A 56,414-nucleotide genomic window follows, 5' to 3' on the forward strand; every position below is an offset into this window, starting at 1 on the left:
AGCCGGAGATGCTGCCGGTGAACAGCGGCTGCGCCGACGACCACCCGTTCGGGTTCGTCGGGTCGTTCGACGTGCGATAGGAGAAGGCGGTCGGTCCCCACTGGTAGGCCAGGACCCAGATGTTGCGGGGCGCGAAGTAGAACAGGGTGGGCGCGACGGTGCCGGAGGACATCGCGTTCTGGCTGGCGGAGGCCATCTGCGACCAGTTCGAGAACAGGCCGAAGTTCATCGACCCCCACCTCGTGCCGGTGTCGTGCGTGGTGGCGTAGACCAGGTGTTGCCCGTTGTAGGGCACCACTGTGAAGTCCTTGAGCGACACCCAGCCCGAGCGCGGCTGCGCCAACGCGCCGGTCGACGACCACCGGTACGACGACGGCAGGCTGCACGTGTTGCCCGGCGGCGGCGTCGTGGGCGGTGCGGTGGTCGGCGGCGCCGTGGTGGGTGGCGCGGTGGTGGGTGCGCCGGTCGGGCCGCTGGTCGGCGTGGTGGTGCCGCCGGTGCAGGTCACCCCGTTGAGCGCGAAGCTGGTCGGCACCGGGTTGCTGCCGGTCCAGGAGCCGTTGAAGCCGAACGACGTGGTGCCGTTCGTCGGGATCGACCCGTTGTAGTCGACGTTGCGCGCGGTGACCGCAGCTCCGCTCTGGGTCAGGCTGGTGTTCCACGACTGGGTCACCGTCTGCCCGGCGCCGAACGACCACGTCAGCGTCCAGCTCGACACCGGGTCGCCGAGGTTCGTGACGGTGACGTTGGCGCCGAAGCCGCCCTGCCACTGCGACGAGATCGCGTAGTTGACCGAGCAGCCCGCGGCGGCGGCCCCGGCGGGCAGCGCCACGGCGACCGACGCCGACGCGAGCAGCGCGGCACCGGCCGACGCCAATATGGCATTGACTGGCCTGGATCTGGACATGGATTGACCTCCTGCGGGGGCGGCGGCTCTGGCATTGGCGGTGGCGATTGTGTTGTGAGCGTTAACAGCCGCGTCAGGGATGTTACGGGAGCGCTCCCACGCACTCAACAACCCATTTCCGCACCCACCGCACCATCCCCCTCACCCCGCCCGCCCGCATGCGCCGATCATGAAGTTGGCCGTACTCAATGCGGACAAATCCGCGGTCCAACTTCATGATCGGCGGGGCGGGGCGGGGCGGGGTGGGGTGGGGTGGGGCGGGCGGGTGGGAGGGAGGGCGGGGGGTCAGGCGGGGGTGCAGGGAGTGTTCTCGGTGGTGCAGGCCGCGGGGGCGTTGTGCGAGGGGTCGGGGTCGCGGACGTCGAAGCGGATGGTGGCGGACTCGCCGCCCGGCAACACGCTCCCGGTGAACGTGACCACTGCGCCGTCCTGTGTGGCCTCGGCTCCACTCACACTGCCCACTGTGGCGCCGTCATGCAGCGTCACGGTGACCGTCCAGGTCGGACGGGGTGCCGGGCCGGGGTTGCGCAGCACCACCTCGCCCCGGTAGCCGAAGACCCGGTCGGTGACCGTCTCGTAGGTGGCGGTCAGCGGCGCGGCCACCACCGTCGAGGGCGACGGGCTCGGCGTACGGCTGGGAGTGGGTGACGGCGTCGGCGAGGGCGACGCGCTGCGGCGGCTGGCACTGGGTGTCGGCCGCGCGGTCGTGGGCCGGGCCGACGGCGTGGCGCTGGACGGCATGACCAGCGACGTCGTGGGCGTCGGCGCGGCCGGCGCGGGCGGCTCGCCGGCGGTGGCCCACACCGTCGCCCCGGCGGCGGCGGCGATCAGCGTCACCGCGCCGGCCGCCAGCAGCACCCGGCGCCGCCCGGGCCGGCGCTGGTCGTCGCCGAGCAGCCGGACCACAGGCAGCTCGGCGGTCAGTCCGCCCTCGGCGCGGCGCAGGTCGACGTTCTGGAACGCCAGCCAGTCGAGGATCGCCGGCAGCCGTCCGGTCACGGCCTGCTCGTGCTGCTCGGCGCGGGCGTCGGCGTCCCAGTCGCCCTCTTCGAGGACCTCGCGGACGGACAGCCGGGTGCCGTGCGCGGTGGTGGTCAGGTCGCAGGCGAGCCGGGTGGCCCGGCCGGCCTCCCGGCACCGGACCACCAGCCGGTCCGGCGCGCGCAGCTCGACGGTCTCCACCTCCGTGTCGCCGTCGTAGCCGGGCAGCGCGGCGGTGGCCAGGATCCACCGGTCGGACCCGGGCGCGCTGTCGGCGAACCACTTGGCCAGCAGCGCGCGTTCCGTGAGCGCCCGCCAGATCCGGGCGGGCGGGTGGAACAGGTCGACCTCGGTGACGATCTCGATCACGCGGAGACTCTAGGGCCTGTGTCAAGGTCGGTGCGGGGCACTGTCGCCGCCGTCGCGCCAGCGGGCCCGCCAGGCGGCCTCGTTCTCCTCGGCGCTGGCCTTCTCCTCGTGCATCAGCCGGCGCAACGCGACCCGGGAGTCCGCGAAGATCACCAGCTCGGCCGCCACCAGGGCCACGCAGATAGCGGTGAGCAGGCCCAGCGCGCCGAGTGCCGGCAGGTGCCGGCCGACCGGCAGCGCCGCCGCGAGCAGGACCAGGGCGCCGACCCGGGTCCAGGACAGCGTCCGCAGCGCGCGCCACTGGAACGCCATGTTGGCGGCGAGGTAGACGAGCACGCCGCCGAAGAGCAGCGGCACCGCAGGCCCATGGCCGCGTTCCATCGTGCCGCCGACCGGGTCGGTGACGATGCGGACCAGTTCCTCGGCGCCGATCGCGAACAGGATCACCCCGGCGATCATCGGCAGGTAGAGGTAGGCGTACGCGTCGCGGGCCAGCGTCACCCGCGCGTGGCCCCGGGCGGCGTGCAGCGCGATCCGGGCGGCCGGGCCGATCATGTCGAAGTGCGCCCACCAGAGCGCCGCGGTGAACAGGATGCCGAAGATCGCCGCCGGGATCGCCGGCCAGGTCACGGCCTGGCCGAGCAGGTTGCCGCCGACGCCGACCGAGATGACCGACTCGCCGAGCGCGATGATGAGGATCAGGTCGTACCGTTCGGTCCAGTGCTCCGCCGAGGTGATCTTCCAGCCGTCGGTGCCGGCCAGCAGGCCGCTGCTGTACTGGATGGCCACCACCGCGATCCACAGCCCGTCGCGCAGCCACGGGCCGACCTCCGGGGGTACGCGCGGCGGCAGCAGCGCCGCCACCAGCAGCAGGGAAGCGGTGACCATCGCCTCGGGCAGGAACAGCCGCAGCTTGCGCCGGGCCGGTGGATCGTCGCTCGTGGCGTACCAGTACAGGGCGGTGTGCACGAGCCGGATCACCACGTAGCTGATCGTGACCAGGATCGGCCCGGCGCTGCCCTTGTCCAGGTCGCCGAACGTCTGCGGCAGCGCGAGCGCGAACGTGAACAGCGCGACCATGCCGACCACCATGAGGATCGGCACGAAGCCCTCGCCGAGGCGCAGCCGGGCGGCGACCGCGCTGTGCACCACCCAGCACCACCAGAGCACGGCGAGCACCAGCAGCGCGTGCAGCAGTTCCCCGGGGGTCACGTTCGCGGCGGTGGCGCGGGTGATGATGAAGAAGGACACCACGAAGACGAGGTCGAAGAAGATCTCGAACCGGTCGACCCGGGTGGCGGGAGCGACGCCGGTCGCCGGCCCGAGTCCCTTGCGCCACCGGTCGCCACCCACCGGGTGAGTGTGTCAGCCCAGTTCGGGCCGGGTGTCGCTTTCGCCGGCCATTCCACCGGTCCGACGCGGGGGCGGCCGGGAAGCGCTCAGCCGGCCGCCGGGGCGGCGTGGGCGAGCACGTCGCTCAGCACGTCGCGCAGCGACCGCCCGGGGTGCTCCAGCCACTCGTGCGCGGCGATCCGCAGGGACGCGAGGAACGTCGCGGCGACGATCCGGGCCCGCAGCGCCGCGCCGGGTCCGGTCAGCCGGCGGGCCAGCTCCGCGGCCATCTCCCGCTCCAGGGCCGCGTACGCGCCGACCTGGTGCGCGGCCAGGCTCGGGTGGCCGTGCAGCCGGCGGCGCCGGTTGAGCCAGGGCTCGGCCGGGTCGTCGTAGCCGTCCTCGGCCTGGGCCAGGGCGGCCCGGGTCAGCGCCGCCCACGGCGACAGCTCGGCCGGCTGTGCCGCCACCAGCGTGAGGAGCCGGCGCAGCCGTACCGTGTCGCCGTGGAAGAGGGCCTCCTCCTTGCCGCCGAAGTAGTTGGAGAACGTCCGCCGGGAGACGTTCGCGGCGTCGGCGATCGCCTCGACGGTGATCCGGTCGGGGCCGTGCTCGACGGCGAGGGACAGCGCCGCCTCGTGCAGGGCCAGGCGGGTGGCCGCCTTCTTCCGCTCCCGCAGCCCGGTGCACTCCTCCATGGGCCAAGCGTAGGTGACCCATTTCTCAATGGGCAAACTTGCCTGCCGGGCAAGGTTTAGTGTTGATTGCTTGAGGCAACGAAGCGGCCACCCCGTATCGACACACCTGGAGGACGCGCGCATGAGCGCACCCACCGCGACGGCTGAGGCCGCCCCCATGAGCAAGCGGAAGACGCTGGAGGCGCTCAGCGGTCTGCTGCTGGTGCTCTTCGTGGCCATGCTGAGCAGCACCGTGGTCTCGACGGCCCTGCCGAAGATCATCGGAGCGCTCAACGGCTCGCAGACGCAGTACACCTGGGTGGTCACCGCCACCCTGCTCACCGCCACCGCGACCACGCCGATCTGGGGCAAGCTGGCCGACCTGTTCAACAAGAAGCTGCTGATCCAGGTCGCCATCGTGGTGTTCCTGGTCGGGTCGGTCGCGGCCGGCTTCGCGCAGAGCGCCGGGCAGCTCATCGCCGCGCGCGCGTTCCAGGGCATCGGCGTCGGCGGTCTCCAGGCGCTGGTCCAGGTCGCCATCGCGGCCATGATCCCGCCGCGTGAGCGGGGCCGCTACAACGGCTACCTGGGCGGCGTGATGGCGCTGGCGACCGTCGGCGGCCCGCTGCTGGGCGGCCTCATCGTGGACACGTCCTGGCTCGGCTGGCGCTGGTGCTTCTTCGTCGGCGTGCCGGTCGCGGCCGTCGCGCTGTTCCTGCTGCAGATCACCCTGAACCTGCCCACCGTGCGCCGGGAGAACGTCAAGATCGACTACCTGGGCGCCACGCTCATCGCCGCCGGCGTCAGCGTGCTGCTGATCTGGATCTCGTTCGTCGACGACTCGTTCGCCTGGGTCTCCTGGCAGACCGGCGCCATGGTCGGCGGCTCGGTGCTGCTGCTCGCGCTCGCCGTCTGGGTGGAGGCACGGGCCGCCGAGCCGGTGGTGCCGCTGCACATCGTCCGCGAGCGCACCACCGCGCTGGCGATCCTGGGCAGCCTCGCGGTCGGCATGGCCATGTTCGGCGGCGCGGTCTTCCTCGGCCAGTACTTCCAGATCGGCCGCGGCTACAGCCCGACCGAGGCCGGCCTGCTCACCATCCCGATGATGGCCGGTGTGCTGATCTCCTCGATCGTGGCCGGCCGGATGATCACCGCCACCGGGAAGATCAAGCCCTACATCGTGTTCGGCTCCGTCGTGCTGGTCATCGGGTTCGCCATGCTCGGCACCATCGACCACGAGACGTCGCTGGTCTTCGTCGGCCTCGCCATGTTCATCGTCGGCGTCGGCGTCGGCATGACCATGCAGAACCTGGTGCTCGCCGTGCAGAACAGCGTCGCGCTCAAGGACATCGGCGCGGCCAGTGCCAGCGTCGCGTTCTTCCGCTCGCTCGGCGGCACCATCGGCGTGTCCGTGCTCGGCGCGGTGCTGGCCCGGCGGGTCACCGACCGGATCACAGGCGACCTCGCCGCGGCCGGCATCCCCACCTCCGGCGGAGGCGGCAGCACGCTCAACCTCGACGCGCTGCCCGAGCCGGTCCGGCAGATCGTGCGGGCCGCGTACGGGGACGCAACGGGGCACATCTTCCTGATCTCGGCCGCCATCGCGGTGGTGGGTATCGTTGCGGCGCTGCTGCTGCGCCCGGTCACCCTGCGTTCCAGCCTCGACCTGCCGGACACCGGCCGTTCGGTGGCGGTGGGGGCGGACGCCGTCGACGGCGCGCCCGCCTTCGACGAGGTGAGCGTGGACTCGGCCGGCCGGGAGGAACGCGCCCGCCGCTGAGCCCGTACCCCCAGGGCCGTCGCCGACCCCGGCGGCGGCCCTGATCCGTGCGGGACGAAACCGAAGGAGGAGCCGTGGACGTCACGCGGACCGCGCCCGCCCACCTCGCCGCATGGCAGCGGGCCGCGCGCGAGCTGGCGCTCGTCGCCGTGCTCTTCCTGGCCTACAAGGCGGGCCGGCAGGTGGTCGCCGGGCACGCCGACGTGGCCCTGGCCAACGGCGAGTGGGTCTGGCGGCTGGAGCGGCTGCTGCGCCTGCCCGACGAGACGGTCGTGCAGGGGCCGCTGCTGTCGCACGAGCTGCTGGTGCGGCTGGCCAACTCCTACTACGCCTACTGCACTTCCCGGCCACCGTGCTCTGCCTGGTCTGGCTCTGGCTGCGCCGCCCGGCCCACTACGTGCGGCTGCGGCGGGCCCTGGCGGCGCTGACCGCGGTGGCGCTGGTGCTGCACGTGTGCGTCCCGCTCGCGCCGCCGCGGCTGACCGCGCTCACCGGGCTGGTCGACACCGGCACCCGGTTCGGCCCGAGCGTCTACGGGCCGCCCGGCACCGACCAGCTCAGCAACCAGTACGCGGCCATGCCGTCGCTGCACGTGGGCTGGGCGCTGGCGATCGCGCTGGCGCTGACGGCGGTCACACCCGGGCGGCTGCGCCGGCTCTGGCTGCTCCATCCACTGGTGACCGCGCTCGTGGTGGTGGTCACCGGAAACCACTACTGGCTCGACGGCGTCGTCGCGGTGGCGCTTCTCGTGGCGATCCTGGCCGTGCTGCCGCGGCCCGCGCCGGAGCTGCCCGTGCCGGTGTCGCCGGCCGGACCGGTGCGCCCGCACGTGGTGCCGGCGCCGCGCCGGGCCGGCCGACGCCGGAACCCGAAGGTCCCGGCGGCGGCCGACGTGCGACTGCGGCCACCCGGCCGGGGCTGACCGCCGCTCAGCGCAGCGTGCAGACCGTGCCGTTGAGGCGGAACGCCCCCGGCGGCACGTTCGGCCCGCTGTACGCGCCGACGAAGCCCACTGTCGTGCTCCCGCCGTCGGCAGCGAGCCGCCGGTTGTCGGCGGTGGGCGTCACCCGGACGTCGCGGCCCTGCTGGTCCCAGGTGGCGCTCCACCCGCTGCTCACCTGCTGCCAGGCGGTCGGCCAGGTCCAGGTGAGCGTCCAGCCGTCGACGGCCTTCGCGCCCGTGTTGACCACCTCGACGTTCGCAACGTACCCGTTGCCCCAGTCGTTGTCGGCGTCGAACCGCACCGCGCAGGAGCTCTCGGCCGGACTGCCGGTGGCGAACGTCAGCGGCAGGGACGACCACGAGACCCGCCCGGCGGTGTCCCGCGCCAGCACGTTGACCGTGTAGCGGGCGCCCGGTTCGAGGTTGCCCACTGTCAGCGACGTGCCGGCGGTCTCGCCGAGCTGCTCGCTCACCGCGCCGTACTGGCGGTGCACCTCGTACTTGGCGATCGGGGCCGCGCCCGGCGTGGCCGCCGGCCAGGAGATGGTCGCCGCGCGGTCGGTCACCGCGCTCGCCGCCGGCCGGCCGGGGGCGCCGGGCCGCCCGGCGGAGCTGCCGGCCGGTCGCAGCACGAGCGTGGTGAGCGAGTACGGCGGCAGCGTCCGCGCGGTCGCGTCGCCCGAGCGGGCGGTGCTGATCCCGGTCGCGCCGTTGGCGAACGTGTGCACGGTCGGCGCCTCGTCGGCCGGGGTGAACCCGGCGTAGTCGAGCGCCACCGGGTAGGCGGTGTCCGGGTCCTTGTTGAGCAGCAGGACCGCGACGCTGCCGTCCGGCCGGCGGACCGCGTGCGCGGCGACCAGCGGCTGGTCGGTACCGGCGCGGACGAGCTGGTCACCGGGCCGGGCGAACAGGCTCATCATGGACAGCGCGTGGTACGGCGCGAACGGGGTGTTGAACGCCGGCTGGCACACCTCGCCGTCACTCGTGCAGTTGCCGCTGGACAGCAGCCCGAAGTCGCCGTAGTCGGTCTGCCCGGCCACCTCGGAGACGGTGCCGATGCCGTTGTGCACGTTCCACCACTGCACCGTGAACACGCCCTGCTCCAGCAGGCCGCTGTAGGCGTCGGCGAGGAACAGCGCGCCGGGCGCGGTGGTGCGGCCGGCGTCCACGTTCAGCTCGGTGAAGCTGATCCCGATCCGGTCCGCGCCGGGACCGGCGTACCGGGCGATCTGCTGGCGCAGCAGCCAGGCCGCGTCCGGCAGGTGGCTGGTGCGGGCCAGCGAGTCGGCGGCGCCGCCGCCCGGGTACCAGTGCACGTCCACGAAGTCGATCTTCGGGCCGGCGAGGGAGAGCACGGTCTGGTTCCACGGCCCCGGGTCGGACCCGGCGGTGATGCCGTCCGGCCAGTTGCCGGGCATGGTGAGCACGGCGCCGACCTTGATGCTCGGGTCGACCGCCTTCATCGCGTCGGCGTACTCGATCACCAGCCGCGCGTACTGGCTCGCGCTCTTGTCCGGGTGGTCGTCGGCCTCCCAGGCGGAGCCGTAGTGGCCGTTGCCGTAGTTCTCGTTGCCGACGGTCCACCACTTCGCGCCGTAGCCCTTGGTGACGTTGGCGTAGCGGACCCAGGCCGCCGCCTCGGCGGGCGTGCCGGTGCCGTAGTTCGCGATGATCATCGGCTCGGCTCCGACGCGGCGGGCGCCGGCCATGAAGGTGTCGAAGTCGGTGTTCGGCGCGACGTAGCCGCCGGGCGCGGTGTGCGTCTCCCAGTGGTAGATGTCGGCGTACGAGCCTCCGGGGTAGCGCAGCATCTTCACGCCCGCGGCCTTGAGCAGGTCGGACGTCTCGGCGCTGCCGAGTTGCGCGTCCCAGATGGCGTGGTTGACGCCCAGCGCGGTGGCCGGGACGGTGGCCAGCCCGGCTCTGGTGTTCACGGTGACGGTGACCGGGTCGGTGGGGTCGGCGGCGGCGACCGGCCCGCCGGCGGTGCCGAGCGCGGTGGCGAGCAGCAGCAGGCCGGCCGCGAACGCGGTGGTTCTTCTCATCCGGGGATGTCCTTCGGGGGAGTGGGACGACGGGGGCGATGCCCGGGTCTGCGTCGTCCTCCCGGCGCCGGGCGGCGGCGGGATGCCCACGAACGACGATCGGCTCCGCGCGGTGAGCCATCGATCAGGATCATACGCCCGGCGGTGGGCGTGCAGGGCTTAATTTATAGACAGGAGTCTTTACTGTTAAGAATGTTTAATTTATGTTCGTGGCACCTTCCGTTTCCCCCGAAGGAGTTGCCCCCATGCGCCGAAGAATCACCCTCCCGCTGCTCACCGCCGGTGCCGTCACCGGCACGCTGGCGCTCGCCGCGCCCGCGCAGGCCCACGGCTACGTCTCCTCGCCGCCCAGCCGCCAGGCGCTCTGCGCGCAGAACCGGGTGCCCGACTGCGGCCAGATCAAGTACGAGCCGCAGAGCGTCGAGGGCCCCAAGGGCCTGCGGAGCTGCCACGCCGGCATCGCCCAGTTCGCGGTCCTCAACGACGACAGCCGCAACTGGCCCGCCACCTCGGTCGGCAGCAGCGCCACGTTCACCTGGGTCAACACCGCCCGGCACGCCACCGCAAACTGGGAGTACTGGATCGGCGGCACCCGGGTCGCCGTGGTCGACGGCGGCGGCCGCCAGCCCGGCGCGACCGTGTCGCACACCGTCAACCTCGGCGGCTTCTCCGGCCGGCAGAAGCTGCTCGCCATCTGGAACATCTCCGACACCGCCAACGCGTTCTACTCCTGCGTCGACCTCCAGATCGGCGGCGGAGGCGGCAACCCGACCCCGTCACCCACGCCGACGGCGGCCCCCACCACCCCCGCGCCCTCGCCCACGCCCACCCGGACCAGCACCCCGGCGCCGGGCGGCACCTGGACCGCCGGGCGGGCGTACCAGGTCGGTGACACGGTCACCTACGACGGCCGCAGCTACCGCTGCCGCCAGGCGCACACCGCGATCGCCGGCTGGGAGCCGCCGAACGTACCGGCGCTGTGGCAGCAGATCTGAGCCGGCGTACCCGCGCGGCGGAGCCGGCCGGTCCCCGGCTCCGCCGCGCGTCCGCCGCCGCCCGGCCGGTCGCGGCGCTGCTCGGGGTGGTGCTGACCCTGACCGGGTGCGGCGGGCCGCCCGCCGCCGACCCGTCCCGGCCGGTCCCGTCCGCCACGGCCTCGGTCCCCGCCGGGGCGGACGCCACGACCAGCGGGATCGACGCGCTGTTCCTGGCCATGATGGTGGCGCACACCGAGCAGACGCTGCAGATCGTCGCGCTCGGCCTCGACCGCGCCACCGACCCGCGGATCCGCACACTGATCGCCGCCGTCCGCGCCACCGAGACCGACGAACTGGCCACCATGCGGCGATGGCTGGGCGAGGCCGGCCCGTCAGCCGCCGCCGCGGCCGCCCGGCACGACCACTCCGGCCACAGCGACGCCGCCGCCGGACTGGCGCGGCTGCGCGCCGCCGCGCCCGCCGACGCCGACCGGGTGCTGCTCGACGTGCTCAGCCGGCACCAGCGCACCGCCGCCGACCTGGCCCGCGCCCAGGTCGCCGCCGGGACGAGCGAGCGGGTACGCGACCTCGCCCGCCGCATCGACCGCTCGCGTACGGCCGAGATCGACCTGATGGCCGGGCTCGGCTGAGCGGCGGGCTCGCGAGGTGGCGGTGTGGGGCATGACCTTCGTCACGGTCACGCCCGCCGGCCACGCCCCGACAAGGCCGGCGAATCGGCGCGCACCAGCCCTTTCCGTGAGCCGCCGGACCGCTCCCGAGCCGGTGGCGGGGCTCTCTGCCGCGCCGGTGCGGTTCGCCCGTCGGCAAAACCGGCCGCGTCTCGTCCCAGGTCATGGCTACGCTGTCGCCCGGACGCCGCCCCGCCGCGCGTTCCGCCCGCGCTCCGCAGACGGCGCGCGGCGCCGCCACCGCCTCCCAGTGCCGGACCGGATCCAGGAGACCGTCAGTGACCCAGCAACCCGTAGCGACGTCGACGAAACTCGACGCCGCCGTACTCAAGGTGGCCGGCGTCGTCGTGCTCGGTGCGATCATGTCGATCCTCGACGTGACAGTCGTCAGCGTGGCGCTGCCGACGTTCCAGAGCGAGTTCGACGCCACGTACGCCCGCGTCGCGTGGACCATGACCGGCTACACGCTCGCGCTCGCCACGGTGATCCCGCTCAGCGGCTGGGCCGCCGACCGGTTCGGCACGAAACGCCTCTACATGGTGGCGCTGGCGCTGTTCACCATCGGCTCCGGGCTGTGCGCCACGGCCGACTCGATCGGCGAGCTGATCGCCTGGCGGGTGATCCAGGGCCTCGGCGGCGGCATGCTCATGCCGCTCGGCATGACGATCATGACGCGGGCCGCCGGCCCGCACCGCATCGGCCGCCTGATGGCCGTGCTCGGCATCCCGATGCTGCTCGGCCCGATCACCGGCCCGATCCTCGGCGGCTGGCTGATCGACGTCGCGAGCTGGCACTGGATCTTCCTGATCAACCTGCCGATCGGGCTGGTCGCCCTGATCTACGCCCAGCTCGCACTGCCCAAGGACAACGCCGAGCCGTCCGAGTCGTTCGACTTCCTCGGCATGCTCATGCTGTCGCCGGGTCTCGCGCTGTTCCTCTACGGCATCTCCACGCTGCCCGAGACCGGCACCGTCGCCGACACCAAGGTCTGGCTGCCGATGCTCGTCGGCGGCGCGCTCGTGATCGCCTTCGTGCTCTACTCGTTCCGGCCCCGGCACCCGCTGCTCGACCTGCGGCTGCTCCGCAACCGCAACCTGACCATCGCCACTGTCACCATGTTCGTGTTCATCATCGCGTTCATGGGCGCGGGCCTGCTGTTCCCGAGCTACTTCCTCCAGGTGCGCGGCGAGTCGACGCTGACCGCGGGCCTGCTGATCGCGCCGCAGGGCATCGGCGCGATGCTGACCATGCCGATCGCCGGCATGCTCGCCGACCGCGTGCCGGTCGGCCGGACGGTGCCGTTCGCGCTCGTGCTCATCGCGGCCGGGTTCCTCACCTTCACCCAGCTCGGCACCGACACGTCGTACTGGCTGCTCTGCGGCTCGCTGTTCGTGATGGGCCTCGGCATGGGCGGCACGATGATGCCGATCATGACCTCGGCGCTGAAGACGCTCAGCGCGGCGGAGGTGGCGCGCGGTTCCACGCTCGTCAACATCCTCCAGCAGATCGGCGGTTCGGTGGGCGCCGCGGTCATGTCGGTCATCCTCACCAGCGAGCTGAACGGCTCGCGGCCGATCCCCGGCGTGACCGATCCGGCCACCGGCGCCCCGCTGACCGAGGCCCAGCTCGCCATCGCCTCGCAGCAGCAGCCCGAGCTGACCCAGCAGTTCCCGGTGCCGCCGTCACTGATCGAGCGCGGGCTCGACTTCGCGGCGAACTCCTTCTCCACCACGTTCTGGGTCGCCTTCGGTCTGGTGCTGCTGACCTTCATCCCCGCGGCGTTCCTGCCCCGCCGCCGGGAGCCCTCGCACCTGCTCGACGGCGACACGGGCGACGACAAGCGTCCGGTGCCGGTCCCGATCCACTGACCGCCGCCGTGACCCGGGGCCGGACGCACATGCGTCCGGCCCCGGCTTCTTGATCCGCCACCCCGGCGCCGGCCTGCGCCTAGGATCGGAGACGGAACCGGAGGAAGGCGGCCAGCGTGAGCGCACACGACGCGCAGCGGTCGGCGCGACGGCGTAACCGGCTGCTGCTGGCGGGTCTGCTCGCCGTCGTCGGGCTGATCCTGCTGCTGCTCGGCCTCACCGTCGCCACCGGCACCGTCGCCGGCGTCGAGGTGGTGCTCGCGCTGCTGCTGCTCGTCACCAGCTACGCGATCCAGCGGGTGGCCCGCCGCGAGACCGTCTACCGGGACGAGCGGCGCTGACCGGCCCGGCGGTCCGGCCGGGCTAGGCTGCCAGTGTGGATCACGAAGACCGGATCGCGCTGTTCCTCGACTACGAGAACCTGGCCCTGGGCGTACGGGACCATCACGGTGGCCGGCCGTTCGACTTCCGGCCGATCGCCGACGCGCTCGCCGAACGGGGGCGCGTGGTGGTGCGCCGCGCGTACGCCGACTGGTCGTACTTCGACGAGGACCGGCGGATGCTCACCCGCTCGCACGTCGAGCTGATCGAGATACCGCAGCGGATGGGCGCCTCGCGCAAGAACGCGGCCGACATCAAGATGGCTGTGGACGCGGTCGAGCTGGCGTTCGAGCGCGGCTACATCTCCACGTTCGTGATCTGCACCGGGGACAGCGACTTCACCCCGCTGGTGCACAAGCTGCGCGAACTCAACAAGCGGGTGATCGGCGTCGGGGTGGAGAAGTCCACCTCCGCGCTGCTGCCGCCGGCCTGCGACGAGTTCCTCTACTACGACCGCCTCGAAGGCGTCGACGTACCACCACCGGCCGCCCGCCGGCCGCGCCCGGCCCGGCCCTCGCCGGTGGAGCCGGCGCCCGAGCCGGCGGTGGAGACCGCGGCCGAGGAGGAGTCGGCGCGGGACGTCGACACGCTCGCCGTGCAGCTCGTGCAGACAGTCGCCGGCATGCAGGGCAGCTCCGGCGGCGACGTGACCGCCTCCGCGCTCAAGCGCGCGCTGCTCCGCAAGGACCCGACGTTCAGCGAGTCCGACTACGGTTTCCGTACCTTCGGGGAACTGCTGCGTCACCTCGCGGCGCACAACGTGGTGGAGCTGGCCGCCGGGCCCGCCAAGGGCGACCCGGAGGTGTCGCTTCCCGAGCAGGGCGACCGGGAGGTCGCGTTCGGGCTGCTCCGCTCCGTGGTGGTGGACCTCGCGGCGGACGGCGGCGCGGTGGCGCTGTCCGGCCTGAAGGACCAGCTCCGACGGGCCTGGCCCGACTTCAGCGAGAAGAAGCTCGGCTACCGCAGCTTCCTCCAGTTCTGCAAGGCCGCCGCGACCGGCGGCGCGGTGGAGCTGCGCTGGAGCCCCGAAGACGGCGACTACCTCCTCACCCCCCACACCCCCTGACCCTCACCCGCCCCGACCCTCGCGATCTTGCACTTGCGGACCGCCCAAACGGGGGTGAATCCGGGCATTGCGGGGGCGGCAAGCGCAAGATCGACGGCGTGGTGCCCAGGGCCTCGGAGAGCATCCCGAGGGGGTCAGGAGAGAGCCGCGCCTACCTGGACTCTCGTGCTGGCACTGACGGCCAGGCCGAGCCGTAGGCCCACCAGGTCCAAGACGTCCAGCAGGGGCGGCTCGGATGAGGTGGTGGGGCTCGCCTCGCCGGTGGGGCCGGGCTCTCCGGTCGGAGCCGGGCCGCCCGTCGGGCTCGCGGTCGGCGCCGGCGTCACCTCGTCGGCAGGAGGGCTGGACGGTTCGGCGGGTGCCGGTGGACGGTCACCGCCTGTCGGCGACGGCCCGGCGACAGGCGGTGCGGTGGTGAGGACTCGCCCGCCCGACCACGTCGCCGGATTCGGGGGACGCTCCGGCCGCGGCGCGGACCGGGTCGGCGAGGGGGCCGGGGGAGACGACGGCCCGACCGGAATCGCCACGGGCGGCGTCGAAGGAACGGACGGCGCGGCCGTCGTGGCGGGAACTGCTGCGGGGCGTCCCGCCGGATCGGTCTGCCCGGCGGTGGCCGTCCAGGTGCCGGCGGAGGTGACGCCCAGCAGCACGGCCACCGCGGCGACGCCCGCCGCGGCCAGCCGCTGGGGGAGCGCCCGCTCGGCCGGGGCGTCCCACGGACCGAGCGGCCGGGGTGGCCGGGGCCGGGCAGCCCGGTGGGCGGACCGCAGCGCCTCGACGTCCTCGACGACCGCCTGCCGCGTACCGGTGGCGTCGGCGTGGGCCAGGGTGAGGTAGAACCGGGCGTTCGCCGCGCCGGGCGCCGGCACGCGCAGGCCCGCCGCTGTGCCGGCGTCGGCGTCGTGCAGCAGCGTGACCGGACGGTCCGGGTGATGGCCCAGGCCGCGGAGATCCCGCAGGGGCCAGTCCCGCCGGACGTCGTGCCCGGCGAAGGCCACCCGCCGGTCGGTCACCACTGCGGAGCCGCTCTCGACCACGCGTAGTCCCGCCGGTGGCGGTCCGTCGGCCGGGTCGAGGCGGCCGACGAGCGTGCGGCCCGGCAGCGGCAGCCCGGGCAGGTGCCGGGCCGTTGCCTCGACCAGGTCGACGGTGGGCAGGATGCGGTAGACGACCTCGCCGTCGTCCAGCGGCACCGGAAGCGCGGTGCCGGGCAGCGCGCAGCCGCGGAAGCCCGCTGCCTCCATCGACAGCCGGTCCAGGTGTTCGGCGCGGCGCCGCCAGATCCGCGCCGCGGTCTCGTACGCCTGGCGCCGGCGCTCGTTCTCGCGCCGCGCCCAGGCCAGCCGCCGCTGCGGATGAGCGCCGATCGCATCGGGTCGCCTCGCCGTCACACCTGGTACAACGGCTTGCGCCGGAGGCGGATACGTGAGCGCGGCTATCGTCCGTTTTGGCGGTGGTATGCCCGCGATTAGACTGCGGGGATGCCGCGGATCGTCCAGTTGCTGGCCTCGCCCGTGCACCGGTACGTGGGCCGCCCGGCGGACGGACCCGCCCCCGCGCCGACGGGCGAGCTGGTCGACCGGGTGGAGCTACGGGCCGGACTGGGCATCGTCGGTGACCGCTACTTCGGCCGTCCCGCGCACCGGCAGGCGAGCGTCACGCTGATCGCGCGGGAGTCGCTGCCGCCCGGCGCGGACCTCACCCAGCTGCGGCGCAACGTGCTGACCGACGGCATCCCGGTGGACGAGCTGGTCGGCCGCGTGCTCACGCTCGACTCCGGCGACGGCCCGGTCCGGCTGCGGGTGCACCGGGCCGCGCCGCCCTGCGCCTGGCTCGACGTGGTGGTCGCACCCGGCACCTGGAAGGCGATGCGCCGCCGCGGCGGCGTCCGGTGCGCCCCGCTCACCGACGGCGTCCTGCGGGTCGGGCCGGTCACCGTGTCGGTGGATGATTGACCCGGTTCGGGAACTTTCCCCTCCCGGGGGCCGACCAACCGGGGGTGACCGGCACTCCGGCGCCGGCAGGAGGGACACCAGGAATGAACCGAGCGGGGCGCATCCGTACCGTCCGGCATGAGCATGCCGGACCGGCGGGCCGGCCGCGGATGAGCCCGGACGCCGACGACGAGCAGGTGACCGGGTGGGCGCGCCGCGCCGCCCGGGGGGACCAGCTGGCCGCGGCCGCGTTCGTCCGAGCCCTCCAGGCGCCGGTGTGGCGTTTCCTCGCCCATCTGGCCGGGCCGGCCGAGGCCGACGACCTGGCCCAGGAGACGTTCCTGCGCGCGCTGCGCAGCCTGCCCGGCTTCGCGGGCCGGTCGTCGGCGCGCACCTGGATCTTCACGATCGCCCGCCGCGTCGCGGTGGACCACGTGCGGGCGGCGACCGCCCGGCCCCGGATCGCCGCGCTGCCGGACTGGCAGGCCGCCGCCGAGGCGGCCGGCGCGGTGACCGGCGGCGGGGACGACGGGGTGGTGCTGCGCGGCCTCATCGCCACGCTGGCACCCGACCGGCGGGAGGCGTTCGTGGCCACCCAGGTGCTCGGCCTGTCCTACGCCGAGGCGGCCGAGGTGTGCGGCTGCCCGGTGGGCACCATCCGCTCCCGCGTGGCCCGCGCCCGGGAGGACCTGGTCGCCGCCTGGTCCGGCGACGTCCGCGACCGCCGGGCCCGCTGAGACCGCTGAGACCGCGACCACCGCGACCTGGCGGGACCACGACCGCCAGGGCCCGCCGGGACCGTGCCTGCCGGGACCACGGGAGCGCACAGGTCCGCGCGGGGACGCACAGCCCCGGGCGGACCGTCAGGCGGCGCGCCGGTCGCGGGCCTGTGCGGGGTACGGGCCGGGCGGCACCAGTCGCAGCGCCGGCGCGGCCGGTTCCTCGGTCCGCAGCGCCCACCGGGAGCCCTCCGACCGGCGCTGACCGGGCGGGGTGTCGCCGGGACGCCGGCCGAGGCGGGACAGCACCAGCATCACGGCCCAGCCGACCAGCAGGAAGCCGTGGCTGACCAGCCGGGTCATCGCCACCTGCCCGGTGATCAGGTCGTTCACCGACAGCAGCACGAGCGTGGCGACGAACGCGCTGAGCATCGGCAGCAGGCCGGACGGGGCGGACCGGCGCACGGCCACGTAGAGGAATCCGGCGCCGACCGCCACGTTCCACGCCGCCGACTCGTGCCACAGGTGCTGGCCGGAGGCGTGCGCGTGCTCGACGACCGCCTCCCGGCCGATCTGGGCCAGGCCGAGTACGAGCTGCACCGCGCCGAGCAGGCCGAGCGCCCCGCGCAGCCCGAGCGTGACCCGGTGACGGCGGCTGGGCCGGGGCGGGGGAGCGGCGGCCAGGACCGCGTCGACCAGGTCGGGCACCCGCGGGGCGAGCTGCGTACGGGCCCGCCGGGTCACCGACGCGGCCGAGTCGAACCAGCCGCGGCAGCCGGCGCAGCCGGTCAGGTGCGCCTCGGCCGCCTCGATCTCCGACTCGGACGCCTCACCGTCCAGCTGTGCCGACAGGATCTCCCGCCACTGCTCACACACCATGTAGGGATAGTCGTCGGGACACCCCGCCTGGTTCCCGGCGGGGTGCCGATCACGTCCGCGCGACCGGTGACCGTTCCGCCCACGCGTGCAGCGCGTCCCGGTCGCCGGCCGAGTCCACGTTCAGTGCCGCCTCGATGAGCGCCAGATGGGTGAACGCCTGCGGGAAGTTGCCCAGGGCCGTGCCGTCGGGCGCGCGTTCCTCCGGGTGCAGCCCGAGCGGCCCGGCCCGGCCGGCGAGCCGGTCGAAGATCTCCCGCGCCTCGCCGTGCCGGCCGGCCAGCACCAGCGCGGAGACCAGCTCGAAGGAGCAGAGCAGGAAGGCGCCCTCGGTGCCGGGCAGCCCGTCGTCGACCCGGTAGCGCCGGATCAGGTCGGGCGCGACGGCGAGGTCGGCGCGGATCCGCTCGACGGTGGCGACCATCCGCGGGTCGTCGCCTGGCAGGAACCCGACGAGCGGCATCCGCAGCAGCGAGGCGTCCGGCTCGGTCCCGCCGTACGCCATGACGAAGCTGCCGGCGCGTTCGTCGTACCCGCGGTCGAGCACCTCGGCGTGCAGCGCGTCCCGTTCCCGGCGCCACCGGTCCACCGGGGCCGTGCCGTCGCCGAGCAGCCCGGCGAGGCGGATGCCCCGGTCCAGGCAGACCCAGGTCATCACCTTCGAGTTCACGTAGTGCCGGCACGGGCCGCGGATCTCCCACACGCCGTGGTCCGGTTCCCGCCAGCGCGCCGCCATGGTCTCGACGTGGCGCCGCAGCAGCGCCCACTGCGGGCCGGTCAGCTCGCCGGTGAGCAGCTGGTAGGCCAGCGCCGCGTCGAGGACGTGCCCGTACGTGTCGAACTGGATCTGGTGGGCCGCCGCGTTGCCGGCCCGCACCGGCGCCGAACCGGCGTAGCCGGACAGGTGCGGCAGCTCGCGCTCCTCGGTGGGGTGGCCGTGGATGCCGACGAGCGGCGCGAGCGGATGCTGCCGGGCGCAGATGCCGAGCAGGAAACGCAGGTAGCGGCGGCCCTCCTCGGCGTGGCCCAGGCGGAACAGCGCGAGCAGCAGCAGCGCCGCGTCCCGATGCCAGGTGAAGCGGTAGTCCCAGTTGCGTACCCCGCCGATCTCCTCGGGCAGCGACGTGGTCGGGGCGGCCAGCAGCGCGCCGGTCTCGTCGTAGGACAGGCCCCGCAGCACCAGCGCGCTGTGCCGGACCGCGCCGGCCGCGAAGCCGCTGTAGTCGCCGCGCGCCGACCATGCCCGCCAGGTGTCGGCGGTCCGCCCGGTCAGCTCGCCGGCGTCGGCGAGGGCGGGCACCGGGTCGGCGTACCCGAGAAGCAGCGTGGCGTCCTGCCCGGCGCGCAGCTCCGCCTCGGCGACGAGCGTGCCGCCCTCGACCGTGACCGGCAGGTCGGTGCGCAGCCGCAGCGGCGTGCCGTCGGCGTGCCAGCCGGTACCGTCGCGCCGCCAGCGCACCGGGCGTGCCCCGTACCCGGGCCGGGGCGTCAGCTCGGCGCGGACCCGCAGCACACCGGCGGTGACCCGCAGCCGGCGCACCAGCACCCGCTCGGCGTGGATCGGCCGGTCGGCGGCGCCGGGCCGGACCGCGAGCAGGTCCTCACCGGCCGCCGCGCCGGACGGGGCGGCCCAGTCGTTCTCCAGCACCAGCGTGTCCGCCCGGTAGCGGCGCCGCGGCGCCGGGCAGCCGGCGACGGCGAGCGTGAACCGGCCGCCCGCGTCCCGGTCGAGCAGCCGGGCCGCCACCGCGTCGCCCGCCGCGTCCGGTACGCAGAACCATTCGACCGCCCCGTCCGGCGCGACGAGCGCCGTGGTGTGCGTGTCGGACAGGAACGCGTACGCGTCGATCGGCGGGAACGACGGCGGCGACTCGGGCACGGAGGTGACTACCCGGGGCGGGCGCGGGTAAGCGGGCCGGGGAGGGGCCGAGGTGACGAGCGAGTTCGTGAACTGGTCCGGCAGCCTCTGCTTCACGCCGGCGGAGTGGGCCGAGCCGGCCGACGAGGCCGAGGTACGCGCGCTGGTGCGCCGTGCCCGCGAGAGCGGTGTCACCGTCCAGCCGGTCGGCTCGGGGCACTCGTCCAGCCCGCTGGTACGGACCGACGGGATTCTGCTGAGCCTGGACCGGATGGCCGGGGTGATCTCCGACGACGGGCGGCTCGCGACGGCCTGGGCCGGCACGAAGCTCCGGGCGCTCGGCGAGGGCCTCTACGACGCCGGGCTGGCCATGGACAACCTGGGCGACGTCGACTACCAGTCGATCGCCGGGGCGACCGCCACCGGCACCCACGGCACCGGTCTGGGCTTCGGCAACCTGAGCACCCAGGTCACCGGCGTACGCCTGGTCACGGGCACCGGGGACGTGCTGGACGTCGACGCGCGGCGTAACCCGGAGCTGCTGCCGGCCGTCCGCCTCTCCCTCGGCGCGCTCGGCGTGGTCACCCGGGTCACGCTCGACGTGCAGCCGAGCTATCAGTTGCACCGCCGCTCCTGGTGCGCGCACCTGGACTGGACCCTGGACCACCTCGCCGAGTTGCAGCACACCAACCGCAACATGGACTTCTACTGGTATCCGCGCAGCGACCAGACGCAGATCCGGGTGATCAACCGCACCGGCACGGACGCCGCGCCGGACCGGGTGCAGTCCCGGCTGCCGGACGGCGAGCCCCGGCAGAGCCAGGTCGGGCCGACCCACCGCACCATTCCCCGGCACCGCGAGCTGCGCTTCGAGGAGATCGAGTACATGCTGCCGTCGGAGGCGTTCCCGGCCTGCTTCGCCGAGGTACGCCGCCGGGTGCGCGACCGCCACCGCCGGGTGGCCGCCTGGCGGGTCCTCGTCCGCACGATCGCCGCCGACGACATCTGGCTCAGCAACGCCTACGGCCGCCCCACCACCACGATCGCCTGCCTGCAGAACACCTCGCTGCCGTACGAGGAGTACTTCCGGGACGTGGAGGCGGTGTTCCGGCACTACGGCGGACGCCCGCACTGGGGCAAGAAGCACTGGCTCGGCGCGCGGGAACTGCGTCCCCTCTATCCCCGCTGGGACGACTTCCAGGCGGTGCGCCGCCGGCTGGACCCGGATGGGGTGTTCCTCACCCCGGACCTGGCCCGGCTGCTGGAGGAGTCGTGACCACGCCGGTCGGCGCCCGGGTCTGGGTGGTCCCCGGCGGGCACGTGCCGTTCCCCGCGCACGGCCCGGAACCGGCCTTCACCGCCTTCGACCAGCTCTGCGTGCTCAACGCCGCCGACGAGGACGCCGACCTGGAGCTGGACTTCTACTACCAGGACGCCGAACCGGCCGGGCCGTACCGGATACGGGTCGGTGCCCGCCGCATCCGGCACGTACGGGTGAACGACCTGATCGACCCGGAGGCGGTGCGGCTGGACCGCCCGTACGGCTGTGTGCTGCGCTCCCCGGTGCCGGTGGTGGTGCAGTTCCTGCGCCAGGACACCCGGCTGCCCGGCGTGGTGGCGCTGACCGGCACGATGGCGTACCCCGGGTGAGGTTCGAGCGGGCGAGTGCGGGTACCCCGGCGCATGCGGGATGCCGTCGACCGGGTACGGGACGCGGGCCGGTCCGGCCGCCGGAGGCTGGGGACGTACTTCCTCGTGGCGGTCCAGGCCGGCCTGGCCGCCGCGCTGGCCTGGACGGTGGCCCGCGAGGTGCTCGGCAACCCCGACCCGACGTTCGCGCCGGCCGCGGCGGTGAGCGTCATCGCCGCCTCGCTCGGCAACCGCACCGGGCGGACCCTGGAACTGGTGGTCGGGGTGGTCCTCGGCATCGTCGTCGGCGACCTGCTGATCCATCTCTTCGGCACCGGGCCGTGGCAGACCGGCTTGATCGTGTTCCTGGCGGTCAGCGCGGCGGTGCTCGTCCGCGGCACCGGTGCGCTCGTCACCCAGGCCGGCGGTACGGCGGTACTGGTCGCCACGCTGACCCCGGTGTCACCCGACCTGGAGCTGCCCCGGACCGTCAACGCACTCGTCGGCGGCGTCTCCGGCCTGCTCGTGGTGCTGGTGATCGCGCCGCTGAACCCGCTGCGCGCGGTCCGCCGCGTCGCGGACCCGGCGCTCGACACGTTCGCGTGCCAGATGACCGCGTCGGCGGAGGCGCTGGCGCACGCCGACGTACGCGCGGCCGACGAGGTGCTGGCCCGGATGCGCGCCGCCGAGACGGAACTGGACCGGATCGACGAGACGGTCACCGCCGCCGACGAGGTGGTCCGGTTCTCCCCGGTGCGCTGGCGGCGACGGCGGGCCCTGGCCGCGTACCGGCGCGGTGCCGAGCACCTGGACCGGGCGTTCCGCAACAGCCGGGGCATGGTGCGCCGGATCGGCACCGTACTGCGGGAACGGGAGCCGGTCCCGCCGGAGCTGCCCGCCGCGCTGGAGCACTTCAGCGAGGCGATCCGGCTGCTGCACCGGGCGTTCCTGGCCGCCGAGGAGCCGGTCGCCGCCCGGGAGCGGGTGCTGCGCGCGGTCCGCGACGCGGGCGAGGCGTGCCGGCGGGACATCGGGTTCTCCGGCACCATCGTGGTGTCGCAGCTGCGGACCGTCGCCAACGACCTGCTGCGTGCCACGGGCGTGCCGGCGGACGAGGCCCGCCGGCAGGTCCGCCGCGCGGCAGCGGCCCGCTGAACGGCCCGCTCACACCTCGGTCAGCCGGCTCTTCTGCACCTTGCCCATCGCGTTGCGGGGCAGCGCGCCGACCAGACGCACCTGCCGGGGGCGCTTGTGCGCGGACAGGTGCCGTGCCACGAAGTCGATCAGCTCCCTCTCGGCCACGCCGTCGCCGACCACGTACGCGGTCACCTGCTGGCCCAGGTCGGGGTGGGGCGTGCCGACCACCGCCGCCTCCCGCACTCCCGGGTGGGCCAGCAGCGCGTCCTCCACCTCGCCGGCCCCGATCCGGTACCCGCCGCTTTTGATCAGGTCGGTGGCGGCCCGGCCGACGATCCGGTGGGCGCCGTCCGGGTCGACTGTCGCGACGTCGCCGGTGCGGAACCAGCCGTCCGCCGTTCGGGTGGCCGCGTCGGCGTCCGGCCGGTTCAGGTAGCCGTCGAACAGCGTGCCGCCGCGTACCTGAAGCTCACCCATCGCCTCGGCGGGCAGCGGCCCGCCGTGCTCGTCCACCACCCGCGTGTGCACGCCGGGCAGCGGCACGCCGACGGTGCCGGGCCGCCGGGGGCCGTCCGCGCGGGCGCTCACCGTCACGAGCGTCTCGGTCATCCCGTACCGCTCCAGCGGCCGGTGCCCGGTCAGCCCGGCCAGCGCCGCGAAGACCGGCTCGGGCAGCGCCGCGCTGCCGGACACGAGCAGCCGGGCGCCGCGCAGCGCCCGCGCCGCCGCGGGTTGCGCCGCGATCCGCGACCAGATCGTGGGTACGCCGAAGTACATCGAGGCACCCGCCGCCGCGTACCGGTCGGGGTGGGGCCGGCCGACGTGGCGCAGCCGGCTGCCGACGCGCAGCGGGCCGAGCACGCCGAGCACCAGCCCGTGCACGTGGAACAGTGGCAGGCCGTGTGCCAGTACGTCGTCCGGGGTCCACGCCCAGGCGTCGGCGAGCCCGTCCAGGCAGGCGGCGATCGCGCGGCGGGACAGCACCGCGCCCTTCGGCGCGCCGGTGGTGCCGGAGGTGTAGAGGATCAGCGCGGTGGCCGCCGGGTCCGGTTCGGGGTGTGTGGTGTCCGCGCGCCGGGCCAGGTCCAGCGGTACGACGGGCGGCGAGCCGGCGTGCGGCGTGCCGGGCGGCGCGAGCAGCAGTTCCGCGCCGGAGTCGCGCAGGATGTGGTCGCGTTCCATCGGGCCCGCGTCGGGCGGCACCGGCACCACCGCCGCGCCTGCCATCAGCCCGCCGACCACGCCGACCACCGTCTCCAGGCTCGCCGTCGCGGGCACCGCCACCCGGGCCGCGCCGTGCAGGTCGTCGGCGACGGCGGTGGCCGCCCGGCGCAGCTCCACCCGGGACAGCGACCGGTCTCCCACCCGCACCGCCCCGGGACGGTCGTCGGTGGTCTCGGCGAGCCGGCTCAGCAGCGACACGGCGACCCCTTCCTGGTATCCGCCTGACGTACCGCGACCGTAGCGGGGCCGGCCACCCCTGCCGGGCGTGCCGTCAGGAATGTGTCATCGTGGTCGGCGGCGAGGGAGGGGTGGGCATGTCGGGTCCGTTGCGCGGTGTGCTGGTCGCCGACTTCTCCCGGATCCTCGCCGGGCCGTACGCCACGATGCTGCTGGCCGATCTCGGCGCGGACGTGGTCAAGGTGGAGGCGCCCGGCGGCGACGACACCCGGGGCTGGCGGCCCCCGGTGCGCGACGACGTCTCCACCTACTACCTCGCGGTGAACCGCAACAAGCGCTCACTGGTGCTCGACCTGACCGATCCCGGCGACCTGACGCTGGCGCACCGGCTGGCCGACCGGGCCGACGTGCTGATCCAGAACTTCCGGCCGGGCGCGCTGCGCCGCTTCGGCCTCGACCACGACACGGCCACCGCCCGCAACGCCCGCCTGGTGTACGCCTCGATCAGCGGCTTCGGCGACGCCGGGGGCGCCGACCTGCCCGGGTACGACCTCATGGTGCAGGCCGCGGCCGGGCTGATGAGCCTCACCGGGGACGCGGACGGGCCGCCCTACAAGGCCGGGGTGGCGGTGTTCGACGTGATCGCCGGGCTGCACGCGGCGGTCGGGATCCTGGCCGCGCTGCGGCACCGGGAGGAGACCGGGCGCGGCCAGCACGTCACAGTGGACCTGCTCTCCTCGGCGCTGTCCGGGCTGGTCAACCACGCCAGCGCGTACGTCGCGGGTGCAGCGGCACCGCACCGGATGGGCAACGCGCACCCGAGCATCGTGCCGTACGAGCCGCTGCCCACGGCCGACGGCGAGCTGGTGGTGATCGCCGGCAACGACGGGCAGTTCCGTACCCTCTGCCGGGTGCTCGGCGTGCCGGAGCTGGCCGGCGACGCGCGGTTCCGCCGCAACGCCGACCGCACCGCGCACCGCGACGAGCTGCGGCCGCTGCTGGTGGCGGCGCTGTCCCGGCGCGGCAGCGCGGAGTGGTTCGCGCAGCTGCGTGCCGCGGGCGTGCCGTGCAGCCCGATCAACTCGGTGGCCGAGGGGGTGGCGCTGGCGCAGGGGCTCGGCCTGGAGCCGGTGGTGACGGCGGGCGGGGTGCCGGGCATCCGGAACCCGATCGGCCTGTCCGAGGCGCCGCCCCGCTACGACCTGCCGCCGCCGGAGCTGGACGAGCACGGCGCGGAACTGCGCGCGTGGCTGGCCGCGGAGTGAGTGGCCCGGCCGCGTGCCGGGCGGGCCGTCAGAGCGTCTCGACCAGGCGGAAGCGTTCCAGCACGGCCGGGGTGTCGTCGTCCACAGTGAAACCGGGGTCGCCGAGCCAGCCGCGGTAGTCCTCGCCGTGCCAGAACCGCTCGTGGCCGGCCCGCCAGGCGGCGACCGTCTCGAACCCCTCGCCCTCGTCGCGGGCGTGGTCGAGATCGACGTCGCCGAGGCGGGCGACGCGGACCTCGACCAGCTCGATCACCGCCACCGGCCGGCCGTCGGAGTCGATCACCGCCGAGCGGGTACCGACGACCGGTAGCGGCTCACCGTCGATCTCGTAGTCCTGGAGCAGACCGGTGGTGGTGGTCTTGCTCCCGTCGAGCACGGCGGCGACGAGCTGGTCGCGCAGCGGGCCCGGGAAGGCGAACTCGAAGGCGGGCAGCTCGGCGTCCGTGCGCGGCAGCGTCCGGTCCAGCCAGTCGAGCAGGACCCGCTCGTACTGCGGGCTGACGCCGTCCAGGTCCTCGCGCTCCCCGAGCGTGGGCGCGTGGTCGCAGCCGGCCAGCCGGGCCACCGTCAGCTCGGCGTCGCGGGCCGTCCGCCGCCACACCGCGAGGCTGTCCTCGATCGGGATCCACGCGTCCGTCTCGCCGTAACAGAGCAGCACCGGGCCGGTCAGCCGCGCCAGGACCGGCGCCGGGTCGTAGTCCATGTCGGTCCAGGTGCCGGGCGTGGCGGGCAGCTCCTCGGGCAGGAACGCCAGTGGGAACCAGGGGCGGCGCACGGCGGCGTCCAGCTCTGCCTGCGCCACCGCGCGGGGCACGTCGCCGCGCAGGAAGTCCTCGGCGAGCGCGCGCAGCCGGGTCAGCTCGGCCACGTCGGCCGGGCCGTAGCCGTTCCGGCGTAACTGCTCGGCGGTGCCGTAACGCATCTGCCTCGCGGGGCTCACGCCACTGCACCCGACCAGGACCAGGAAGTCGACCGGGCAGCGGGTGGCGGTCAGCGCCGCCGCCCACGCGCCCTGGCTGAAACCCCAGAGCCCCACCGGGACCGCCCCGACGTGCCGGCGCAGCTCGGCGAGCGCGGCGGACGCGTCCTCCGCCTGGTCGGCCAGCGGCACGTCGTGCCCGTCCGGCCGGGGACGGCGGTCGTAGCGCAGCACCGCGATCCCGGCCGCGGGCAGCAGCCGGGCCAGGTGCGCGTACAGGAAGTACGAACGCTGCTCGGCGTGCGAGCCGTGCAGCACCACGAGGCCCCCGCGTACCGGCCCGGCCGGCAGGTCGAGGACCGCGGGCAGGCGCGCCGTGCCGACTGTCGTCTCCATGCCGGGCAGTGAACCACGAGCCGTCCCGCCCGGTGGTCCCGGCCGCCGTCCGGAACCCCCGCGTGCGTACGCTGACCAGGTACGTCGCCGCGACCGTGGAGAACCGCCATGACCAGCCCCGCACCCCGTACCGTCCGGGTCGCCCGCCCCGTGGACGTGGCAGCCCTCGTCGACCTGATCGAGTCGGCGTACCGGGGTGAGCGCAGCCGGCAGGGCTGGACCCACGAGGCGGACCTGCTGGCCGGGCAGCGCACCGACCCGGAGATGGTGGCCGCGGCGGTCAGCGGGCCGGGCGGCGTGGTGCTGGTCGCCGAGCAGGGCGGCGACCTGGTGGCCTGCTGCCAGCTGGAACGCCGCGACGACCACGTCTACTTCGGCATGTTCGCGGTCAGCCCCGGCCGGCAGGGCGGCGGGGTGGGCCGGGAACTGCTGGCCGAGGCCGAGCGCTACGCCGCCGAGCAGTGGCACGCCGGTGAGATGCGGATGACGGTCATCGTCCAGCGCGACGACCTGATCGGCTGGTACGAGCGGCGCGGCTACGTGCGCACCGGCGAACTGAGCCCGTTCCCGTACGGCGACGAGCGCTTCGGCGTGCCGCTGCGGCCGGACCTGGCGTTCGAGACGCTGCGCAAGAAGCTGGGCTGAGTCACCCCGCCAGATCCCGGCGGCCGTAGGCCCGGCCGCCCAGGGCGGCCAGGGCGAACGCCGCCGCGAGCAGCACGCCCTGAGCCGTCCAGTTGGGCGCCGTGTCGGGCACGGCGGCGAGATGCGCGTACGGGGACAGCACGCCGATCCAGGCGGGCGCGCGCACGCTCTCGGTCACCACGGTCAGCAGGAAACCACCCGCTGTGGGCAGCATTCCCAGCACGGGAACCAGCCGGGGCGCCGCGCCGACGGCGAGGGTGGCCGCCCCGGCGCCGAGCAACGCCAGCGGCACCACGTTGAGCGTGCCCGCCAGGGCGGCGGTGAGCGGCAGGCCGGCGCCGACCACTGTGGTGCCCAGCCACGTCGCCAGACCGGCGGCGACCGCCAGCGCCACCGCCCCGGCGGACGCGCTGCCCACCTCGGCGGCGAGCAGCCGGGCCCGGCTGACCGGACCGGCCCGCAGCAGCGTGAGCCGGCCGGCGACCTCCGCGGCGACGAAGGCGTTCAACCGCGCGGTGGCGAACGCGCCGATCGGCACCGCCAGGAGCGCGAACAGCGTGGCCACGTACCCCCGCACCCGGTCGAGTCCGCCGAAGCCCGCCCGCGCGGCGAGGTCGGCGAAGGCGGGGTTCTGCTCGAGGAATCCGGTCAGCGACGTGGCGAGCACGCCGATCAGCAGGAAGTAGGCGGCGACACCGGTGGCCCAGCCGGCGAGCGGACGCAGGGCGCGCCGCATCGCGAAGGCCGGCACCGAGCGCAGCAGGTGGCGTCGCGGCGCCCGGCCGACCGGTGGGCGCAGGAGTCCGGCGCCCACGTCGCGCCGGGCGCACAGGGCCAGCGCCGCCCCGGTCAGCAGGACGACGGCGGCCAGCGACACGAGCAGCGGCGCCCACCGGTTCTCGTGGTACGGGCGGCTGAGCGCGAGCGGGCCGTACGGCGGCAGCCACCGCAGCCACGCCACCGCCGGCCCGGAGTCGCCGGCCATCCGCGCCAGCAGGCCGGCCCCGAGCACGGCCAGACCGCTACCGGCCGCCCCCGCCCGGGTCGGCTGCACCTGCGCGACGACGGCGCCCACCGCGACCGCGAACGCCCCGGCCGAGGCGAGACCGGTCCCGTGCAGCAGCGCCCCCGGCCACGGCGTGCCGGCCGCCGTCAGCGCGGCCGCGAGCAGCGAACCGGCCACCGCCGACGTCGCCATCAGCGGAGCCAGGTGACGCCGCAGCACCGCCGCGGGCGTCAGCCGACCGGCGAGCAGCAGCCCCCAGCGGCCGGACTCCTCCTCGCCCCGGGTCACCCGGACGGTCGCCAGCAGGCTCCACACGCTGACCAGCACGGCCAGCACCGTGCCGGTGCGCCAGACCGTGAACCCACCGGCGGTGTCCAGGGCGACGGGCTCGCCGAACAACGTACGGATCGCGGGGTTGCGCGCCAGCGCCTCCAGGGCGGCGGCGTCCATGCCCTCGCCGACGGTGCCCGCGTAGGTGGCCACCACCAGGACGGACATGCCGACGGTCAGGCCGGTCACGACGAGGGCCGGACGCCAGATCCCGCGGGCGGCGAGCAGGCTGACCGCTGTGCCGGCCGGGCGCGTCACGACTGCTCCCCGTAGTAGTCGAGGAAGATCTCCTCCAGGCTCGGCTCGCGCACGGTCAGCGTGGTGATCTCCGCGCCGGACAGGGCGCGCAGCGCTGCGGCGGGCGGGCCGGCGAGGGTGAAGCGCAGCAGTCCCTCCCGCTGCTCGACCGCTTCGACGCCGGGCACGCCGGCGAGGTCGGGTGCGGGGCCGGTGAACCGTACCGTCACCTCGTTGCGGTGCAGCCGCCGCAACTGCGGCACCGGGGCGATGTCCACGAGCCGGCCGGCCCGCAGGATCGCCACCCGGTCGCAGACCGCCTCCACCTCGGCGAGCTGGTGCGAGCAGAGCAGCACGCTCTGCCCGTTGGCCCGCGCCTCGCCCACCGCGCGGCGGAACTGCAGCTCCATCAGCGGGTCCAGGCCGCTCGTCGGCTCGTCGAGCACGAGCAGCGGCGCCCGGGTGGCGAACGCGGCGACCAGGGCGACCTTCTGCCGGTTCCCGGTCGAGTAGGTGCCGGCCGGGCGGGACGGGTCGAGCGCGAACCGCTCGACGAGTTCGGCCCGGTAGCCGGCGTCGACACCGGGACCGGTCGCGGCGAGCAGGTCGAGGATCTCCGCGCCGGTGAGCTGCGGCCAGAGCGCCACGTCGGCCGGCACGTACGCCAGCAGCCGGTGCGCCGCCCGCACGTCCGCGGCGTCCGCCTCGAAGATCCGTGCGGCACCCCGGGTGGGATGGGCGAGGCCGAGCAGCAACCGGATGGTGGTGGACTTGCCGGCGCCGTTCGGGCCGAGGAGACCGACCACCTCACCGGCCTCGACGGTCAGATCCAGGCCGTCGAGGGCCACCAGGCGGCCGTAGTGCTTCGTCAGATCACGGGTGTGGACGGCGGGGACTTCCATGGCGCGGCTCCAGGAGACGGCGGGACGACGACCGCCGACCAGGCTTCCCGGCACACCGCGCTCACCGTACTGCCGATGTCCCGACCCGGGGAAGCCCCGCCCGTGTCGTCACGGCCCCACCGGCCGGTCGACGAGCGCGACCAGCTTCTTCGGGGCCAGCACGCAGTAGCTCTCGGTGAGCAGCTCGGCGACCTCGGTCCAGTCGGTGCCCGCGTCCAGCCGCAGCCCGACCACGTCGGCGGCCCAGTCCGGCTTGAAGAAGTGCGGCCCGGCCGCGAGCAGCCCGGCGATCTCGTCGCCGGGGGAGCGGAACGTCATCACGCAGACCGGCTCGTCGGTCGCCGCGGCCCGCGCGTACGCCGCCTGGTGGCCCGGGTCGACGGTGAGGACGTGGGCGAACGTGCGGCCGCGGACGCGCCATCGCACGCCCACCCAGGCCGCCTCCTCGTAGGTCTCCGGCAGGCCGAGGCAGACCGGCCGCAGGCGGTCGAGGTGTTCGGGTGGGACGTCTCCGGGGCCGCTCATGCGCGCAGGCTAACCGCAGCCCCCGACATTCCGGCCGCACCGGCGTGGCGGACCCGCCGCCGGGCGTCCGAGAACGAAATGTCGTAATCGAGGAGTACGACAGCGATGAGTTTCGGTGAGGCGCACGGTCAGTGCGGGGAGAACCCCCTCGGACGAGAGGACGAGACATGAGCGGCGTACGAGTACTTGTCGGCACGCGCAAGGGCGCGTTCATCCTGACCTCGGACGGCAAGCGAGACGACTGGACCGTCGACGGACCGCACTTCGGCGGCTGGGAGATCTACCACCTGACAGGTTCACCTGTGGAACCGGACCGGTTGTACGCGTCCCAGTCCGGCGGCTGGTTCGGGCAGCTGATCCAGCGCTCGGACGACGGCGGCCGGACCTGGACGACAGCCGGCAACGACTTCGCCTACAGCGGCGAGGTGGGGCAGCACCTGTGGTACGACGGCACCCCACGCCCGTGGGAGTTCAAGCGGATCTGGCACCTGGAGCCGTCCCGCCACGACCCCGACACGGTGTACGCGGGCGGCGAGGACGCCGCCCTCTACCTGTCCACCGACGGCGGCCAGAAGTGGTCCGAGCTGACCGCGCTGCGGCAGCACCCGACCGGACCGTCCTGGCAGCCCGGCGCGGGCGGGATGTGCCTGCACACGATCGTCCTCGACCCGGCCGACCGGGACCGGATCTACGTCGCGATCTCGGCGGCCGGCGCGTTCCGCAGCGACGACGGCGGCGCGAGCTGGCTGCCGATCAACAAGGGTCTGCGTTCCGGCGAGATCCCCGACACCGACTCCGAGGTCGGGCACTGCGTGCACCGTCTCGCCCAGCACCCGTCGCGGCCGGACACGCTGTTCATGCAGAAGCACTGGGACGTCATGCGCACGGACGACGCGGGCGCGAACTGGCGGGAGGTCAGCGGCGACCTGCCGTCGGACTTCGGCTTCCCGATCGCGGTGCACGCGCACGAGCCGGAGACGGTCTACGTGGTGCCGATCACCAGCGACTCGCTGCACTACCCGCCGGAGGGCAAGCTGCGCGTCTACCGCAGCCGTACCGGCGGGGAGCACTGGGAGCCGCTGACCGAGGGGCTGCCGCAGTCGCACTGCTACGTCAACGTGCTGCGCGACGCGATGGCCGTCGACACGCTCGACCCGTGCGGCATCTACTTCGGCACCACCGGCGGTCAGGTCTACCACTCGGCCGACGGCGGCGACACGTGGGCGCCGATCGTGCGGGACCTGCCGGGCGTGCTCTCGGTCGAGGTCCAGGTGCTGCCGTGATCCGGGTGGTGCTGCCGGCGCACCTGAAGAACCTGGCGCACGTCACCGGCGAGGTACGCGTCGAGGTGGCCGGGCCGCCCACCCAGCGTGAGGTGCTCGACGCGCTGGAGGCCGCGTACCCGATGCTGCTCGGCACGATCCGCGACCGGCACAGCGGGAAGCGCCGGCCGTTCGTCCGCTTCTACGCCTGCGAGCTGGACCTCTCCAACGAGTCTCCGGACGACCCGCTGCCGGAGGAGGTGGTCGCCGGCAAGGAGCCGTTCATCGTGCTCGGCGCGATGGCGGGCGGTTGAGCGCCACGACCGGCGGTTGAGCGGCACGACCGGCGGTTGAGCGGCACGACCGGGAACCGCGCTCGTCACCGCCACGTCAGACCGGCATGACCCGTCACGGATACCGGACGCTCGGATGCACACTGACCGTCACGCTGGCTCTGGCCGGCTGTACCGCGTCGCCGCCGGCCGCCGACCCGCCACCCACCGGGCGGGTCGTACCGGCCGGCGGGCTGCGGCTGGTGGCGTTCGACAGCTGCGACGAGGCGCTGCGGCAGCTCCGCACGGCCGCGAAGGCGGCGGTCGGCCCGTGGGGATTCGGCGCGGACGACCTCCGGCAGTTCAGCGCGGAACGGGCGACGGCGCTCGGCGGCGTCGCCAAGGACGCGAGCGCGGCGTCCGCGGCGGACTACTCCGGCACCAACGTGCACGAGGCGGGCGTGGACGAACCGGACCTGGTCAAGACCGACGGGAAGCGGATCGTCACGGTCACCGGGGGCGTGCTGTCCGTGGTCGACCCGGCGAGCCGTCGCGTGACCGGCCGGCTGGCGCTCGATCCCGACACCGAGCGGTTCTCCGGCGGAGAGGCGAGCCTGCTGCTGCACGGCGACCGGGCGCTCGTGCTGCTGCGCGCCGGCCGGACCGTCAAGGGCCCCGTACCGGGCAGGCAGACGCGCCCCGGCACGACTCCGCAGGCCCGGCTGGTCCTGCTGGACCTCGCCGGGCCGCCCCGCGTGGTCGGGGAGTACCGGATCGACGGCCTCCTGGTCGACGCGCGGCAGTCCGGCGCGACCGCCCGCGTGGTGATCCGGTCCGCGCCCCGGCTCGACTTCCCCTACCGGTTCGACCGCAAGACGGACGCCCAGCGGATCGCCGCCAACCGCGCGGTCATCGACAAGGCCACGCTCGACGACTGGCTGCCCCGCTACGAGATCCGCGACAGCGTGCGGACCGTCGGCACCGGACGGGTCGGCTGCGACCGGGTCAGCCGGCCGGCGGGCTTCTCCGGCGCGTCGATGGTGACGGTGCTCAGCTTCGACCTGGGCGCGTCCGCGCTCGGTGCCGGTGACCCGGTCACGGTGGCCGCCGACGGCGACACCGTCTACAGCAACGGCGCACGCCTCTACGTCGCCAACGACCACCGCTGGCGGATGTGGCGTGGCGGGCCGTCCGCCGCGCGCGACACCAGCACCGAGATCTACCAGTTCGACACCGCGGCGGGCACGCCCCGTTTCGTCGCCGCCGGGTCCGTGCCCGGCTGGCTGATCGACCAGTACGCGCTGTCCGAGTGGGACGGTCACCTGCGGGTCGCCACCACCACGGGTGACACCTGGGGGCGCGGAACGTCCTCCCAGTCCGGCGTCTACGTGCTGCGCGCCGACGGCGCCACACTGAAGCGGGTCGGCGCGGTCACCGGCCTGGGCAAGGGCGAGCGGATCTTCGCGGTGCGGTTCGTCGGCGGCACCGGGTACGTGGTGACGTTCCGGCAGACCGACCCGCTGTACGGCGTGGACCTGCGCGACCCGGCCGCGCCCCGGGTCACCGGCGAGTTGAAGATAAACGGGTATTCGTCGTACCTGCACCCGGCCGGCGACGGCCGTCTGATCGGGGTCGGGCAGGACGCGACCGACCGGGGCCGGGTGACGGGCACCCAGGTGTCGCTGTTCGACGTGGCCGACCCGGCCCGGCCGGCGCGCGTTGCCCAGCACCACGTCGCGGGCGGCTGGTCCGAGGCGGAGAACGACCCGCACGCGTTCCTGTACTGGCCGCCGGAGCGCCTGGTGGTGATCCCGGTGCAGCGGCCGGGCGTGGTCACCGACCGGGCGGAGAGCGTCAAGGGCACGCCCTCCGGCGGTGTGCTGGCGCTGCGAATCGGCGACAAGGGCTTCACGGTCGCCGGCGCCGTCGACCATCCGGGCTCCCTGACCGACGGTGCCGAGTGGACCCCGATCCGCCGCTCACTGATGATCGACGGTGTGCTGTGGACGGTGTCCGACGCCGGCCTCAAGGCGACCGCCCTGTCCGGCATGACCACCCTCGCCTGGGTGCCGCTGACCTGACGCCGGCCCGGGGGAAACCCGTCGCGGCGGCGGGCGCCGTCCCGGATGATCGGGCCGTGCGGATCAGGCTGCGGCGACTGTGGATCGACGGGCGCGCCTTCACCTGGCGGGCGGAGATCCGCCAGGTGCGGGGCGACGGAGACTGCCACCGGTGCATCCGGCTCCGGATCTGGGGCGGCGGCAGGACGGGCCAGGCGCTCCAGGCGGATCTGCTGTCGACCACCTGGGGGACACCCTGGCCGCCCTGTGCCGTCGACGACGCCTACCCGACCTCTGCCGACGTACGCGCCGTCGTCGAGTACGCCCTGCGGCACGGCTGGCAGCCCGAGCGGCGCGGCGGCACGTACCCGCTTGCGGAGCGGGAGCACGCGGCCCGGTTCCGGTTGCCCGGATTCCTGCTCACCGACCGGCTGCGCGGACCGGAGGGCGGCGATCCGACTCGGCGCGTGGCGTCGGCGTGGGCCGCCACGAACGGTGGCTGACCGGACCTCGCCGCGCCACGGGGACGCGACGAGGTCCGGCACGTCACTGTTCCAGCGCCGCCTCGGCGGCCGCGACCTGCGGGCCGACCCGCAGCGCGTACGCGACGACGCCGCCGAGGAGGAACGTCGCGGCGGTGACCGCGGCGATCCGGTTGCCCGGCTCCTGCGCCATCCACAGCGCCACCTGCCGCCAGGCCGGCCCGCCGGGTGCGGCCAGGAACGCACCCAGGGCGGCCCACGCGGTCGGCACCTGCCAGGCGGCCCGCGCACCGGCCAGCGCGGCGCCGAGCCCGACCAGCCCGATCAGCCCGGCCGTGTTGCGGACCAGCACGGCCGGCGGCCCGAAGTCGGCGCCGAAGACACGGGCGGCGGCCAGCATCCCGGCCACCGCCGCGCCGTACGCGAGCAGGTGCCCGGCCCGGCGGGGCGGCCAGGACCACGCGGCGGTCTGCTCCAGCGCCGGGTCGGTGCCGGCGAGCGTCGGCCCGAGCGGCGCCACCGCCAGCGCGGTGGTGAGCACGGCGAGGCCGGCGGGCACCTCGGGGCGGTCGGTGAAGGCGGACCAGGCGACGGCCATCACGGCGACCGCGACCGCGGATCCGGCCAGGGCGGCGGGTAGCCGGCGGGACCGCACGTACAGCGGCAGCCAGCGGCTCACGGCGCGGCCCGGCCGGTGAGCGCCGGCATCAGGTCCGGTTCGCACCGCGCGGCCGCGTCCCGCAGCGCGGTGACCCGCCGCAGCTGCTCCGGCTCGGGCAGCGCGCGCAGTTGCCGCACCCCGGCCCGGATCTCCTCCTGCTGCTCGTCGGCGTACCGGTATCCGGTCCAGGAGTCCCACAGCCGTACGGTCTCGGTGTCCAGCAGCCAGGCCGCGACGATCGCCGGGGCGATGTCGTCGCCGCTGCGCCCGCAGCCGTACCACCTGGTGCCACCGCCCATGGCGATGCGCTCGGCGACGTCCGCGGCCCGGCCGGTGTCCGGGTCGACCTCCAGGAGGAACTGCACGGTGCCCGGTGCCGGCTCGGGCCGGTGCCACTGCTCGCTGTCGTTGCTGCCGATGGTGTCCAGCCGCAGCTCCACCGCGCGGTCCGGCGCGCCCGGCAGCTTCGCCAGCGCGCGCAGCCCCCGGCGGGCCTCGGTGGTGACCTCGGGCAGCAGGTGCGCGTTGACGGCGGTGACGCACACCTGCGGCGTGCCGTCGGCGCAGACGTACCGGCGCGCTCCCGCGTCGAGCTGCCAGATTCCGGCCGGGCCGGGCACGCCGACCAGGACGAGACCCGCCACGCCGCCGGCCAGGCCCGCGAGGGCACCGGCCCGGGTCAGCCACGACCCGCCCGCCGCCAGCAGCAGGCCGGCGAGCACCAGCCCGGCGCCGAGCGCCAGCCGGCTCAGCAGCAGCCGGTCCGACAGCGTCTCCCAGGGCGTGTCCGGCGGCCAGTTGATCATGAGAGAGACGTTCGACAGTCTGCTGTCCGCACCCGCGACCATGGACGTGCCCTCCTGGGCGACCAGCGCGGCGGCGGCCAGCAGCGGGGGCAGCAGCGGTGAGGACCACAGGCGGCCGACGGCCGTGCCGCACCAGGCCGCGCCGACGAGCACCAGCACGTCAACCAGGGGCCCGGCGAGCCCGCGTACGCCGAAGTAGGCGCCGCCGGTGGCGACCAGCACCGCGCCGCCGGCGAGCACGAGCAGGTGCGCGGCCGCGACGGCGACGCCGAGCGCGGTCATCGCCGGCAGCGTGCGCTGCCAGCGGGGCCGGCCGGTGCTGTCCATCAGCTCGTCGGCGCGGGTGCGCCGGTCCCGGCGGCCGAGCACCGCGCCGCCGGCCAGCGCCAGGGGCATCAGGAAGAACACGGCGGAGGAGTGCACGTAGCCCAGCCGCAGCCACTGCCCCTGCCAGAAGCTGTACATGCTGGCGACGCCGAGGATCCCGATCGCGAGGAGCAGCACCGCCACGGCCGGTGCGTTGGATCGGCGCAGTTCGACACGGACCTGTCGGATCATCACGCGCCCCGGTGCTGCTGGAGGAGGTACGAGTAGCCGCGCTCGGCGGCGCTGTCGCCGACGCCGCCGGTCTCGCCGTGGCGGACCAGGTCGGCGGGCAGGCCCTGGAACACGCGAGTGCCGTGGTCCATCAGGATGACGTCGGAGCAGGCCGCCACCACGTCCTCCACCAGGTGGGTGGAGACCAGCACGCAGGCGTCCGCGCCGAGTTCGCGGATCAGCTCGCGGAACTCGACGCGCTGCTCCGGGTCCAGCCCGACAGTCGGTTCGTCGAGCAGCAGCAGGTCCGGTTCGTTCACGATCGCCTGGGCGATGCCGGCCCGGCGCAGCATGCCGCCGGACAGCGACTTGAGTTTGGCGTCGGCCCGGTCGGTGAGGCGTACCCGGTCGATGGCGCGCTGGGTCGCGCCCGGCACCGAGGAGGCCGGCATCTCCCGCAGCCAGGCCACGTACTCGACGTACTCCCGGACGGTGAACCGGGGGTAGTAGCCGAACTGCTGCGGCAGGTAGCCGAGCCGGCGGCGCACCGGCCGCAGCTCACGGGACGCGGTGGCGTCCGCGCCGAGCAGCCGCAGCACCCCGGCGTGCGGCTTGACCACTGTGGCCAGCGCACGCATCAGGGTGCTCTTGCCGGCGCCGTTCGGGCCGAGCAGCCCGTGCACGCCGGCACCGAGCGTCAGGCCGAGGTTGTCGACTGCGAGGTGCCGCCCGGCCTTCACCGACAGTCCCACCGCCTCGATCCGCCAGGCGTGCCGGGTCGGCGCCACCTCGTCGGCGCTCACTGCGCGTACCAATGTCGTCTCCTTCTCGGGGCAGGGTGGTCCGCGGCGCCGGCGGGGCGCCGTGGTGTGGTTCCGGGGGCCGGCGTCAGCCGGCGGGCCGCCGCAGGTGTTCGGCGCGCAGCGCGGTCAGCACGGTGAGCACGACGGCGGCCGCCGCCCAGGCGGGCATGGTGGCGGGCCGGATCAGGGCCTCGGTCGCGGCGGCGGCGCGGGCCGCGTCGGCGTCGCCGGTGTACGACACGGCCGCGACCGCCGCGAGCCAGCCGCCGCCGAGGACGGCGGCGGCCTGCGGCACGCCGACGCGACTGCCGAGCAGCAGCGTCGCCGCGGTGAACGTCAGGCAGGGCAGCAGCCACAGCGCGGGGTTGCGGCCGACCGCCAGCCCGGCCACGGCGAGGACCGGCGCCACCAGGAGCAGAACCGCGAGGGTACGGCGCAGCAGCAGTTCCAGCCCGGCGCGAGCGGTGCCGGCGACCACCTCCCAGTTCGGGTTGGCGCGTCGCGACCAGGCCACCGCGAGCCCGGCCAGCGGCGCCACCGGGGCCAGCAGCAGCACCGCCGACGGCTGGTCCGGGTAGTTGCGGTCCAGCAGCACCGCGGCGAGGATCGCCGTGCAGGTCATGGCGGCCCAGGCCAGCAGCGACCAGTCGGTCCAGCGCAGCCACCACCGTCGCAGCGGGTGCCGGCGCACCGGTCGCGGCCCGGTGCGGGCCTGTTCCAGGATCGCCTCCCGGGCGTCGCCGAGCAGGGCCCGCAGCGGCGGGGCGGCCAGCTCGCCGAGCCGGTCGCGGCACTCGGCGCAGCCCTCCAGGTGCACCTCGATCGTCCAGGCGGCGGCGTCGTCGGGGCTGCCCGCCGCGTACGCGGCCAGGGCCGGCGGGGGAACGTGAGCGGTCATGCCAGTGCCTCCCGTAGCGCGTTGCGGGCACGCCGCGCCCGGCTCTTCACGGTGCCCTCCGGCACCCCCAGCAGGACGGAGGTCTCCCGGACGGTCAGCCCGTCCAGGACCATGGCGGCCAGCACCGCCCGCAGCTCCGGGGCCAGCGCGTCCAGCGCGGCGCCCACCTCCGACCCGAACGAACCGGCGAGCGCCTCGTCCTCCGCGGCCGGCGCGCTGCGTACCGGCAGCACGTCGGTCGGCACCTCCTGCACCCGGGCGCGGCGGCGCAGCGCGTCGACCAGACGCCGCGCCGCGATGGTCCAGATCCAGCCGGCGGCCGAGCCGCCGGGCGCGTCCGCACCACCGGAGGGCCGGAGTCCGCTGAACGAGCCGGCGGCCCGCCACACCGTGAGGTAGGTGTCCTGGAGGACCTCGGCGACGATGCCGTCGTCGGCGCACCGCCGCCGCAGCCGGATCGCGAGCCACGGCGACGTACGCCGGCACAGCTCGTCGAACGCGTCCAGATCGGCGCGTGCGACCCGCCGCAGCAGCCGTTCCTCGTCCTGCTGGCTTCCTCCCACGCCTAGATGGTCGTTCACGGCACCTCCCACGGATCACGGCGCGGCGTGACCTGGGTCACACCGCGCCGTGGGCAGGTGTCCGTCACTCCGGTGCGGCGAACGGTCCCTTCGGTCCGAACGCCAGCGCGGCGAACCGCTCGCCGATACGGCGGTCGGCGGCCGGGTCGGGGTGCAGCTCGTCGGGCAGCGGCAGTTCGGCGTAGTCGGCCTCGCCGTACAGCTCCAGCCCGTCGAGGTAGTGCAGGTTCGGGTCCGCCGCGGACCGGGACGCCACGATCCGGGCCAGCTCGGCGCGGATGACGCGCAGCGTGAGCCGGCCGGTGGCCACGTCGGCCGGGTCGCCGGTGGCCCGGAACCGCACCCGCCCGTCGACGAACTCGACCGCGCCCGGACCGGGCGTGTCCTCCTGGATCGGGCAGAGGATCGACGACACGACCAGCAGGGGGGTTTCCGGATGCCCCTCCCGGACGGTGTCCAGGAAGCCGTGCACGGCGGGGCCGAACGCGCGCAGCCGCATCAGGTCGGCGTTGACCACGTTGATGCCGATCTTGACGCTGATCAGGTCGGCCGGGGTGTCGCGCATCGCCCGGGCGGTGAACGGGTCGAGCAGCGCGCTGCCGCTGAACCCGAGGTTGACCAGCTCCACGCCGGCGAGCGTGGCGGCGATCGCCGGCCAGGTGCCGGTGGGGCTCTCCGCGTCCGAGCCGTGGCTGATCGAGCTGCCGTGGTGCAGCCACACCCGGCGGCCGCCCGTGTCGGCCGGCTCGACCGGCGCGTCGGTGCGCAGCGCGACCAGCTCGGTGATCTCTCGCTGCGGCAGCCAGATCACCACCTCCTTGTCGGTGGCGGGCAGGCCGGTGAAGCGCACCGTGGCGACCGGACCCGGCTCGACGCCGGACGTGCCGGTGGCCAGGTCGATGGTGAGCACCTTGCCGCCGTCGGCGGTGGCCTGACCGGCGAGGCGGCCGTCCACGACCAGGTCGTAGCGGCCGTCGGGGCGTGGCCCGGTGCCCCGGTAGACCATCTTCATGGGCAGCACGTCCAGCTCCACGACGGTGGCGCGGGTACGGAACACCAGCCGTACGCCCGAGGGCATCGCCTCCGCCGTCATCAGCTGCGGGTCGACGTTCTGCGCCCGGGCCCACGCGGGCAGCCGGTGCGGCAGCACCCCGTCCGCTGTCCGTTCCAGGTCGAGCGCGCCGCGCAGCAGGTCGGTGGTGATCGGGGTGGTGATGTGCGGGGATGCCATGGGTCCGATCCTGCCGCCGGATCCGGAGGGCGGCCACCTGATTCATCCGACAGGCCGGACTCGTCACGCTGGGTCAGTCGGTGAGTACCCGTTCCACGTACCGGGCGGTCATGGTGGCGAGCACCCGGTCCGGGTCGGTGGCCCACACCTCGGCGTTGAAGATCTCCACCTCGACGTCGCCGGTGTACCCGGCGGCCTCCACCGCGCGGCGCAGCGGCGGGAAGTCGATGTGCCCGTCGCCCATCATGCCGCGGCCGAGCAGCACGTCGGCCGGCAGCGGGGTGAGGAAGTCGCACACCTGGAAGCTCGCGATCCGCGTCCCGGCGCGGGCGATCTGCCGCCACACGTCCGGATCCCACCAGACGTGGAACGTGTCCACCACGACGCCGACCTGCTCGGCCGGGAACGCCTCGGCCAGGTCCAGTGCCTGCCCGAGCGTGGACAGCACCGCCCGGTCGGCGCAGTACATCGGGTGCAGCGGCTCCAGCGCGAGCCGTACCCCGCGCTCGCCGGCGTACGGCGCCAGCTCGGCCAGCGCGTCGGCGACCCGCCGCCGCGCGCCGGGCAAATCGCGGGAACCGGGCGGCAGGCCGCCGACGACCAGCACCAGGCACGCGGCACGCAGCGCGGCGGCCTCGTCGATCGCGCGCCGGTTGTCCGCCAGCGCCTCGGCCCGTCCGGCCTCGTCGGCAGCGGTGAGGAACCCGCCCCGGCACAGCGACGACACCCGCAGCCCGGAGTCGGTGACGAGCCGCGCCGCCGCCGGTACGCCGATCTCGGCCACCGGCTCGCGCCACAGCCCGATCGCCGGGATGCCGGCGCGGACGCAGCCGTCGACCGCCTGCGCCACCGACCAGCGCCGGGTCGTGCGCTGGTTGAGCGACAGCCGCGCCAGCCGGGGGTCGGCGGTCATCCGGGCACGCCCGCGACGTCCAGGTACGCGCGCATCCGCCGTGCCGCCAGGCCGGGGTCGAGCAGCAGACCGGCGGCGTCGGCCAGCCGGAACGCCGCGACCAGGTGCGGGACGCCGCGCCCGCCGTGCAGGCCGCCGACCATGGTGAAGCCGGGCTGCCGGCCGTTGAGCCAGGACAGGAACGCGATGCCGGTCTTGTAGTACGGCGTGGGCGGGGCGAACAGGTGCCGGGACAGCGGCACCGTCGGGTCGAGGATCGCGCGGAACCCGGCCGGGTCGTCCGCGTCGAGCCGTGCCAGCGCCGCCGACGCGGCCGGGGCGATGGCCGCGAACGCGCCGAGCAGCGCGTGGCTGAACCGCTTCCCGTCGCCCTCGATCAGCTCCGGGTAGTGGTAGTCGTCGCCGGTGTAGACCTTCACGGCCGGCGGCAGCAGCTCCCGCAGCCGCACCTCCCGGCCCGCGTCGAGCAGCGACACCTTCACCCCGTCGACCAGTGCGGCGTGGGCGTGCACCAGCGCGGCGAACGTGGCGGTGGCCTCGTCCAGGTCGGTCGAGCCCCAGTAGCCGGACAGCGCCGGGTCGAACATGTCGCCGAGCCAGTGCAGCACCACCGGCGCGCCGGCCTCCCGCAGCACCCGTTCGTAGACGCGCAGGTAGTCCTCCGGCCCGGTGGCGAGCGCGGCGAGGTGCCGGCTGGCCATCAGCACCGGCGTGGCGCCGCACTCCTGGACGACGGCGACCTGCTCGGCGTACGCGGCGACCACCTCGTCGAGCGTGCCGGGGACGCCGGTGAGCTGGTCGGTGCCGGCCCCGGCGACGATGCGCCCGCCGCAGGCGGCGGCCTCGGCGGCGCTGCGCCGGATCAGCTCGCGGGTGGCCGCCCAGTCCAGCCCCATGCCGCGCTGCGCGGTGTCCATCGCCTCGGCCACACCGAGGCCCCACGACCACAGGTCACGCCGCACCGCGAGCGTCGCGTCCCAGTCCAGCCGCGCCGGGCGGCCGGGGGAGTTGTCGGCGTACGGATCGGCGACGACGTGTGCCGCCGCGTACGCGATCCGGCCGGCCGGCGGCGCGGACGGCCGGCGCCAGGCGGGGGGTTCGCGCAGCGTCAGCCGCTCGGTGCCGCCGCCCGGAACCGGCAGCGTGATGCGCGTGCTCACCGGGGGATCTCCTCGATCCGCACCCGCCGCCCCTCCCGCGCCGAGCGCAGCCCGGCCTCGGCCAGTTGCACGCCCCGTGCCCCGGCCAGAAAGTCCCACGGGAAGGGCTCGTCGTCGACGACGTGCCGCAGGAACGCCTCCCACTGCACCTTGAAGGCGTTGTCGTGCTCGCCGTTGTCCGGCACCGTCTGCCACTGGGCGCGGAACGGCTCGGTGGCCGGCAGGTCCGGGTTCCACACCGGCATCGGGGTGGCGCCCCGGTGCTGGATGCGGCAGTCGCGCAGCCCGGCCACAGCGCTGCCGTGCGTGCCGTCGACCTGGAACTCGACCAGCTCGTCCCGGTGCACGCGGACCGCCCAGGAGGAGTTGATCTGCGCGATGATGCCGCCGGCCAGCTCGAAGATGCCGTACGCGGCGTCGTCGGCGGTGGCCCGGTAGCCGGCGCCGGTCTCGTCGACGCGCTCGGGGATGTGGGTGGCGGTGACGGCGGTGACGGCGGTGACCGGGGCGATGATCTGCTCCAGCACGTAGTGCCAGTGCGGGAACATGTCCAGCGTGATGCCGCCGCCGTCCTCGGCGCGGTAGTTCCAGCTCGGGCGCTGCGCGGCCTGCCAGTCACCCTCGAACACCCAGTAGCCGAACTCGCCGCGCACCGACAGGATCCGGCCGAAGAAGCCGCCGTCGACGAGCCGCTTGAGCTTGCGCAGGCCGGGCAGGAACAGCTTGTCCTGCACGACGCCGTTGCGGACGCCCCTGGCGGCGGCGAGCCGGGCCAGCTCCAGCGAGGCGAGCAACCCCTCGGCGAGCGGCTTCTCGGTGTAGACGTGCCTGCCGGCCTCGATCGCCGACCGGATCGCCTTCTCCCGCGCGGTGGTCACCTGCGCGTCGAAGTAGATCTGGTGGGCGTCGTCGGCGAGCGCCGCGTCCAGGTCCGTCGTGTACGCCGTCAGCCCGTGCCGGGCGGCGATGGCGGCAAGCCGGTTCTCGTCGCGGCCGACGAGGGTCAGCTCGGGCCAGATGCGGCTGCCGTCGCGGGCCGGCACGCCGCCCTGGTCCCGGATGGCGAGCAGGGACCGGACGAGGTGCTGCCGGTAGCCCATCCGGCCGGTGACGCCGTTGAGGATGATGCCGACGGACGTACGTTCCACTGGGCCTCCCCGCAGGTGAATGCGCTTTCAGTAAGCGCTTTCAGGGTGCTACCGTAGCCACGCCGGAACACCGGGTCAAGACGTTCCGCAGGGAGACGCATCGATGTCGCACGTGACGTTGGAAGACGTGGCCAGGGCGGCCGACGTCTCGCTGGCCACCGCCTCCCGGGCGCTCAACGGGCGGCGCGTCACGCCGCACCTGCACGACCGCGTGCTGGCCGCCGCCGCGCGCCTCGCGTACACGCCGAACGCCCACGCCCGCGCGCTGGCCGGCGCGTCCCGCCGCAGCGTCGGCGTGGTCTGCCACGACGTCACCGACCCCTACTTCGCCGCCGTCGCCGGCGGCGTCATGCGCGTCGCCGCCGACAACGACCTGCTGGTCATGCTCGCCAGCACCTTCCGCGACCCGGAACGCGAGATCGCGTACGTGTCGATGCTGCGCGCCGAACGCGCCCCGGCGATCCTGCTCATCGGCTCCGGATTCGAGGATCCCCGCTGGGAGCGGGCGATGGCCGCCGAGCTGGCGCCCTACCTCGACGGCGGCGGACGGGTCGCGGTGGTCAGCCGGCACCGCACCCTGAAGGTCGACAGTGTGCTGCCGGAGAACCGGGCCGGCGCCGCCGAGCTGGCCCGCGCGCTGCTCGGCCTGGGGCACCGCCGTTTCGCGGTGCTCTCCGGCCCGCCCGAGCTGACGACTGTCGCCGACCGGCTCGGCGGGTTCCGCGACGAGCTGGCCGCCGCCGGTGTGACGCTCGATCCGGCGGCGGTGGCCGAGGCGGCGTTCACCCGCGACGGCGGCTACCGGGCGATGACCGGGCTGCTCGACCGCGGCCTCGACGCCACCTGCGTGTTCGCGTGCACCGACGTGATGGCCGTCGGCGCGTATGCGGCGTTGCGCGAGCGTGGGCTGTCGGTGCCCGGCGACGTCTCGGTCGCCGGCTTCGACGACATCCCGGTCGTCCGCGACCTCACCCCGCCGCTGACCACAGTGGCGCTGCCGCTGCACCGGCTCGGCGAGGAGGCGATGAAGCTGGCCCTGACCGAGAACGCCGGTCGCCGCCGCCGGATAGTGCGCCTGCCCGGCGAGGTGGTGATGCGGGCCAGCACCGCACGGGTGGGCGCCTGAAACCGGCCGGTAGGGTGCCGTCATGATCGAGGACACCCCGTGCCGCTGACGAACCCCTGGCTGACCGGGCCGTCGCCGACGAGGAAGCTGGACCGGGACCGCCTGGAGGAACGCATCCTCAACCTGCTGTCGTCGCAGAACATGTGTGTGCTCGCCACGGCCGGGCCGGACGGGCCGCTGGCCACGCCGGTGCGCTACTACCCGCTCGGCTTCACGCTGATGTTCACCGCCGCGCCGCGCTCACCGAAGATGCGCAACATCGCCGCCGACCCGCGCGTGTCGGTCGGCGTCTTCGCGCCGCTGGTCGGCCTGGCCAGCAGCCGCGGCGCGCAGGTGTTCGGCAGCGCCCGGGTGCTCGGCCCGGAGCACCCCGACCGGGCCCACCACTGGGCCGCGTTCCGCTGGGAGAACGAGCACGCCGAGCGGGGCCGGTCGCTGTCCGAGCCGCCCGAGGACCCGCTCGTCGTGATCGAGGCCGACCGGATCGTCTACACCGAACACTGGCTGCGCCGCGAGGGCTACGCCCCACGCCAGCACTGGCGTCGCTGACGCCGCTCGCTTCTCGTCGCCCGCCGCTACAGGCCGGAGGGGGCGCGGGTGGCGCGCAGCAGGTTGGCGGCCAGGTGCAGGTCCGCGCGGCCGACCCGGGCGAGCACGTCGACCGGTTCGACAGTGACGTGCGTCCAGTCCGGCTCGGGGAAGGCCGCGCGCAGCGTGCCGGCGTCCAGGCCCCAGCCCTCGCCCGCCTCCGGCGACACCGCCAGGACGAACACCGCGCCGCCGGGCGCGGTCAGGCGCGGCAGCAGCGCCAGGTAGTCGCGTACGGCGGCACCCCGCCGGTCCAGCGAGTGCAGCAAACCGGAGTCGAACACCGAGTCGTACGGCACCGGCGGCACCGGGATCGCCGTCGCGTCGCACACCTCGAACCGCACCGGCAGGCCCGCCCCGGCCGCCTTGGCCCGGGCCTGGCCGATCGCCACCGACGAGATGTCGACGCCCGTCACGTCGTGGCCGAGACGAGCCAGCGCGAGCGCCAGCTCACCGGTGCCGCAGCCGACGTCGAGCACGCGCGGGCCGCGTACCCCCGTGTCGAGGACCTCGGCGAGCGCCGGCTGCGGACCGCCGATCTCCCACGGCGGCCGGTCGGTGGCCCGGTAGAGGCGGTCGTAGTGGACGTCGTCCGGCTCGTCGGTCATCGCGTACCCCCTCGGTCGGCGCCGGCCCACCCCCGAGCGTGTCACGTTCGGCGGCGGTCCGTGCCCCGCCGGGGTCAGAACCGCAGGCGGCGCAGGTAGCGGTAGCCGACGGCGGCGGTCCGCTGCGGCGTCACATCAGGGGTGTCGTTCTCCACGATGTACTCCATCACCTGGTGCCCCCGGAAGATCCGCGCGAAGTCGATCATGCCGGTGCCCAGGTCGGCCATGTCGCCGGTGGCCGGGTCGCGGTCCTTGACGTGGTACTGCAACACCCGCTGCGGCGCCGAGCGGATCACGTCGAGCGTGAAGCCCTCCGGGTCGTCGACGCCCTCGCCGGAGTTGATGCCGCCGGTGACCGCCCAGTAGATGTCGATCTCCAGGTGCACGAGGCGCGGGTCGAGTTCCTCGGTCAGCACGTCCCAGGGTCGCCGGCCGTTGCCGAAGTCGATGGTGAACTCGTGCGCGTGGTTGTGGTAGCCGTACCGCAGGCCCGCCTTGCGCGCGGCGGCGGCTTCGACGTTCATCTGCTCCGCCCAGCGCTTCCAGTCGTCCTCGCGGTCGGAGTTCAGGTACGGCACCACCATGAACCGCTGGCCCAGCGTACGGGCGTTCGCGATCTTCTGCTCCAGTGCGGCGGCGTCGGCGGCGATGCCGTCGTGGCTGGAGGTGGCCCGGATGCCGATGCCGTCGAGGAACCGGCGCAGCTCCCGCGCGGTACGGCCGAAGTAGCCGAGCGCCAGCTCGACCCGGGGGTAGCCGATCCGGGCCAGGTGCGCCAGCGTCGCGTCGTAGCCGGGCGAGCCGTTCAGCGCGTCGCGGACCGTCCAGAGCTGGAGGCTGATCAGCTCCTTCGGCACCGGGCGCCGGCCGTGGTGGTGCCCGCCGCCGGCCTGGGCGGCAGTCGCGCCGAACCCGGTGGCGAGCCCGATCCCGGCCAGCGCCGCCAGGGAACCGCGCAGCAGGTCGCGCCGGTCCAGCGACTGCCGCAGCGCGGCCTGTCCGTCGAATCCGTAGCACATGGTCGCACTCCTTCGTCGCCTGTGCGCCGACGGTACAAAAGGCATGTCGATATGTCTATGGCTTTCGGTATCCTGAATCGAACTTTCGATCGGTGCGGCGGAAAGTTGGCTGCTGCGCGATGCCGGTGCCGCGTGGGAGGCTCGGGACGTGGCCGCATACGACGTCGCTCTCGTCCTGCTCGTCGACCCGACCGGTGCGATCCTCATGCAGCACCGCGACGGCAACGCGCCGGTGTCGCCGTACCAGTGGAGCCTGCCCGGCGGCAGCATCGAGCCCGGCGAGACACCGGAGCAGGCCGCCCGCCGCGAGCTACGCGAGGAGACCGGGCTGACCGCAGGTGAACTGCACCTGCTGTGGAGCGGCCCCCGCCCGCACGAGGACGGCTTCGCGCACGCCGTCACCGTGTACGTGTTCCGTGGCGCGACCGACGCCCGGCAGGAGGACGTGGTGCTCGGCGAAGGGCAGGCCATGGTGTTCGTGCCGCGCGACCAGGTGCTCGACCGCGACCTGGCGGTCAGCGCGGCCAAGGTGCTGCCGCTGCACCTCGCGGAGACCGCCTAGCGCCCGGTCAGCGCCCCGGCCAGCACGCCAGTAAACCGGGGGAGCAGCTCGTCGTCGGGCAGATGATCCGGGTTGATCTCGGTGACCGACAACCCGGCGAACCGTGGGCTCGCCACCAGCTCCGCCAGCGTCGCCGCCGCCTCGCCGAGGCTGAGCCCGAACGGCTCCGGCACGTCCGCCAGCGGCGCGTCCACGAAACTCAGCACGTCCACGTCGAAGTGCACCACGAACCGATCGGCCGCGCCCTCGGCCACCGACCGGGCCCGCCGCGCCGCCGCCCCCGCGTCGGCGTGTACCTCGTCGGCCGGCACGTACGCCAGCCCCAGCTCCGCCACCAGCTCCCGCTCGTGGTCACCCCGGGGTAGCGAATCCCCGTACACCACCACGCGCTCCGGCGACAGCAGCGGCACCGCCGGCCCGACACCCGCCACCTCGGGCAGCGTCCCCGGCAACCCGAGCATGTGCGCCAATCCCATGGCGTCCAGGTTGCCGTTCGCGCGGGTCTCCGGCGTGTAGAGATCCGGGCCGCCGTCCACGTACACCAGCGCCGGGGACAGCCCGGCCCGCGCGCAACCCGCGACCAGGCCGACAGTCACCGTGCAGTCGCCGCCGAGCACCAGCGGCGCGCGCCCCCGGCCCAGCGCCGCCGCGACCCGGTCGGCCACCGCCGAGGCGACGGCGGCCACCGCGCCCGCGTTCTGACCCCTCGGGTACGCCGGATCCGGCCGCCACCGGAAGCCCGGCACGTCACCGGCGTCCTCGGCATCGGCGCCCAACCGGTCGAGCAGGCCCGCCGCGCGCAGGGCGGCGGGTGCGCGCTCGATGCCCGGGGTGTGGGCGCCGGCGCTCGACGGTGCCCCGACGACCGTCCACTGACGATGATCCATCGCCCCACCCTAACCTTGCTTGGGCCTGACGCCGGGATCAGCGCAGCACGAGCAGGTCCAGCGCGTCGACGACCGGACCGTCGTCGATCCTTGCTGCCTCGCGTAGCCGCTGGACGCCCGCGGCGTACTCCGCGTCGGTGATGAGCTGAAGCGGCGTGTGCGCCTCCCGGCGCAGGCCGGCCGCCGCCTCCCGCAGCGACGGCGCGGTGACCTGCGGAACCTGCTCGACCGCCGCGGTGGCGAAGCCGGCGGCGGCGAAGGCGGCCTCGACGTCGGCGATCCCGGGGTACGTGTCGAGCACGCGAACGGCCTCGGGGAAGTAGTCGAACAGCGTGATCGCCTCGTGCCGTCCGGCGAACGCGGACCGGATGAGCACCGGTGCGCCGGGCCGCAGCACCCGGCGCAGCTCGCGCGCCGCGGCGGCCAGGTCGGGCACGTGGTGAATGACCGTGGACAGCCACGCGCCGTCGACGCTGTCATCGGCGAGGGGGATGTGCCCGGCGTCGCCCGCGACCAGCGGCGTGAACGCGCACCGAGCGCGCATTGCCGCCGACGGTTCGACGGCTACCACCTCTACCCCGGGGAACCAGGCCGTGAAGGAATGTGCCCAGCTGCCGGTTCCGGCGCCCAGGTCGAGCAGTCGCATCCCCGGGCGCGGGGTGAGGTGGCGGGCGGCGGCGGCGCGCCAAGCCGTGAGACCGTCGTCGGTGAGGTGCCGGGTCGCGGCGAACGCTTCGGCGTCGGTGGCGTGGTACGCGATGCGGGCCATACGCGACAGCCAACTCCCCGGCGGACCGCCGAGGCAAGCACCGTGGCGAGCTACGCATCGATGATGAAGGGCGCTACAGACCCCTCAGCCGCCGCTCGGCTCATAGATCGTCTCGAGACCACGTTCCACACGGATCAGCGAGTCGAGCCATGCCCGGGTCTCGGCGTCCGTCGAGTACAGGACCGTGCCGCGCATGCCGCGCGTCATCAGCACCTTGTAGGTGTTGCGGATCAGACGGTCCGCCTCCGCGTCACTGAGTGCCTTCCGGCTGCGGAACGCCGGATCCTTCGACTCCGCGCGCTGGGTGACGAGCCGGCCGTCCCGCGCTACCAGGTCGGGTCCGAGGATGACGCCGGACCATTCGTACTCGAAGCCCTGTGCCGTGTAGACACAGCCCACCTGGCCGAAACCGTGCAGGTCGGTGGCCCAGAACGCGCTGCCGGGCGCGTCACCGACGCTGCGGTCGCTCTTGACGTTCCAGGGGCGCGCCCAGCCGCCGATCCGCACGTCGGGTACCAGGGAATCGTTTGGTAGCGGGTCGCTCCACGGCCAGCAGTAACCGGCCGACATCCGCGCCGTCTCCCCGGCCGCCTGCTTCGCGGCCAGGAACGCCTCCATCTCCTCCGGCGAATCCGCCAGCCGCAGGTCGAAGCGTCCGTCTCCGGCCCACACCGACGGCTTACCGCCGTCGAGGCCGAGCAGGTCGACGACCCACTCCTCGTACGCCTCACTGCCACCGCACCGGAACTGGTCGTGCAGCGACACCACCTCGACCTCCAGGTTGAGCTGCCTCGCGTGCGCCGAGATGACGTCGACGTTTCCGAGCTCACCCGGCTTGACCACCTGGTGCTCGTCGAGCAGGAAGACCGGCACCCGGGCAGCGGCGATCAACTCCTCGATCTGCGGGCGGGGGCGCTCCCGCTTCGCCTTCGGCGTGAACCGGTTGACCGAGGTCTCCCGGATCCGGTGCGCCTCGTCGCAGATCAGCACGTCGAGGCCGTTGCGCTCGGCGGACATGAAGCTGTTGAAGTAGCCGAACAGGTTCCTCAACCGGGTCGAGCCCTTACCCGCGTAGCGCCGCAGCGTCTGCGTGAACGAGCGGGAACCCGTGGCGTGCATGACCGAGCGTTGCTGCCGGGCGAGTTCGCCGAGCACCGACAACGCGATGACGCTCTTGCCGCTGCCCGGCCCGCCGGCGACCACCACGACCGACTTGCGGTCGGCGCTGCGCGCACGCTCCACGGCGTGCAACACCAGCTCGTACGCCAGGCGCTGTTCGTCGAGCAGGGTGAAGTGGGACCGTTCCTTGAGCTCGGCGGCGGCGTGGGACAGCAGGTGCTTGCTGGGGCGAACCGAACTGGTGAGGAAGCGGTCCGCGGCGGCCGCGCCGGAGCCGGGGGTCAGGTGGCTGCGCAGGTGGTCGAGGAATCGGCCGCGGCGCTGCTTGGTGAAGATCCGGCTCTGTTCCGTCGGCCGCCGCGCGAAGAGGTCGTCGACGTCGCGGTCGACGGCGTTGTGCAGGTAGGCGACCCCCGCGATCGGGTTACGCGAATGGGCGAGCACCCCGAGGAAGTCCGCGAGGTACTCGCAGTAGTCCTCGACCTGCACACCTGGATGCAGCCGGGGCGTGGCGGCGTGCTCGACCAGGACCAGGCTCTCGGATCCCTCGTACGACTCGACCCGGGACCACTGCTTCAACTCCACCACGACGTAGGAGTCCTCGGCCGTCCTCGGATGTGTTCCGGCGAGGACGACGTCGATCCGCTTGCTGGTCAGCGGGAGCTGGTACTCCACCAGCATCTCGACCTGCCCGAGACCCGCGTCGGCGAGATCCTGGGCGAGCACCGGCAGGCTCCGCTCCCAGGACCGCCGTTCGGAGGCGCTCACGTTGTGCCCGATGTGTTCCGCGATCCGGTCGGCGAGGGCGCCACCTGCCGCGTAGCGCAGCAGACCGTCGGCGGAGGTGCGAAAGGCTGACACGACTTGCCCCCGGGCAGCACGAAATGATCGTGCGCATGGGGGGCGTGTCCGGCGACGACCGGAAGCCCGTCGTTACGCGCTTGTACGGGTGGACTGTAGCGGAGAGATCATCCGCGTGGCACGCCCTGCTACCGCTTGGCCGCGGAGCCCTTGACGTCTTCGGCGGGATAGCGGATGGCCACCTCGGCCAACTTGGCGAGGGCAGCCTCCGTCAGGTCGATGCCGAGGACGTCCGCCAATCTCGTCAGGTAGATCATGACATCGCCGATCTCCGCCTGCACCCGGGCGCCCGCCTCGGGATCGGACATCACCGCGCCGGCCTGCTCCGGGGTCAGCCACTGGAACTCGGCGACCAGTTCCCCGACCTCACCGGCGAGTGCCATGACGAGATTCTTCGGAGTGTGGAACTGCTGCCAGTCACGTTCCTCGGCGAACGCCCGCACGCGGGCCGTCAAGTCGTCCATCCCCGCAGTCTGACACCGACCACCGTCGATCGAGGGTCGGCGGCGCGAGCGTGCGTCACGTAGGGTGGGGTTCGGACGTCTCCCCGTAACCGGAGTGCATCTTGAGTCTGAAGTACTACCTCTACCTGTCGCATCTCAAGATCGGGCTCCTGGCCGCGCAGGTCGCCTCCGCCGCTCAGCACGAGACCGAACTCGCCGTGGACCTGAAGGTCGTCCGCTACAGCCGCAAGGCGGTGCTGCCCGAGCGCCACGACCTCGACAAGCTGGAGAAGGTGATCCGGCATCTGCAGGACGCCGACCAGATCGGCGCCGCGTACGAGGAACGCCCCTACGTCCAGGCCTGCCTGGAGATGCGCTGGCAGGTCTTCCCGACCGCCGGCATCGTGGTCTTCGCGGGGAGGCTCGACGACCAGGTCGTCGTCCTCGGCGGCTCGGCGTCGCACGTGGTCGGTGGCGGTGACGCCGAACCGGTCGGATCGGTCCCGCCGAACCTGTTCCGCAAGCTCCAGGAACTGCGCGCCGACCCGGGCGAGTTCGACGACGAGCGCTTCCACGAGTCGCTGGCGCAGATCGGCGCCGCGCTGCCGGGGCCGGCGCAACGGGTCGAGTTCGTCGCCAAGCGGCTGGCCGAGAAGCCGGGCCCGAACGGCACGCTGCTGGGCAGCCCGATCTACGTGGCGCTCGTCGACTAGGGCCGCGACGTGGACGCGGGGCAGGTCATCCGGTGGCAGCCGGGGGAGACCGTCCTCGACACGTTCCGCATCGAGGAGGTCGTCGAGACCGGCGGCACGGGGTTCGTCTACCGCGCCCATCACCTCGCCTGGGGCGTCGACCTGGCGGTGAAGACGCCGCGTCCCGACCTGGCCTCGGCGCCCGGGATCCTCGACCTGCTCGCCCAGGAGGCGCAGGCCTGGACCGATCTCGACCCGCATCCGAACGTGGTCGGCTGCAACTACGTGCAGCGCGTCGGGGCGTACCCGGTGATCTTCGCGGAATGGGTCGCGGGCGGTGACCTGACCGCGGCGGTCCGGGACGGGCGGTGCCGGGATCTGCCGCATGCTCTCGACGTGGCGATCCAGATGCTGCGCGGCATCGGGCACGCCCACGCGGCGGGCCTGGTGCACCAGGACGTCAAGCCCTCGAACGTCATGTACGACGGCGAGACGGCGAGGGTCACCGACTTCGGCACGGCCAAGGCGAAGGCGTCCGTCTCCTCGCCCCCGCAGGGTGGCGAGGAGACCGGGTACGCGACGCTCGGCGGCTTCACACCGCAGTACTGCTCGCCCGAACAGGTCGATCCGGACGGCCGGATCGGCCGGGCCAGCGACATGTGGTCCTGGGCGCTGACAGTGATCGAGTTGCTGCACGGGCGCCGGCTCTGGAAGTGGGGCCACGACGGTGCGGACGCGCTGGCGGAACTACGCGACGATCTCCCGCCGGCGCTGCGCGACCTGCTGGCGGGCTGCCTCGCCCGCGACCCCCGGTCGCGCATCGGCGACACCGCCGAGGCGGAAGCCGTGCTCCTGGACGTGTACGCCGACGGCACCGGAAGCCCCTACCCGCACTCGGACCAGATTCCGCCGTCGCTGCGGGCCGACGGCCTGTCCAACAAGGCGCTGTCGCTGTGGGACCTCGGTGAGCAGAGCCGGGCGATCGAGCTGTTCGAGCGGGCCAAGGCGATCGACCCGAACAACGTCCGCGCGGTCTACAACCACGGGCTGATCAGGTGGGCCGACGGCCTGGTCACCGACGAGACCCTGCTGTCGGAACTGCGCGCCACCGGCGACTCCTGGGAGGCGGACTACCTGGCCGCGATGGTGCACATGGAACGCGGCGACGGTGTCCTCGCCGCACGCCACCTGGCCGAGGCGGACCGGAAGCACCCGGGCTCACCCGAGATCGCGGTCGCGCGGGAACGCTGCGCCCGGCTGGAGCCGAGAGGCACCCTCGAGGTGTTCGGGCGCACGTCCGGCAGGGTGGTGGCGATGGCCTGCGACCACGACGCGACACACGTCGTGGTGGCGGAGGAGTCGGGCCGGGTGCGGATCTGGGACGCGTTCGGCGGCCGGGTCCTCGCTGAACTCCCCGATTCCGGTCGGACTCCCGTCGACGTCGCCATCGACCACGCCGGCGCCCGGATCCTCGTCTGCTACCGGGATTCCCTGGTCGAGATGTGGCGCCTCGTCGACGGAGCCGCCGAACCGGACGGCCGGTGGGAGGGAGGAACGGCCGTGGCGCTCAGCCCCGAGGGCGGCTTCGCGGCCGTGGGCACGGCCGACGGCCGCGTCCTCGTCCTCCGCACCGGCACGTGGGAGACGGTTGCCGACATCCGGCCCCACGAGGGCAGGGTCACCCGGGTGGTCCTCGGCCCGGACGCCGAGGTGTTCGTCTCGGCTTCGCTGGGGCGTGTCCACTCGGGCGTCGACCACCGGGTGGAGCAGTGGTGGCCGCTGCGGCGCACCCGGATGCGGGGCCTGGAGATACCTCCCGACGAGGTGGAGCCCGACGACCAGAAGGTGACCGTGGCAGCGGACGGCTCCACCGTCCTGAGGTGCGGCTTCCGCTCGCTGATGGCGGTGGACATGCGGGTCTGGGACGGGCCGCGACAGTGGGAGATCCCCTGGCTGATGAGTTACGACCTGCTCGGCGTCTCGGGCCGTGCGGGCTGGGCCCTGGTCGACCCCGGGACCGGAGACCTCCAGGTCCTCGAACTGGCCAACCGCCGCTGCGTCCGCACCTTCCCCAAGGACTTCGAGCGGGGTACGCGTCGCGACACGACGGCGTTCAGCGGCGACTGCGGGTACGCCGTCGTCGCCGAGTCGGAGGGTTTTCCCCGCGATCAGACCTCGCTTTCCCGCCTGCCCATGCCGCTCAGCGGACACCTCGCCCCGTGGTCGTACGCGCCACCCCGCCCGGTCGGTGTCCTCGCCCACGAGGAGAGCGCGTTCGAGCAGGTCATGGACCGTGTCGAAGCGCTGATCAAGTCCGGCGAGCAACGGCTGGCGGCCGATGCGATCCGCGAGGCCAGGGCCATTCCCGGCTATCACCGCCACCCGCGTCTGCGCCGTGCCTCCCGAGCCGCCGGCCGGAACCTGCGGCGCACCGGGCTGGCCGGCGTCTGGGTGCGGCAGGAGCTGTCCGACGTCATGCTCACCCGTGGAACCTTCGACGTCAGTGATTCCGGCAGGTTGTTCGCCTTTCCCGCCAACGTCGACGAGGTGGAGGTCTTCGACCTGGAGACGCTCGAGAAGGCGGGCTCGGTGACCCAGCGACGGAACCCCGCCACCACGCTGCGCTTCGCCAGGGGCGACCGCGATCTGGTCGTCGTCTACTCGGACCGGTCGGTCGCCTGCCACGACACGGCGACGTTCCAGCCGCGGTTCCGGGTCGCCGGTGCGCTGCCCAGCGACGAGGGGACCACGACGCTCGACCTCTCCGGCGAACTGCTGACCGTCGGATTCGGGTACGGCCTGGCGACGGTGTGGTCGCTGGAGGCCGCGGCCTGCGTCGCGGCGGTCCGCACCGGGCCCGGCACGATCGCCGGTGTCACGGCCGACGAGGAGTCCCGACTGATCGCCGTGCACCTGCGAACGGGCGACACGAACACCGTGGAGGTCCGGTCGACGGACACCGGAAAGTTGGTGCGGACCTTCCCGCACGTCGACGCGCACACGGAGATCCGCTTCGCCTCCGGTGTGTTGTTGATGGCCGGGATGACCCGCCTGAGGGCGTGGCGACCCGGTGGCCGGCGCCCGCTGTACGAGCTCCAGTGGGTCAAGCACAGTTCCTCGGCCGCCCTGTCCTTCACCGGCGGCCGTCGCCTCGCCGCCATCGCCGGTCAGCAGGGCTTCGTGGTCTGGAACACCGCGACCGGAGACCTGGTGTTCGACGGGAGGGCCGTCGGCGATCCCGACCACCCCGTCTACGGCATCGACAACGTGGCGGTGTCCGCCGACGGAACGTTCGCCGTCGCGGGCGACCCGGGCGAGCAGACCGTCGATGTCTGGGACCTGCGAACAGGACGCCGGATCCGCACGCTGCACGGTCACCTCGCCTGGGTGAACACGGTACGCGCCGACGGCTCCTTCAGCACCGTCGTCACCGGCGACTTCCAGGGCAACGTCCGCGTCTGGGGCCTCGACTGGGACTTTGGGGAGTGATCGATCATGTTCGGGCGCCGCCGCCGGCACGAGGAGCTACGGGCGAAGTTCCTGACCAACCGGGATCGGGTCCGGTCCTGGTGGGAGGACTGGGAGATCCCCGAGGTCGTGTGGGCCGACGAGTTCAACGACGTCCCCGCACCCTGGATCGTGCTGGAGCAGGACCGGGAGAGCTGGCTCAGGATCCACGCGTCCGTCATGGACACCTACTTCTGGACGTTCCTCGGGCGTCCGCTGACCCCGGGCGTCCGCGAGGTGCGGGTCCGATGGCAGTTCGGGGCGGGGCACCGGTTCGAGGAACTCGACCTGACGATCGTCAGCGTGTGCGACCCCGCGTACCTGGCCGAGAAGCTGACCCTGGCGGTTCACCAGGCCCGGTTGAAGGGCTGGCGGGACGAGGACGCGCAGCCGGTCTACCAGTGGCTGGTCGAGGGCGTCGGCATGACCCCCCTCGACAACGCCGTACGGGGAACCAAGCGGTTGGGATTCGTCCTGATGACGTTCAGCCGTTTCCCTGACACCGACGGCAACGTGATCGTGCGACTGACCGCGGTCGAGACCGACCGCGCGCAGGACGGCTCACCGCTCGACGCCGACGGGGTGTCCATTCCCGAACGGTAGGCGATCGGCGCCGGAGGCGACGGTGCGGATGCCGTACGGCAGTTGCGGCGCGCAGGGGACGAGCGCGGCGGTCGAGGCGTTCGGGGCGTGCCCTGAGCAGAACCGCTGGCCTCGGAACCGCCGCGGCGTGCAGGCTGCCGGCATGGCGACGGGCTTCGGCGGTGAGGTGGCGACCTACTACGCACGGCATCGGCGCGGCTATCCGCCGGAGGTGCTCGACGCGCTGGCGGCAGTTTTCCGTCTCGGCGGCGACGACACGGTGGTCGACCTCGGCTGCGGTACGGCCCAGTTGAGCCTTCCGCTCGCCGCTCGGGTGGGTGCGGTCATCGGCATAGATCCGGAGCCGGACATGCTGGCGATCGCCCGGCGTACCGCCCTCGACCAGGGGATCGGCAACGCCACCTGGGTGCTCGGCAGCGATGGCGATGTGCCCGCGTTGTCCCGGCTGCTCGGCAGGGGGAGGGTCGGTGCGCTGACCGTCGCCGTCGCCATCCACTTCATGGACCGCGACACGCTGTTCGAGGCGGCCAGGCCGTTGCTGCGCCCCGGCGGTGGCATCGCCGTCGTCACCAACGGCGAAACCCTGTGGACGCAGGACGCCGAGTGGTCGCGCGCACTGCGCGGATGCCTGGAGCGGATGCTCGGCCACCCGGTCACGGCGAGATGCCAGACCGACGAGGACGGGCGTCGGCGCAACCGGGAGGCGCTCGTGCGTGCCGGCTATCGGTACGAGGAGACGTCGGTGCGGTACGACGCACCGCTCACCGTCGACGACATGGTCGGCGGCGTCTTCTCCGCCATGTCCGCCGAACGGTTGCCTACCGACCAGCAACGAGAGCGCTTCGCCGCCGAGCTTCGGGATGCGCTCGGCGGCAGGACCGAGGTGACCGAGAGTGTGCGGGTCTGGTTGCAGTGTGGCGTGCGCGACGAGGGCTAGCTCGCGAACAGCATGCGTTGCGGGAAGTCGCCCCGGTCGCGCCAGGCGTTGACGATCTTGGCGCTGATCGCGCTGGCGGCGGCATT

The 56,414-nt window shown here is 74.0% G+C and carries 55 protein-coding genes (1 of these 55 running past the window's edge); 26 read left to right on the plus strand and 29 right to left on the minus strand.

The window, feature by feature from the left end; translation table 11 throughout:
- The 4 genes from V6U82_RS19620 to V6U82_RS19635 all read right to left on the minus strand — a co-directional run.
- Positions 1–907 (minus strand): non-reducing end alpha-L-arabinofuranosidase family hydrolase (locus V6U82_RS19620; RefSeq protein WP_334463233.1); only part of this gene is annotated, 907 nt, incomplete at its 3' end.
- A 285-nt stretch (positions 908–1,192) separates the two neighbouring features.
- A complete protein-coding gene (locus V6U82_RS19625) occupies positions 1,193–2,257 on the minus strand; it encodes an SRPBCC domain-containing protein (RefSeq protein WP_334463235.1) in 1,065 nt (354 codons plus the stop codon).
- A 21-nt stretch (positions 2,258–2,278) separates the two neighbouring features.
- The gene (locus V6U82_RS19630) at positions 2,279–3,610 is read right to left on the minus strand and encodes a low temperature requirement protein A (RefSeq protein WP_334463237.1); all 1,332 of its coding nucleotides are present in this window, start codon (positions 3,608–3,610) and stop codon (positions 2,279–2,281) included.
- An 86-nt stretch (positions 3,611–3,696) separates the two neighbouring features.
- Complete coding sequence (locus V6U82_RS19635) at positions 3,697–4,287, minus strand: TetR/AcrR family transcriptional regulator (protein WP_334463239.1); 591 nt, start codon at positions 4,285–4,287, stop codon at positions 3,697–3,699.
- 121 nt (positions 4,288–4,408) lie between these two features.
- Here V6U82_RS19635 and V6U82_RS19640 point away from each other — a divergent pair, with 121 nt between their 5' ends.
- The 3 genes from V6U82_RS19640 to V6U82_RS19650 all read left to right on the plus strand — a co-directional run bounded on the left by V6U82_RS19640 (position 4,409) and on the right by V6U82_RS19650 (position 6,968).
- Positions 4,409–6,046, plus strand: coding sequence for an MDR family MFS transporter (locus V6U82_RS19640; RefSeq protein ID WP_128139024.1), 1,638 nt, complete (start codon positions 4,409–4,411; stop codon positions 6,044–6,046).
- Between the two features lie 74 nt (positions 6,047–6,120).
- Positions 6,121–6,474: a hypothetical protein gene (locus V6U82_RS19645; protein ID WP_334463241.1), complete on the plus strand. Its 354-nt coding sequence runs from the start codon at positions 6,121–6,123 to the stop codon at positions 6,472–6,474.
- Positions 6,399–6,968: a phosphatase PAP2 family protein gene (locus V6U82_RS19650; RefSeq protein WP_334463242.1), complete on the plus strand. Its 570-nt coding sequence runs from the start codon at positions 6,399–6,401 to the stop codon at positions 6,966–6,968. The genes V6U82_RS19645 and V6U82_RS19650 overlap by 76 nt, the downstream gene beginning before the upstream one ends.
- Positions 6,969–6,975: 7 nt before the next feature.
- Here the strand turns inward: V6U82_RS19650 and V6U82_RS19655 are convergent, their stop codons facing one another.
- A complete protein-coding gene (locus tag V6U82_RS19655) occupies positions 6,976–9,033 on the minus strand; it encodes a cellulose binding domain-containing protein (RefSeq protein WP_334463244.1) in 2,058 nt (685 codons plus the stop codon).
- Between the two features lie 245 nt (positions 9,034–9,278).
- On the opposite strand from V6U82_RS19655, the gene V6U82_RS19660 reads away from it, so the two are divergent.
- The 5 genes from V6U82_RS19660 to V6U82_RS19680 all read left to right on the plus strand — a co-directional run bounded on the left by V6U82_RS19660 (position 9,279) and on the right by V6U82_RS19680 (position 14,014).
- Positions 9,279–10,028 (plus strand): lytic polysaccharide monooxygenase, encoded by a 750-nt coding sequence (locus tag V6U82_RS19660; protein ID WP_334463246.1) that lies wholly within the window; start codon positions 9,279–9,281, stop codon positions 10,026–10,028.
- Complete coding sequence (locus tag V6U82_RS19665) at positions 10,013–10,660, plus strand: DUF305 domain-containing protein (protein ID WP_334463248.1); 648 nt, start codon at positions 10,013–10,015, stop codon at positions 10,658–10,660. Before V6U82_RS19660 ends, V6U82_RS19665 begins: the two co-directional genes overlap by 16 nt.
- Before the next feature lie 317 nt (positions 10,661–10,977).
- Complete coding sequence (locus V6U82_RS19670; RefSeq protein ID WP_334463251.1) at positions 10,978–12,567, plus strand: DHA2 family efflux MFS transporter permease subunit; 1,590 nt, start codon at positions 10,978–10,980, stop codon at positions 12,565–12,567.
- Between the two features lie 116 nt (positions 12,568–12,683).
- Positions 12,684–12,908 (plus strand): hypothetical protein, encoded by a 225-nt coding sequence (locus V6U82_RS19675; RefSeq protein ID WP_128138658.1) that lies wholly within the window; start codon positions 12,684–12,686, stop codon positions 12,906–12,908.
- 35 nt (positions 12,909–12,943) lie between these two features.
- Positions 12,944–14,014, plus strand: a complete 1,071-nt coding sequence (locus V6U82_RS19680) for a PIN domain-containing protein (protein WP_334463253.1) — start codon at positions 12,944–12,946, stop codon at positions 14,012–14,014.
- A 134-nt stretch (positions 14,015–14,148) separates the two neighbouring features.
- Here V6U82_RS19680 and V6U82_RS19685 read toward each other — a convergent pair whose 3' ends face one another.
- On the minus strand, positions 14,149–15,405 hold the full coding sequence (locus V6U82_RS19685; protein ID WP_334463255.1) for a hypothetical protein: 1,257 nt from the start codon (positions 15,403–15,405) through the stop codon (positions 14,149–14,151).
- A gap of 90 nt (positions 15,406–15,495) precedes the next feature.
- On the opposite strand from V6U82_RS19685, the gene V6U82_RS19690 reads away from it, so the two are divergent.
- Both V6U82_RS19690 and V6U82_RS19695 read left to right on the plus strand, forming a co-directional pair.
- The gene (locus V6U82_RS19690; RefSeq protein ID WP_128139336.1) at positions 15,496–15,969 is read left to right on the plus strand and encodes a molybdenum cofactor biosysynthesis protein; all 474 of its coding nucleotides are present in this window, start codon (positions 15,496–15,498) and stop codon (positions 15,967–15,969) included.
- Positions 15,970–16,118: 149 nt separating this feature from the next.
- Positions 16,119–16,685 carry a sigma-70 family RNA polymerase sigma factor gene (locus V6U82_RS19695; RefSeq protein WP_334463258.1) on the plus strand — a complete coding sequence of 189 codons (567 nt, stop codon included), beginning with the start codon at positions 16,119–16,121 and terminating at the stop codon, positions 16,683–16,685.
- Positions 16,686–16,811: 126 nt separating this feature from the next.
- On the opposite strand, the gene V6U82_RS19700 is transcribed toward V6U82_RS19695, so the two are convergent.
- Both V6U82_RS19700 and V6U82_RS19705 read right to left on the minus strand, forming a co-directional pair.
- The gene (locus V6U82_RS19700) at positions 16,812–17,546 is read right to left on the minus strand and encodes a zf-HC2 domain-containing protein (protein WP_334463261.1); all 735 of its coding nucleotides are present in this window, start codon (positions 17,544–17,546) and stop codon (positions 16,812–16,814) included.
- Between the two features lie 49 nt (positions 17,547–17,595).
- Positions 17,596–19,422, minus strand: a complete 1,827-nt coding sequence (locus V6U82_RS19705; protein ID WP_334463264.1) for a glycoside hydrolase family 15 protein — start codon at positions 19,420–19,422, stop codon at positions 17,596–17,598.
- 52 nt (positions 19,423–19,474) lie between these two features.
- On the opposite strand from V6U82_RS19705, the gene V6U82_RS19710 reads away from it, so the two are divergent.
- The 3 genes from V6U82_RS19710 to V6U82_RS19720 are packed head-to-tail and all read left to right on the plus strand — an operon-like array spanning position 19,475 to position 22,185.
- Entirely contained in the window at positions 19,475–20,677 is a 1,203-nt protein-coding gene (locus tag V6U82_RS19710) for a D-arabinono-1,4-lactone oxidase (protein ID WP_334463266.1), read from the plus strand.
- Complete coding sequence (locus tag V6U82_RS19715) at positions 20,674–21,051, plus strand: sensory rhodopsin transducer (RefSeq protein WP_128138927.1); 378 nt, start codon at positions 20,674–20,676, stop codon at positions 21,049–21,051. Before V6U82_RS19710 ends, V6U82_RS19715 begins: the two co-directional genes overlap by 4 nt.
- A gap of 33 nt (positions 21,052–21,084) precedes the next feature.
- A complete protein-coding gene (locus V6U82_RS19720; protein WP_334463269.1) occupies positions 21,085–22,185 on the plus strand; it encodes an FUSC family protein in 1,101 nt (366 codons plus the stop codon).
- A gap of 9 nt (positions 22,186–22,194) precedes the next feature.
- On the opposite strand, the gene V6U82_RS19725 is transcribed toward V6U82_RS19720, so the two are convergent.
- Positions 22,195–23,589, minus strand: a complete 1,395-nt coding sequence (locus tag V6U82_RS19725; RefSeq protein ID WP_334463271.1) for an acyl-CoA synthetase — start codon at positions 23,587–23,589, stop codon at positions 22,195–22,197.
- A 116-nt stretch (positions 23,590–23,705) separates the two neighbouring features.
- Between V6U82_RS19725 and V6U82_RS19730 the strand changes: the two genes are divergently transcribed.
- Positions 23,706–24,833, plus strand: coding sequence for a CaiB/BaiF CoA transferase family protein (locus V6U82_RS19730; RefSeq protein ID WP_334463274.1), 1,128 nt, complete (start codon positions 23,706–23,708; stop codon positions 24,831–24,833).
- Positions 24,834–24,861: 28 nt separating this feature from the next.
- Here the strand turns inward: V6U82_RS19730 and V6U82_RS19735 are convergent, their stop codons facing one another.
- Positions 24,862–25,287, minus strand: coding sequence for an ASCH domain-containing protein (locus V6U82_RS19735; protein WP_334463476.1), 426 nt, complete (start codon positions 25,285–25,287; stop codon positions 24,862–24,864).
- 969 nt (positions 25,288–26,256) lie between these two features.
- On the opposite strand from V6U82_RS19735, the gene V6U82_RS19740 reads away from it, so the two are divergent.
- The gene (locus V6U82_RS19740; RefSeq protein ID WP_334463276.1) at positions 26,257–26,793 is read left to right on the plus strand and encodes a GNAT family N-acetyltransferase; all 537 of its coding nucleotides are present in this window, start codon (positions 26,257–26,259) and stop codon (positions 26,791–26,793) included.
- Between the two features lies 1 nt (position 26,794).
- On the opposite strand, the gene V6U82_RS19745 is transcribed toward V6U82_RS19740, so the two are convergent.
- From V6U82_RS19745 to V6U82_RS19755, 3 genes are all read right to left on the minus strand, one after another.
- Positions 26,795–28,387 (minus strand): hypothetical protein, encoded by a 1,593-nt coding sequence (locus V6U82_RS19745; protein WP_334463278.1) that lies wholly within the window; start codon positions 28,385–28,387, stop codon positions 26,795–26,797.
- Entirely contained in the window at positions 28,384–29,268 is an 885-nt protein-coding gene (locus V6U82_RS19750) for an ABC transporter ATP-binding protein (RefSeq protein ID WP_334463280.1), read from the minus strand. Before V6U82_RS19750 ends, V6U82_RS19745 begins: the two co-directional genes overlap by 4 nt.
- 108 nt (positions 29,269–29,376) lie before the next feature.
- Positions 29,377–29,793, minus strand: a complete 417-nt coding sequence (locus V6U82_RS19755) for an MmcQ/YjbR family DNA-binding protein (protein WP_128138221.1) — start codon at positions 29,791–29,793, stop codon at positions 29,377–29,379.
- Between the two features lie 167 nt (positions 29,794–29,960).
- On the opposite strand from V6U82_RS19755, the gene V6U82_RS19760 reads away from it, so the two are divergent.
- From V6U82_RS19760 to V6U82_RS19775, 4 genes are all read left to right on the plus strand, one after another.
- Positions 29,961–31,076, plus strand: coding sequence for a WD40/YVTN/BNR-like repeat-containing protein (locus tag V6U82_RS19760; protein WP_334463283.1), 1,116 nt, complete (start codon positions 29,961–29,963; stop codon positions 31,074–31,076).
- Positions 31,073–31,369, plus strand: coding sequence for a MoaD/ThiS family protein (locus tag V6U82_RS19765; protein ID WP_018784437.1), 297 nt, complete (start codon positions 31,073–31,075; stop codon positions 31,367–31,369). The genes V6U82_RS19760 and V6U82_RS19765 overlap by 4 nt, the downstream gene beginning before the upstream one ends.
- 86 nt (positions 31,370–31,455) lie before the next feature.
- On the plus strand, positions 31,456–33,408 hold the full coding sequence (locus tag V6U82_RS19770; RefSeq protein WP_334463286.1) for a beta-propeller domain-containing protein: 1,953 nt from the start codon (positions 31,456–31,458) through the stop codon (positions 33,406–33,408).
- 56 nt (positions 33,409–33,464) lie between these two features.
- On the plus strand, positions 33,465–33,890 hold the full coding sequence (locus tag V6U82_RS19775; protein WP_334463288.1) for an integrase: 426 nt from the start codon (positions 33,465–33,467) through the stop codon (positions 33,888–33,890).
- Positions 33,891–33,933: 43 nt separating this feature from the next.
- Here V6U82_RS19775 and V6U82_RS19780 read toward each other — a convergent pair whose 3' ends face one another.
- The 9 genes from V6U82_RS19780 to V6U82_RS19820 all read right to left on the minus strand — a co-directional run bounded on the left by V6U82_RS19780 (position 33,934) and on the right by V6U82_RS19820 (position 42,607).
- Entirely contained in the window at positions 33,934–34,548 is a 615-nt protein-coding gene (locus V6U82_RS19780) for a hypothetical protein (RefSeq protein ID WP_334463291.1), read from the minus strand.
- Complete coding sequence (locus V6U82_RS19785) at positions 34,545–35,894, minus strand: hypothetical protein (RefSeq protein ID WP_334463292.1); 1,350 nt, start codon at positions 35,892–35,894, stop codon at positions 34,545–34,547. The genes V6U82_RS19780 and V6U82_RS19785 overlap by 4 nt, the downstream gene beginning before the upstream one ends.
- Complete coding sequence (locus tag V6U82_RS19790) at positions 35,894–36,688, minus strand: ATP-binding cassette domain-containing protein (protein ID WP_334463294.1); 795 nt, start codon at positions 36,686–36,688, stop codon at positions 35,894–35,896. Before V6U82_RS19790 ends, V6U82_RS19785 begins: the two co-directional genes overlap by 1 nt.
- Before the next feature lie 73 nt (positions 36,689–36,761).
- Positions 36,762–37,574, minus strand: a complete 813-nt coding sequence (locus tag V6U82_RS19795; protein ID WP_334463297.1) for a zf-HC2 domain-containing protein — start codon at positions 37,572–37,574, stop codon at positions 36,762–36,764.
- Complete coding sequence (locus tag V6U82_RS19800) at positions 37,571–38,155, minus strand: RNA polymerase sigma factor (protein ID WP_334463298.1); 585 nt, start codon at positions 38,153–38,155, stop codon at positions 37,571–37,573. The genes V6U82_RS19795 and V6U82_RS19800 overlap by 4 nt, the downstream gene beginning before the upstream one ends.
- A 64-nt stretch (positions 38,156–38,219) precedes the next feature.
- The gene (locus V6U82_RS19805; protein ID WP_334463300.1) at positions 38,220–39,386 is read right to left on the minus strand and encodes an SGNH/GDSL hydrolase family protein; all 1,167 of its coding nucleotides are present in this window, start codon (positions 39,384–39,386) and stop codon (positions 38,220–38,222) included.
- Positions 39,387–39,459: 73 nt separating this feature from the next.
- Positions 39,460–40,299 carry a sugar phosphate isomerase/epimerase family protein gene (locus V6U82_RS19810; protein WP_334463302.1) on the minus strand — a complete coding sequence of 280 codons (840 nt, stop codon included), beginning with the start codon at positions 40,297–40,299 and terminating at the stop codon, positions 39,460–39,462.
- Positions 40,296–41,459 carry a dihydrodipicolinate synthase family protein gene (locus tag V6U82_RS19815; protein WP_334463304.1) on the minus strand — a complete coding sequence of 388 codons (1,164 nt, stop codon included), beginning with the start codon at positions 41,457–41,459 and terminating at the stop codon, positions 40,296–40,298. The genes V6U82_RS19810 and V6U82_RS19815 overlap by 4 nt, the downstream gene beginning before the upstream one ends.
- Positions 41,456–42,607 carry a Gfo/Idh/MocA family protein gene (locus tag V6U82_RS19820; RefSeq protein WP_334463306.1) on the minus strand — a complete coding sequence of 384 codons (1,152 nt, stop codon included), beginning with the start codon at positions 42,605–42,607 and terminating at the stop codon, positions 41,456–41,458. The genes V6U82_RS19815 and V6U82_RS19820 overlap by 4 nt, the downstream gene beginning before the upstream one ends.
- A 103-nt stretch (positions 42,608–42,710) precedes the next feature.
- On the opposite strand from V6U82_RS19820, the gene V6U82_RS19825 reads away from it, so the two are divergent.
- Both V6U82_RS19825 and V6U82_RS19830 read left to right on the plus strand, forming a co-directional pair.
- A complete protein-coding gene (locus tag V6U82_RS19825) occupies positions 42,711–43,733 on the plus strand; it encodes a LacI family DNA-binding transcriptional regulator (protein WP_334463308.1) in 1,023 nt (340 codons plus the stop codon).
- A gap of 39 nt (positions 43,734–43,772) precedes the next feature.
- Complete coding sequence (locus V6U82_RS19830; RefSeq protein WP_334463310.1) at positions 43,773–44,282, plus strand: pyridoxamine 5'-phosphate oxidase family protein; 510 nt, start codon at positions 43,773–43,775, stop codon at positions 44,280–44,282.
- 26 nt (positions 44,283–44,308) lie between these two features.
- Here V6U82_RS19830 and V6U82_RS19835 read toward each other — a convergent pair whose 3' ends face one another.
- Together V6U82_RS19835 and V6U82_RS19840 are read right to left on the minus strand one after the other, a co-directional pair.
- Entirely contained in the window at positions 44,309–44,929 is a 621-nt protein-coding gene (locus V6U82_RS19835; RefSeq protein ID WP_334463311.1) for a class I SAM-dependent methyltransferase, read from the minus strand.
- 74 nt (positions 44,930–45,003) lie between these two features.
- Complete coding sequence (locus V6U82_RS19840; protein ID WP_334463313.1) at positions 45,004–45,948, minus strand: sugar phosphate isomerase/epimerase family protein; 945 nt, start codon at positions 45,946–45,948, stop codon at positions 45,004–45,006.
- Positions 45,949–46,096: 148 nt separating this feature from the next.
- Between V6U82_RS19840 and V6U82_RS19845 the strand changes: the two genes are divergently transcribed.
- Complete coding sequence (locus V6U82_RS19845) at positions 46,097–46,510, plus strand: NUDIX hydrolase (RefSeq protein WP_128138999.1); 414 nt, start codon at positions 46,097–46,099, stop codon at positions 46,508–46,510.
- Here the strand turns inward: V6U82_RS19845 and V6U82_RS19850 are convergent.
- The 4 genes from V6U82_RS19850 to V6U82_RS19865 form a co-directional block, all read right to left on the minus strand.
- A complete protein-coding gene (locus V6U82_RS19850; RefSeq protein WP_334463315.1) occupies positions 46,507–47,397 on the minus strand; it encodes an arginase family protein in 891 nt (296 codons plus the stop codon). The genes V6U82_RS19845 and V6U82_RS19850 overlap by 4 nt on opposite strands.
- A gap of 37 nt (positions 47,398–47,434) precedes the next feature.
- Positions 47,435–48,166: a class I SAM-dependent methyltransferase gene (locus V6U82_RS19855; protein WP_334463317.1), complete on the minus strand. Its 732-nt coding sequence runs from the start codon at positions 48,164–48,166 to the stop codon at positions 47,435–47,437.
- Positions 48,167–48,250: 84 nt separating this feature from the next.
- Positions 48,251–50,146 carry a DUF2075 domain-containing protein gene (locus tag V6U82_RS19860; protein ID WP_334463319.1) on the minus strand — a complete coding sequence of 632 codons (1,896 nt, stop codon included), beginning with the start codon at positions 50,144–50,146 and terminating at the stop codon, positions 48,251–48,253.
- Positions 50,147–50,274: 128 nt separating this feature from the next.
- Positions 50,275–50,610 carry a nucleotide pyrophosphohydrolase gene (locus V6U82_RS19865; RefSeq protein ID WP_334463321.1) on the minus strand — a complete coding sequence of 112 codons (336 nt, stop codon included), beginning with the start codon at positions 50,608–50,610 and terminating at the stop codon, positions 50,275–50,277.
- Between the two features lie 101 nt (positions 50,611–50,711).
- Between V6U82_RS19865 and V6U82_RS19870 the strand changes: the two genes are divergently transcribed.
- The 4 genes from V6U82_RS19870 to V6U82_RS19885 all read left to right on the plus strand — a co-directional run bounded on the left by V6U82_RS19870 (position 50,712) and on the right by V6U82_RS19885 (position 56,328).
- Entirely contained in the window at positions 50,712–51,302 is a 591-nt protein-coding gene (locus V6U82_RS19870) for a DUF7019 family protein (protein ID WP_334463323.1), read from the plus strand.
- A gap of 9 nt (positions 51,303–51,311) precedes the next feature.
- Complete coding sequence (locus tag V6U82_RS19875; RefSeq protein WP_334463325.1) at positions 51,312–54,770, plus strand: protein kinase domain-containing protein; 3,459 nt, start codon at positions 51,312–51,314, stop codon at positions 54,768–54,770.
- A gap of 6 nt (positions 54,771–54,776) precedes the next feature.
- Complete coding sequence (locus V6U82_RS19880; protein ID WP_334463328.1) at positions 54,777–55,391, plus strand: hypothetical protein; 615 nt, start codon at positions 54,777–54,779, stop codon at positions 55,389–55,391.
- A gap of 142 nt (positions 55,392–55,533) precedes the next feature.
- On the plus strand, positions 55,534–56,328 hold the full coding sequence (locus tag V6U82_RS19885) for a class I SAM-dependent methyltransferase (RefSeq protein WP_334463330.1): 795 nt from the start codon (positions 55,534–55,536) through the stop codon (positions 56,326–56,328).
- Here the strand turns inward: V6U82_RS19885 and V6U82_RS19890 are convergent.
- A protein-coding gene (locus V6U82_RS19890) for a hypothetical protein (protein ID WP_128136630.1) crosses the window boundary here: on the minus strand, positions 56,325–56,414 show its end. The gene runs 141 nt beyond the window's last position; the window shows 90 of its 231 coding nt (coding positions 142–231); the start codon falls outside the window, past its right edge; its stop codon occupies positions 56,325–56,327. The genes V6U82_RS19885 and V6U82_RS19890 overlap by 4 nt on opposite strands.

The sequence above is a fragment of the Micromonospora sp. CPCC 205554 genome, from assembly GCF_036902745.1.
GTDB lineage: Bacteria > Actinomycetota > Actinomycetes > Mycobacteriales > Micromonosporaceae > Micromonospora > Micromonospora tulbaghiae.

Excerpts from the sequence above, each read along its gene's own strand:
- V6U82_RS19635 (WP_334463239.1), bottom strand. The coding sequence starts at position 4,287 with ATGGAGGAGTGCACCGGGCTGCGGGAGCGGAAGAAGGCGGCCACCCGC.
- V6U82_RS19640 (WP_128139024.1), top strand. The coding sequence starts at position 4,409 with ATGAGCGCACCCACCGCGACGGCTGAGGCCGCCCCCATGAGCAAGCGG.
- V6U82_RS19655 (WP_334463244.1), bottom strand. The coding sequence starts at position 9,033 with ATGAGAAGAACCACCGCGTTCGCGGCCGGCCTGCTGCTGCTCGCCACC.
- V6U82_RS19660 (WP_334463246.1), top strand. The coding sequence starts at position 9,279 with ATGCGCCGAAGAATCACCCTCCCGCTGCTCACCGCCGGTGCCGTCACC.
- V6U82_RS19690 (WP_128139336.1), top strand. The coding sequence starts at position 15,496 with ATGCCGCGGATCGTCCAGTTGCTGGCCTCGCCCGTGCACCGGTACGTG.
- V6U82_RS19695 (WP_334463258.1), top strand. The coding sequence starts at position 16,119 with ATGAGCCCGGACGCCGACGACGAGCAGGTGACCGGGTGGGCGCGCCGC.
- V6U82_RS19700 (WP_334463261.1), bottom strand. The coding sequence starts at position 17,546 with ATGGTGTGTGAGCAGTGGCGGGAGATCCTGTCGGCACAGCTGGACGGT.
- V6U82_RS19720 (WP_334463269.1), top strand. The coding sequence starts at position 21,085 with ATGCGGGATGCCGTCGACCGGGTACGGGACGCGGGCCGGTCCGGCCGC.
- V6U82_RS19730 (WP_334463274.1), top strand. The coding sequence starts at position 23,706 with ATGTCGGGTCCGTTGCGCGGTGTGCTGGTCGCCGACTTCTCCCGGATC.
- V6U82_RS19740 (WP_334463276.1), top strand. The coding sequence starts at position 26,257 with ATGACCAGCCCCGCACCCCGTACCGTCCGGGTCGCCCGCCCCGTGGAC.
- V6U82_RS19750 (WP_334463280.1), bottom strand. The coding sequence starts at position 29,268 with ATGGAAGTCCCCGCCGTCCACACCCGTGATCTGACGAAGCACTACGGC.
- V6U82_RS19755 (WP_128138221.1), bottom strand. The coding sequence starts at position 29,793 with ATGAGCGGCCCCGGAGACGTCCCACCCGAACACCTCGACCGCCTGCGG.
- V6U82_RS19760 (WP_334463283.1), top strand. The coding sequence starts at position 29,961 with ATGAGCGGCGTACGAGTACTTGTCGGCACGCGCAAGGGCGCGTTCATC.
- V6U82_RS19770 (WP_334463286.1), top strand. The coding sequence starts at position 31,456 with ATGACCCGTCACGGATACCGGACGCTCGGATGCACACTGACCGTCACG.
- V6U82_RS19785 (WP_334463292.1), bottom strand. The coding sequence starts at position 35,894 with ATGATCCGACAGGTCCGTGTCGAACTGCGCCGATCCAACGCACCGGCC.
- V6U82_RS19795 (WP_334463297.1), bottom strand. The coding sequence starts at position 37,574 with ATGACCGCTCACGTTCCCCCGCCGGCCCTGGCCGCGTACGCGGCGGGC.
- V6U82_RS19805 (WP_334463300.1), bottom strand. The coding sequence starts at position 39,386 with ATGGCATCCCCGCACATCACCACCCCGATCACCACCGACCTGCTGCGC.
- V6U82_RS19810 (WP_334463302.1), bottom strand. The coding sequence starts at position 40,299 with ATGACCGCCGACCCCCGGCTGGCGCGGCTGTCGCTCAACCAGCGCACG.
- V6U82_RS19825 (WP_334463308.1), top strand. The coding sequence starts at position 42,711 with ATGTCGCACGTGACGTTGGAAGACGTGGCCAGGGCGGCCGACGTCTCG.
- V6U82_RS19835 (WP_334463311.1), bottom strand. The coding sequence starts at position 44,929 with ATGACCGACGAGCCGGACGACGTCCACTACGACCGCCTCTACCGGGCC.
- V6U82_RS19840 (WP_334463313.1), bottom strand. The coding sequence starts at position 45,948 with ATGTGCTACGGATTCGACGGACAGGCCGCGCTGCGGCAGTCGCTGGAC.
- V6U82_RS19850 (WP_334463315.1), bottom strand. The coding sequence starts at position 47,397 with ATGGATCATCGTCAGTGGACGGTCGTCGGGGCACCGTCGAGCGCCGGC.
- V6U82_RS19855 (WP_334463317.1), bottom strand. The coding sequence starts at position 48,166 with ATGGCCCGCATCGCGTACCACGCCACCGACGCCGAAGCGTTCGCCGCG.
- V6U82_RS19865 (WP_334463321.1), bottom strand. The coding sequence starts at position 50,610 with ATGGACGACTTGACGGCCCGCGTGCGGGCGTTCGCCGAGGAACGTGAC.
- V6U82_RS19880 (WP_334463328.1), top strand. The coding sequence starts at position 54,777 with ATGTTCGGGCGCCGCCGCCGGCACGAGGAGCTACGGGCGAAGTTCCTG.
- V6U82_RS19885 (WP_334463330.1), top strand. The coding sequence starts at position 55,534 with ATGGCGACGGGCTTCGGCGGTGAGGTGGCGACCTACTACGCACGGCAT.